The sequence below is a fragment of the Litchfieldella anticariensis FP35 = DSM 16096 genome, from assembly GCF_000409775.1.
GTDB lineage: Bacteria > Pseudomonadota > Gammaproteobacteria > Pseudomonadales > Halomonadaceae > Litchfieldella > Litchfieldella anticariensis.
Genome location: NZ_KE332377.1, coordinates 1,135,033 through 1,192,703 on the forward strand (window position 1 = coordinate 1,135,033; position 57,671 = coordinate 1,192,703).

At 58.1% G+C, this 57,671-nt stretch carries 40 protein-coding genes (2 of these 40 only partly in view); 18 read left to right on the forward strand and 22 right to left on the reverse strand.

The window, feature by feature from the left end; translation table 11 throughout:
* A protein-coding gene (locus L861_RS05395) for an ABC transporter permease (RefSeq protein WP_016415557.1) crosses the window boundary here: on the forward strand, positions 1 to 242 show its 3' end. Its footprint begins 643 nt before the window's first position; the window shows 242 of its 885 coding nt (coding positions 644-885); its start codon lies off the left edge, out of view; its stop codon occupies positions 240 to 242.
* A 4-nt stretch (positions 243 to 246) separates the two neighbouring features.
* Complete coding sequence (locus L861_RS05400; RefSeq protein ID WP_016415558.1) at positions 247 to 1,902, forward strand: ABC transporter ATP-binding protein; 1,656 nt, start codon at positions 247 to 249, stop codon at positions 1,900 to 1,902.
* Between the two features lie 67 nt (positions 1,903 to 1,969).
* Here L861_RS05400 and L861_RS05405 read toward each other — a convergent pair whose 3' ends face one another.
* The 3 genes from L861_RS05405 to L861_RS05415 are packed head-to-tail and all read right to left on the reverse strand — an operon-like array spanning position 1,970 to position 4,972.
* Entirely contained in the window at positions 1,970 to 2,776 is an 807-nt protein-coding gene (locus L861_RS05405; RefSeq protein ID WP_016415559.1) for an ABC transporter ATP-binding protein, read from the reverse strand.
* The gene (locus L861_RS05410; protein WP_016415560.1) at positions 2,770 to 3,831 is read right to left on the reverse strand and encodes a FecCD family ABC transporter permease; all 1,062 of its coding nucleotides are present in this window, start codon (positions 3,829 to 3,831) and stop codon (positions 2,770 to 2,772) included. Before L861_RS05410 ends, L861_RS05405 begins: the two co-directional genes overlap by 7 nt.
* Positions 3,832 to 3,835: 4 nt before the next feature.
* Complete coding sequence (locus tag L861_RS05415; RefSeq protein WP_016415561.1) at positions 3,836 to 4,972, reverse strand: ABC transporter substrate-binding protein; 1,137 nt, start codon at positions 4,970 to 4,972, stop codon at positions 3,836 to 3,838.
* Positions 4,973 to 5,187: 215 nt separating this feature from the next.
* Between L861_RS05415 and L861_RS05420 the strand changes: the two genes are divergently transcribed.
* Positions 5,188 to 5,925: an RNA methyltransferase gene (locus L861_RS05420; RefSeq protein WP_021029110.1), complete on the forward strand. Its 738-nt coding sequence runs from the start codon at positions 5,188 to 5,190 to the stop codon at positions 5,923 to 5,925.
* 96 nt (positions 5,926 to 6,021) lie between these two features.
* Here the strand turns inward: L861_RS05420 and L861_RS05425 are convergent, their stop codons facing one another.
* On the reverse strand, positions 6,022 to 6,321 hold the full coding sequence (locus L861_RS05425; RefSeq protein WP_016415564.1) for a hypothetical protein: 300 nt from the start codon (positions 6,319 to 6,321) through the stop codon (positions 6,022 to 6,024).
* Complete coding sequence (locus tag L861_RS05430) at positions 6,318 to 7,775, reverse strand: sigma-54 interaction domain-containing protein (RefSeq protein ID WP_016415565.1); 1,458 nt, start codon at positions 7,773 to 7,775, stop codon at positions 6,318 to 6,320. The genes L861_RS05425 and L861_RS05430 overlap by 4 nt, the downstream gene beginning before the upstream one ends.
* Before the next feature lie 203 nt (positions 7,776 to 7,978).
* Between L861_RS05430 and speB the strand changes: the two genes are divergently transcribed.
* The 5 genes from speB (at position 7,979) to L861_RS23525 (ending at position 14,835) form a co-directional block, all read left to right on the forward strand.
* Positions 7,979 to 8,929 (forward strand): agmatinase, encoded by a 951-nt coding sequence (gene speB / locus L861_RS05435; protein ID WP_016415566.1) that lies wholly within the window; start codon positions 7,979 to 7,981, stop codon positions 8,927 to 8,929.
* Between the two features lie 52 nt (positions 8,930 to 8,981).
* Complete coding sequence (locus L861_RS05440; RefSeq protein WP_051149301.1) at positions 8,982 to 10,364, forward strand: YjiH family protein; 1,383 nt, start codon at positions 8,982 to 8,984, stop codon at positions 10,362 to 10,364.
* A 154-nt stretch (positions 10,365 to 10,518) separates the two neighbouring features.
* Positions 10,519 to 12,120, forward strand: coding sequence for a 5-guanidino-2-oxopentanoate decarboxylase (locus L861_RS05445; protein ID WP_016415568.1), 1,602 nt, complete (start codon positions 10,519 to 10,521; stop codon positions 12,118 to 12,120).
* Positions 12,121 to 12,285: 165 nt separating this feature from the next.
* Entirely contained in the window at positions 12,286 to 13,743 is a 1,458-nt protein-coding gene (locus L861_RS05450; RefSeq protein ID WP_016415569.1) for an aldehyde dehydrogenase family protein, read from the forward strand.
* A 252-nt stretch (positions 13,744 to 13,995) separates the two neighbouring features.
* Positions 13,996 to 14,835 carry a helix-turn-helix transcriptional regulator gene (locus tag L861_RS23525; RefSeq protein WP_016415570.1) on the forward strand — a complete coding sequence of 280 codons (840 nt, stop codon included), beginning with the start codon at positions 13,996 to 13,998 and terminating at the stop codon, positions 14,833 to 14,835.
* Between the two features lie 107 nt (positions 14,836 to 14,942).
* Here the strand turns inward: L861_RS23525 and L861_RS05460 are convergent, their stop codons facing one another.
* Positions 14,943 to 15,323, reverse strand: a complete 381-nt coding sequence (locus L861_RS05460) for a histone-like nucleoid-structuring protein, MvaT/MvaU family (protein WP_016415571.1) — start codon at positions 15,321 to 15,323, stop codon at positions 14,943 to 14,945.
* 297 nt (positions 15,324 to 15,620) lie between these two features.
* Here L861_RS05460 and bioA point away from each other — a divergent pair, with 297 nt between their 5' ends.
* The gene (bioA, locus tag L861_RS05465; protein WP_016415572.1) at positions 15,621 to 16,901 is read left to right on the forward strand and encodes an adenosylmethionine--8-amino-7-oxononanoate transaminase; all 1,281 of its coding nucleotides are present in this window, start codon (positions 15,621 to 15,623) and stop codon (positions 16,899 to 16,901) included.
* Positions 16,902 to 17,007: 106 nt separating this feature from the next.
* On the opposite strand, the gene rpsA is transcribed toward bioA, so the two are convergent.
* From rpsA to L861_RS05500, 7 genes are all read right to left on the reverse strand, one after another.
* Positions 17,008 to 18,684: a 30S ribosomal protein S1 gene (gene rpsA, locus L861_RS05470; RefSeq protein WP_016415573.1), complete on the reverse strand. Its 1,677-nt coding sequence runs from the start codon at positions 18,682 to 18,684 to the stop codon at positions 17,008 to 17,010.
* Positions 18,685 to 18,873: 189 nt separating this feature from the next.
* On the reverse strand, positions 18,874 to 19,569 hold the full coding sequence (cmk, locus tag L861_RS05475) for a (d)CMP kinase (RefSeq protein ID WP_016415574.1): 696 nt from the start codon (positions 19,567 to 19,569) through the stop codon (positions 18,874 to 18,876).
* Positions 19,562 to 21,829, reverse strand: a complete 2,268-nt coding sequence (locus L861_RS05480) for a bifunctional prephenate dehydrogenase/3-phosphoshikimate 1-carboxyvinyltransferase (RefSeq protein ID WP_016415575.1) — start codon at positions 21,827 to 21,829, stop codon at positions 19,562 to 19,564. The genes cmk and L861_RS05480 overlap by 8 nt, the downstream gene beginning before the upstream one ends.
* A gap of 2 nt (positions 21,830 to 21,831) precedes the next feature.
* Positions 21,832 to 22,923 (reverse strand): prephenate dehydratase, encoded by a 1,092-nt coding sequence (pheA, locus tag L861_RS05485; protein ID WP_016415576.1) that lies wholly within the window; start codon positions 22,921 to 22,923, stop codon positions 21,832 to 21,834.
* Positions 22,924 to 22,927: 4 nt separating this feature from the next.
* Positions 22,928 to 24,010: a 3-phosphoserine/phosphohydroxythreonine transaminase gene (gene serC / locus L861_RS05490; protein WP_027947781.1), complete on the reverse strand. Its 1,083-nt coding sequence runs from the start codon at positions 24,008 to 24,010 to the stop codon at positions 22,928 to 22,930.
* Positions 24,011 to 24,059: 49 nt separating this feature from the next.
* Complete coding sequence (gene gyrA, locus L861_RS05495; protein ID WP_016415578.1) at positions 24,060 to 26,759, reverse strand: DNA gyrase subunit A; 2,700 nt, start codon at positions 26,757 to 26,759, stop codon at positions 24,060 to 24,062.
* A gap of 153 nt (positions 26,760 to 26,912) precedes the next feature.
* A complete protein-coding gene (locus tag L861_RS05500) occupies positions 26,913 to 27,338 on the reverse strand; it encodes an acyl-CoA thioesterase (protein WP_016415579.1) in 426 nt (141 codons plus the stop codon).
* Between the two features lie 167 nt (positions 27,339 to 27,505).
* Between L861_RS05500 and L861_RS05505 the strand changes: the two genes are divergently transcribed.
* The 5 genes from L861_RS05505 to L861_RS05525 all read left to right on the forward strand — a co-directional run bounded on the left by L861_RS05505 (position 27,506) and on the right by L861_RS05525 (position 33,903).
* Positions 27,506 to 28,432, forward strand: coding sequence for a recombination-associated protein RdgC (locus L861_RS05505; RefSeq protein WP_016415580.1), 927 nt, complete (start codon positions 27,506 to 27,508; stop codon positions 28,430 to 28,432).
* 30 nt (positions 28,433 to 28,462) lie between these two features.
* On the forward strand, positions 28,463 to 29,647 hold the full coding sequence (locus tag L861_RS05510) for a 1-acyl-sn-glycerol-3-phosphate acyltransferase (RefSeq protein WP_016415581.1): 1,185 nt from the start codon (positions 28,463 to 28,465) through the stop codon (positions 29,645 to 29,647).
* Between the two features lie 132 nt (positions 29,648 to 29,779).
* Positions 29,780 to 30,955, forward strand: a complete 1,176-nt coding sequence (locus tag L861_RS05515) for a cation diffusion facilitator family transporter (protein ID WP_016415582.1) — start codon at positions 29,780 to 29,782, stop codon at positions 30,953 to 30,955.
* A 244-nt stretch (positions 30,956 to 31,199) separates the two neighbouring features.
* Positions 31,200 to 31,907, forward strand: a complete 708-nt coding sequence (locus L861_RS05520; protein ID WP_027947779.1) for a transglutaminase-like cysteine peptidase — start codon at positions 31,200 to 31,202, stop codon at positions 31,905 to 31,907.
* Between the two features lie 61 nt (positions 31,908 to 31,968).
* Positions 31,969 to 33,903 carry a bifunctional diguanylate cyclase/phosphodiesterase gene (locus tag L861_RS05525; protein WP_016415584.1) on the forward strand — a complete coding sequence of 645 codons (1,935 nt, stop codon included), beginning with the start codon at positions 31,969 to 31,971 and terminating at the stop codon, positions 33,901 to 33,903.
* An 87-nt stretch (positions 33,904 to 33,990) separates the two neighbouring features.
* On the opposite strand, the gene L861_RS05530 is transcribed toward L861_RS05525, so the two are convergent.
* The 8 genes from L861_RS05530 to L861_RS05565 form a co-directional block, all read right to left on the reverse strand.
* On the reverse strand, positions 33,991 to 34,329 hold the full coding sequence (locus L861_RS05530) for an NAD(P)-dependent oxidoreductase (protein ID WP_016415585.1): 339 nt from the start codon (positions 34,327 to 34,329) through the stop codon (positions 33,991 to 33,993).
* Positions 34,330 to 34,437: 108 nt separating this feature from the next.
* On the reverse strand, positions 34,438 to 38,808 hold the full coding sequence (locus tag L861_RS05535) for a retention module-containing protein (protein ID WP_016415586.1): 4,371 nt from the start codon (positions 38,806 to 38,808) through the stop codon (positions 34,438 to 34,440).
* A 344-nt stretch (positions 38,809 to 39,152) separates the two neighbouring features.
* Positions 39,153 to 42,629: an Ig-like domain-containing protein gene (locus tag L861_RS05540; protein WP_016415587.1), complete on the reverse strand. Its 3,477-nt coding sequence runs from the start codon at positions 42,627 to 42,629 to the stop codon at positions 39,153 to 39,155.
* Entirely contained in the window at positions 42,562 to 45,759 is a 3,198-nt protein-coding gene (locus L861_RS05545; protein WP_021029111.1) for a retention module-containing protein, read from the reverse strand. The genes L861_RS05540 and L861_RS05545 overlap by 68 nt, the downstream gene beginning before the upstream one ends.
* 145 nt (positions 45,760 to 45,904) lie before the next feature.
* A complete protein-coding gene (locus tag L861_RS05550) occupies positions 45,905 to 46,525 on the reverse strand; it encodes a response regulator transcription factor (protein WP_016415588.1) in 621 nt (206 codons plus the stop codon).
* Positions 46,525 to 47,955: an HlyD family type I secretion periplasmic adaptor subunit gene (locus tag L861_RS05555; RefSeq protein ID WP_016415589.1), complete on the reverse strand. Its 1,431-nt coding sequence runs from the start codon at positions 47,953 to 47,955 to the stop codon at positions 46,525 to 46,527. The genes L861_RS05550 and L861_RS05555 overlap by 1 nt, the downstream gene beginning before the upstream one ends.
* Positions 47,955 to 50,114 (reverse strand): type I secretion system permease/ATPase, encoded by a 2,160-nt coding sequence (locus L861_RS05560; RefSeq protein WP_051149302.1) that lies wholly within the window; start codon positions 50,112 to 50,114, stop codon positions 47,955 to 47,957. Before L861_RS05560 ends, L861_RS05555 begins: the two co-directional genes overlap by 1 nt.
* A gap of 77 nt (positions 50,115 to 50,191) precedes the next feature.
* Entirely contained in the window at positions 50,192 to 52,030 is a 1,839-nt protein-coding gene (locus L861_RS05565; RefSeq protein ID WP_016415591.1) for a TolC family outer membrane protein, read from the reverse strand.
* 396 nt (positions 52,031 to 52,426) lie between these two features.
* Here L861_RS05565 and L861_RS05570 point away from each other — a divergent pair, with 396 nt between their 5' ends.
* Both L861_RS05570 and L861_RS05575 read left to right on the forward strand, forming a co-directional pair.
* The gene (locus L861_RS05570; RefSeq protein ID WP_016415592.1) at positions 52,427 to 52,705 is read left to right on the forward strand and encodes a hypothetical protein; all 279 of its coding nucleotides are present in this window, start codon (positions 52,427 to 52,429) and stop codon (positions 52,703 to 52,705) included.
* 36 nt (positions 52,706 to 52,741) lie between these two features.
* Positions 52,742 to 54,730: a PilX N-terminal domain-containing pilus assembly protein gene (locus tag L861_RS05575; protein WP_161629079.1), complete on the forward strand. Its 1,989-nt coding sequence runs from the start codon at positions 52,742 to 52,744 to the stop codon at positions 54,728 to 54,730.
* Positions 54,731 to 54,763: 33 nt separating this feature from the next.
* Here L861_RS05575 and L861_RS25280 read toward each other — a convergent pair whose 3' ends face one another.
* The gene (locus tag L861_RS25280; protein WP_081645797.1) at positions 54,764 to 55,090 is read right to left on the reverse strand and encodes a pilin; all 327 of its coding nucleotides are present in this window, start codon (positions 55,088 to 55,090) and stop codon (positions 54,764 to 54,766) included.
* 631 nt (positions 55,091 to 55,721) lie between these two features.
* Here L861_RS25280 and pilB point away from each other — a divergent pair.
* Positions 55,722 to 57,440, forward strand: coding sequence for a type IV-A pilus assembly ATPase PilB (gene pilB / locus L861_RS05585; RefSeq protein ID WP_027948170.1), 1,719 nt, complete (start codon positions 55,722 to 55,724; stop codon positions 57,438 to 57,440).
* 84 nt (positions 57,441 to 57,524) lie between these two features.
* Positions 57,525 to 57,671 carry the 5' portion of a type II secretion system F family protein gene (locus tag L861_RS05590; RefSeq protein ID WP_016415596.1) on the forward strand. 1,086 nt of this gene lie beyond the right edge of the window, so only the first 147 of its 1,233 coding nucleotides appear in the window; its start codon is at positions 57,525 to 57,527; its stop codon lies beyond the right edge, outside the window.

The window sequence follows — 57,671 nt, forward strand, 5'->3', positions numbered from 1 at the left end:
TCACCGACATGGGCATGCGCTTCGTGTTCATCGTGCTGCTGCTCAGCGGCATGAGCTTCCTCGGCCTCGGCGTACAGCCACCGATGGCCGACCTGGGCTCGCTGGTACGGGAAAATATCGGTGGCTTGAGCCAAGGGGCGCTGGCGGTGATCGGGCCGGCTCTCGCGATCGGCACGCTGACCATTGGCGCCAATCTGCTGATCGACAGCCTTTCCGCGAACCGCGGACAACAGGGAGAATGACGCCATGATGGGAGAACCACTCGACGTTCGTGATCTGCACGTTACCGCAATCACTCCGAATGGCGATGAGATCGATATCGTCAAGCAGGTCAGCTTTTCCCTCACCCAAGGAGAGGTGCTGGCGCTGATCGGCGAGTCCGGCTCGGGCAAGACCACCATTGCGCTTTCGCTGCTGGGCTATGCCCGACGCGGCTGTCGTATCTCCGGTGGCAGCATACGGCTGGGCGAAAGCAGCATTCTTGATCTGCCCCCTGCTGCCCTGCGCGATTTGCGCGGTCATCGGGTCTCCTATATCGCGCAGAGCGCCGCCGCCTCGTTCAACCCGGCCAAGTGCTTGATGGAGCAAGTGATCGAAGGCGCGTTGCGGCATGGGGTGATGTCACGCCGAGACGCGGAAGCAAAGGCGGTCGAACTATTCCGTGAGCTCGCCCTGCCTGATCCCGAGGGGATCGGTTCACGCTATCCGCATCAGGTCTCCGGCGGCCAGCTACAGCGCCTGATGGCGGCCATGGCCCTGATCACCGACCCGGCGCTGGTCATCCTCGACGAGCCCACCACCGCACTCGACGTGACCACCCAGATCGAGGTGTTGCGCGCCTTCAAGCGAGTGGTGCGCGAGCGCGGGACCACGGCGATCTATGTTTCCCACGATCTTGCCGTGGTGGCCCAGATGGCCGATCGAGTGCTGGTGCTCAACGGTGGCGAGATCCAGGAGCAGGGTGACATCGATCAGATCCTCGACCGTCCCAGTCATCCCTATACCAAGAGCTTGCTCGAAGCGGCACGCCCCGAGGAGAGGCTGACGCCACCCACTCTGGAACGCCAGGGTGAGCTGCTGAGGATCGACGACTGGCAGGTGGGTTACGGCCAGCGCGACGCCCAGGGCATTCCCGCCAAGGTGGTACTCGACGACATCTCATTGTGCCTCGAACGCGGCCAGGCGCTGGGGGTGATCGGCGAATCGGGTTCCGGCAAGTCGACCCTGGCCATGGCCGTTGCCGGCCTGACCGCCCACTCCCGAGGGGAAGTCGTGTTCAACGGCCAGGAGCTCTCAACCACGCTGCGAGGGCGGACTCCCGATCAGTTTCGCCGCATCCAGATGGTCTTCCAGAGTGCCGACAATGCGCTCAATCCGGCGCATAACGTCGAACGGATCCTGACCCGTCCCCTGCGCACTTACTTCAAACTCGATGAAGAAGAGCGTCGCCGCCGCGTACGCGAATTGATGGATCTGGTGAAATTGCCACACTCGCTGCTCAGCCGCCGGCCCGGGGAACTTTCCGGTGGCCAGAAACAGCGCGTCAACCTCGCGCGGGCACTGGCGGCGAAGCCCGACCTACTGCTCTGCGACGAAGTCACCTCGGCGCTCGATACGGTGGTCGGTGCGGCGATCCTGGAGTTGCTGGTCGAGCTCAGAAGCAAACTCGGTGTCTCGTTGCTGTTCATCAGCCACGACATTTCGACGGTACGCGCGCTGTGTGACGACGTGATGGTGCTCTACAAGGGGCAGTGCGTGGAGAGCGGTGACTGTGCTTCGGTGATCGCCTCACCTCAGCATCCTTACACCCAAAAGCTGATCGGTTCGGTGCCCGAGTTGCGTCGCGGCTGGCTGGAATCACGGCCAAGTTTCGCTTCGCTCGAGCAAGATTGCGTAGCATAGCACCCACACCCTCTACCTCGATAGCAGCGATACCCTGATCGATAACGATCAGGGTATCGTCATGGCACTACGCGCCTTGGGAACACGATTCGGCAGCCAATCGGGTAAATGTCTTGCCCTTCTCCGCCACGCTGTCGACGATGACCTGCCCGAGTCCACGCGAGCATGGCTCGATACGCGCCTCGACGTGGTAGACCTCGCGCAAGAGAGCGGACGTGATCACCTCGGATGAAGGACCACAGGTGATCATCTGGCCGTTGGCAATGACCAGGGTCTGATCGGCAAAGCGTAGCGCATGATTGAGGTCATGCAGGGCGATCAGCACCACCATGCCGCGCAGGCGAGCAAGACTCCTCACATGGGTCAGCACTTCCATTTGCCGCGAGAGGTCGAGCGCCGATGTCGGCTCATCCATCAGCAGGATATCCGGTTCTCGTACGAGCGACTGCGCCAAGCTTGCGAGCTGTCGCTGACCACCGGACAGTTCCCCAATGTTCTTGAAGGCAATACCTGAGATGCCGAGTGCATCCATAGTCTCGTCGATGTACTTGAGATCATCATCACCAACGGACCAGGAAGAACCTTGCTTGCGTGCGAGCAGGATCGATTCGTAGACGGTGAGTACCGAGTTGGCCGAGGTGTCCTGCGGCATGTAGCAGACAGCATCCTGCTCCTGCTTCACCCCTTCGATATGCACCTGCCCTGGCCCTCGCAGCAGTCCGGCGATGCGCTTGAAGAGCGTCGACTTGCCCGCCGCATTGGGGCCGATCACGGCCACTACCTCGCCGCAGGTAAAGGCCGGCGTCGTCACGCCCTGGACCAGGAGTTTCCTGCCGTAAGACGCGCCGATATCATCCAGCCGAAGGGTTACCATGAGCGCCTCGTGTTGGAGAGGATGAGGGAGATGAAGAAGGGAATGCCGATGAGCGATGTGACGACACCGATCGGAAAGATGGTTCCGGGCACGAGGGCCTTACTGAGCACGGAGCTGGCGGAAAGGATAAGTGCCCCGGACAGCGCAGAGGCTGGCAGGAAAAAGCGCTGATCCTCACCGATCAGCATCCGAGCGATATGAGGCCCCACGAGCCCGATAAAACCGATCGTGCCGACGAAGGCCACGGGTATGGCAGCCAGCAGACTCACCATCATCAGCGTTTCCAAGCGCAACCGCGTAACCTTGATACCAAAGCTCGCCGCTTTTTCCTCGCCCAGCCTGAGCGCCGTCAGCGCCCAGGCGCGTCGTGCAAAGATGGGCAATACGACGAGCAAAGCGAATGTGGTGATGGCGAGCTTCGGCCAGGTCGCCTTGGTCAGGCTTCCCATGGTCCAGAAGACGACCGCGGCCAGGGCCTGCGAAGAAGCGAGGAACTGGACGAGCGCCAGCAGGGCATTGAAAGTGAATACCAACGCGATGCCCAGCAGCACGATGGTCTCGACCGTCACGCCACGCTTGATGCTTAGCAGATGGATGAGAAGCGCCGCCAACATGGCCATGACGAAGGCGTTGATCGGTACCACGTAGGCGATGGCCGCGGGAATGATGGCTACACCGAAAGCCAGCGCCAAGGCTGCACCGAAACTCGCGGCGGCCGAGATGCCTAGCGTGAATGGGCTGGCAAGCGGGTTGTTGAGGATGGTCTGCATCTGTGCGCCCGCCACGCTGAGCGCCGCGCCGACGACCACGGCCATCAGAGCCACCGGCATGCGGATCTCCCACACCACGACGCGCACCTGCTGGCTCACGCTGCCGGGAGCGAGCAGCGCCCGCACGACCTCGTCGAGGCCATAACGGGCGGGACCGAGTGCCAAATCGACACACAGGCTGAAGATCAGCGCCAAGCCGAGTCCCAGCAGGATCAGTTGTCGCCGCCTGACCAAGGCGCGGTAGCGACTGCGTTCCACGCCTGTGGCCGATTCGGCGCTAGCCATGGGCTCACTCATCGGTTAGCGAGACCCAATAGCCGGGCCGATAGCTGACCGGGAGGAACCTTTCGTGCAGTTCGCGGAAGGTCGCCTCGGGATCGAGATCGGTGAAGAGCTCGGGATGCAGCCACTTCGCCATCTGCTGGATGGCGACGAACTGATAGGGGCTGTTGTAGAACTGGTGCCAGATGGCATGCATCTGCCCCGTCTCGACGGCCGCCACACCGGTCATCGCCGGCCGCTCGGTCAGCGCTTCGAGCTTGCGCAGCGCTTCCGCTTCGTTCTGGCCTGGACCGACGCCGACCCAGTTGCCACCGGGCACATAGGCTTCCCAATAACCGCCGGTGACGATGACCTGGTCTGGGTTGGAGGCAATGATCTGCTCGGGGTTGAGCGTACCGAAGGTGCCAGGAATGATGTCCTTGGCAATGTTCTCCCCGCCGGCCATTTCGACGAACTTGCCGAAATTATCGTCGCCGAAGGTCATGCAACAATCGTCTGAATAGCCGCCAGCACGGTCGATGAAGACGCTGGGACGCTCTGGATCCGCCTCTTCGATGACATCGGTGACGCGACGGATCTGGGCAGCGCGCCAAGTGGAGAACTCCTCGGCCCTTTTCTCTTCACCAAACAGTTGGCCGAAAAGACGCATGCTCGGCTCGGTATTGGCGAAGGGATGCTCCCGAAAGTCGACATAGACTACGGGAATGCCGGCGGCGTCGAGCTTCTCGATATATCGGGCGTCTTCCGTCGCCTGCTTCGACTCGATGTTCATGATCACCACATCGGGATCGAGGGCAACCGCCTGCTCCACGTCGAAGGTGCCGTCCTTGAAGCCACCAAAGGTCGGAATCTCCGCCATCTGTGGAAATTGCTCGAGATAGATGGCGTAGTTGTCGGGATCGGCCTGGCTAAAATCCTCACGCCAACCGACCACGCGTTCAAAGGGGTTGGCCGTGTCGAGCGCAGCCACGAGATAGATCTGCCGCCCTTCCCCCAGAATGACCCGTTGTACCGGAACATCCACCTCGACCTGTCGGCCAGCGACATCGGTCACCGTGACGGTCTCCGCCTGCGCTTGGAGAGTCGGGGACAAGGCGACGAAAAAGGCGATTGCGGCACCTGCCGCAAGCTTGCGGAGATTCATGGCGGTCTCATGTGTGATTGGGAAATGCGCGGACTTTATCGCGAACGCGACATATTCTCAAGCGCAAAAAGAAGGAAGAAGGAAGCCGTAAGCCGTGAAGTCTGCCTGATGCCATGGAAGTCCCGATTTTTCTTATAGCTTATGGCTTACAGCTCTCTTCTTGCTAGGTACACTCTCTTCAGCTCGCTTCCGCCACCGCTGTCTCGATACCCACCATGCTCTCGAATATCCGCATCGTTCTCGTCCAGACCTTCCATCCCGGCAATATCGGGCAAACCGCCAGGGCAATGAAAACCATGGGGCTGACCGACCTGGTATTGGTCAATCCTCGCTGCTTTCCGGATGACGAGGCAACGCGCCTGGCCGCAGGGGCCGAAGATGTCATTGATGCGGCGCGGGTGGCAGAGACGCTGAGCGACGCCGTTGGCGATTGCGTACAGGTGGTTGGGGCCAGCGCCCGACTGAGAAGCATGCCATTACCGCATTACGACGAACCCGATGAGATGGCCCGCGATGTGGTGGAAAAGGCCATCACGGACCCGGTGGCGCTGGTGTTCGGACGTGAGCGCTTCGGACTGACCAACGACGAGATCGGCCACTGCAGCCATCAGGTGAGCATTCCTGCCAACCCCGACTACGGCATTCTCAACCTGTCACAGGCGGTGCAGGTATTGGCCTATGAGGTATTTCGTGCCTGGCGTCGCCGTCCCGGAAGTGGCTTCATCCCGCAACGACCAGCGCACGACCGTCCGCCGACACACGAGCAGCTACATCATTTCCATAGCCACCTGTCACGGGTGATGCAGGCTAGCGGCTTCCTGACCCAGCCACATGCCCATACCGAGAAACAGCTTCAAGCGCTGTTTGCCCGCGCACAGCCCAGCCGCAAGGAGCTTTCGCTGTTACGCGGCCTGCTCAGCGCCTTAGAGCCAAAAGATGCGGGTGAGAACTGAAACCACCTAAAACTCGGAATCGACTCCAGCGTTGCTTGACTAATATTCATGCCCCATCGCGAAGGTAGCCTCGCGCGAGTTTGCAGGTAGTGGAGTTCAAGCGATCTTACCAAGCTCCACCAATGTCCGCATGAGGGTAGTCACTGATTCCTCGGGAAGCGCATATTCTTGCATCAACGCCTTGAGACGGCGCTCGAAAGCCAACTGATTTTCGCGTTCCTGCTCAAGGCGACGCTCCTCCGAAGACTTGGTTTCTTCTATCTTCGGCGAAGCGGAGGATTTGCTGGTGATACCTTCCAGTTCCCTGAGAGCTTCGGCGAATGCATCATCGAGTTCACGGAATTTACGCAACTTCTCGCGTTCATCCATGGCTTTGTGTGGTTTCTGATATTTCATTCGGGTCTTTGACAATGACTCTTCACTAATGATGGAGAAATTCTCAGCCCATATTTATTTAGCTTGCGCACCACACTGGGCTGACTGATTCCCAAGCGATCAGCCATGGCATAAGTGCTAGGCAATTGCTGACATAGCCGGGCGAATATATCGCGCTCGATACGCGCTATGGCCTGCTTGAGGGTTTCCTTCTCACCGAGCTGAGCGGTGTCGGCATGCGGAAGCGGATGCTTATCCGACAGTATACCGCTATTGGTGGTATTGGCGAAACTTGCCGGTGATACCTGGGCATTGCCACCGATGACATCGTCGGTAGCGGACAGCCAAGCCCGCTCCAGCCAGTTTTCCAATTCCCTTACATTACCCGGCCAATCGTGCGTCATCAACTCGGACCATTGGCTGGCATGTAAAATCTTGTGGCGGCCGTAACGCTGATTGAGCCGCTCTAGTTGCAACTCGACCAAGACGGGAATGTCTTCGCGACGCTCGCGCAGTGGAGGCAAGGTTACCGGAATCACATTCAGTCGGTAGTAGAGATCTAGCCGGAACGTACCATCCTCTACCCTTCTGGCCAAGTCCTGATTGGTGGCCACCACCAAACGGAAATCGACCCGCCTCGGTTGAATGTCGCCAAGGCGTGTCAAGCTGCCATCCTGGATCACCTTGAGCAACTTGGTTTGCATCGGCAATGGCAGTTCGCCGATTTCATCCAGAAACAGAGTGCCACCATCGGCTTGCTCCAGCAAACCGGCCTTGCCTTGGCGAGTAGCACCACTAAAAGCCCCGGGCTGATAACCGAACATTTCGGATTCGAACAGGCTTTCGGGAATGGCCGCGCAATTGACATCGATGAATGATCCGTCGCTACGCTGGCTCCAGGCATGCAATTGGCGGGCAAAGGCAGTCTTGCCGACACCAGACTCACCCAACATCAGCACCGTAGCATCGCTGGGTGCTACACGCTTCAGCAACAACGCAATCTCACGCATCACGCCACTACGCACTTGTAAGCTATCCAACGCAAGCTCATCGCTGATCGAGGTGGCGCTGGAGCGTTTGAGATGTTCGCTGAAGCGCTGCTGCAGCAACGCGTATTCGTCTTGCAAAAACTGCAGGTCGGTAAGATCCATCGAGCGACTTACTACCCGCTCGAGCTTGCCGTCGACGAATACTGGATGAGCCTGGGCGATCACACGTCTTCCTGCTCCCGTCTGTTGCATGAGCTGTGCAGGCTGGCCGGTTCGAATCACTTCCATGCTTACCGAGGGTTTGAGTACACCTCGTTCGACGAGTTGCTGCACGGTGGAGGCGCATAGCTCCTCACGAGACATCCCATAGACCGCCGCCGCTCCAGGACTGACATCGATGACCCTCCCCTGGCCATCGACGATAAAGAAATGGTCGTGGGCGGTATCGATGATGGTTTTCAAGACGTGGCTATCAATGTCACTCATGACCACTCCCCTAACAAATACTGTGATGCATTATTGCATCGATAATACAGAATCGCATCATTTCTATGATGCAAAAATGCATCAATGATCAGAAAACTTCAATAAATCAAATAAATAGAATTTGGCATGTTGTATGCATTGCTATGACAGAACTGACGACAAACAGTTTTTGATTGTTTAAGCACGGCTTTGGAGAAAATCAGATGAGCGAGTTCAATCAACCCTTGGGCGGCAACGAGATGCCGCGTTTCGGTGGCCTGGCGACCATGATGCGTTTGCCCACCCAGACAAGTGCCGCTGGACTCGATGCCGCTTTCGTTGGTGTGCCGCTTGATGTCGGTACGTCCAACCGCCCCGGTACGCGACTTGGCCCGCGCCAGATCCGCGATGAGTCGCGCATGCTGCGCCCCTACAACATGGCAACCCGTGCAGCCCCCTTCGACAGTCTTCAAGTAGCAGATCTCGGCGACGTTCCGGTCAACACCTTCCACCTACCCAAGAGCATGGACATCATTACAAGCTTCTACGACGAGGTGCTGGCACACGGTTGCACACCTCTGACACTAGGTGGCGACCACACTGTGACGCTGCCGATCTTGCGCGCCATCGCCAAACGGCACGGCCCCGTAGGCTTGATCCATATCGACGCCCATGCCGACGTCAACGACCACATGTTCGGCGAGCCTATTGCTCATGGCACCCCCTTTCGCCGCGCTCAAGAAGAAGGCCTGCTGGACAGTCATCGGGTCGTGCAGATCGGCCTGCGTGGCACAGGTTACGCCGCTGATGATTTTGACTGGTGTCGCGAGCAGGGTTTCCGCGTCGTGACAGCCGAACAGTGCTGGTACAAGTCGCTGGAGCCCTTGATGGCCGAAGTGCGCGAACAGATGGGCAACGGACCGGTGTACATCTCTTTTGATATCGACGGCCTCGATCCATCCGTGGCACCGGGGACCGGCACCGTAGAAATGGGCGGACTGACCTCGGCTCAGGGCTTGGAGATCGTGCGTGGTGCCTGGGGCCTGAACATCGTCGGTGGCGACCTGATGGAAGTCTCCCCGCCCTACGACCCAAGCGGCAATACCGCCCTGATGGGCGCCACCCTGCTCTACGAAATGCTGTGCGTGCTACCGGGCGTCATGCGCCGCGATTGATCCGGCCCACAACGATGTTTCCAATGATAATAACCGCATTGAGGTACCCATGATGTCTTCACTCGACACGACAACCAACAACATAGAGACGAACGGAGCACTGAATCCGCGCAATCTGCTGAAGTTCCTGATCCCGTCGCTGCTCGGAGTCAGCATGTTTCTGATTCCCTTCTCGGTGGGCGATACCATCAATATTGGTATGGGCCTGATGGCCGATGGTCTCAAAGCGATACTTGGCGATGCATTGCCAGCCATCGCAGTGGCAGTCCTGTGTCTGTCGGTCGCGCTCACCATGCTAGTCAAGGTCGCCAAGCCAAGCTGGGCCCGCGAGGGTGTATGGAAGGACATGTTCGACGTCGGCCCACTGTGGTTCGGAATGCGCATCCTGGGTGCCGTGTTCGCGCTGATGACGTTCTTCCAGTTTGGCCCGGAATTCGTCACCGCCTCCTTTACCGGTGGCGTGATGCTCAACGATCTTGCACCCGTGCTGCTGACGTTCTTCTTCTTCGCTGCCCTGTTGCTGCCGTTCCTGGTCGACTTTGGCTTCATGGAGTTCATCGGCAGCCTGGTACGCAAGCCGTTCCGCCTCATCTTCGGCTTGCCGGGGCGCAGCGCTATCGATGCCACGGCGTCATGGATGGGCTCGGGCACGGTGGGCGTTCTGATCACCACCCAGCAGTATGAGCGCGGCTACTACAATCGACGCGAAGCTGCCGTGATCGCCACCAACTTCTCGATCGTGTCGATTGCCTTTAGCCTGCTGATCACTAGTTTCATCGATCTCAACCACATGTTCATCCCGTTCTATTTCACAGTGGTGGTATCAGGACTGATTGCCGCAGTGGTGGTGCCTCGGATACCGCCGTTGTCACGCAAACCGAATACCTATTACGAACCGGTCGGCTGCCAGTTGTCAGAGGAAGGTACCGGCAGAGTGGGCATCTTCCGCTTCAGCCTGACTCAAGCGGTCAAGCGTGCCGAAAAAGCGCCGGGACCCCGTGAGCTGGTGCGTAACGCACTGTTCAACGTCGCCGATATCTTCCTGGCGCTGCTACCGCTGGTGATGGCGATCGGTACCGTGGCCCTGATCCTGGCTGAGTTCACGCCGCTGTTCACCTGGCTCTCTTACCCTATGGTGCCGGTGCTCGAACTACTGCGCATTCCTGAAGCCGAAGCCGCTGCGCCGGCCACCTTGGTGGGCTTCGCCGACATGTTCCTGCCGGCCGTGCTGGCAACCAACATCGAAAGCGAGCTGACTCGCTTCGTGATTGCCTGCCTGTCGCTGACCCAGTTGATTTACATGTCGGAGATTGGCGCGCTGCTGTTGAAGTCGAAGATTCCGCTCAAGCTGTGGGAGTTGTTCGCGATCTTCCTGCTACGCACCGCCATCACGTTGCCGATCATCGCCTTCATGGCCCATGCATTTTTCTTCTGAGAGGTATCTAGCTATTTCCAGCCCTGGTGGGAGCGAAGCGCTGCTTCGCGATTAAGGTGGTTTCACACCCGATGCCGGCCTGGCGGCCGGATCGCGCAGAAAATCTGCGCTCCCACCGGGAAATCAAGTTCTGTGATATCGAGGCTTGAAGACAATGACCTGTGCCCAATTGCTGTTGCAGCTTTTGCGCGATACCTACGGCGTGGATACCGTGTTTGGCATCCCCGGGGTGCATACCGTGGAGTTGTACCGCGGCCTGGAGGGCAGCGGCGTGCGTCATGTCACGCCGCGCCACGAACAAGGTGCTGGCTTCATGGCCGACGGCTATGCCAGGGCCACCGGCAAGCCAGGAGTGTGTTTCATCATCACCGGCCCTGGCATGACCAATATCGCTACCGCCATGGGCCAGGCCCTGGCCGATTCCGTGCCTATGCTGGTGATTTCCAGCGTCAACCGTCGTGACACGCTGGGTCGCGGCCAAGGACGCTTACATGAACTTCCCAGTCAGCAACAAACCCTTTCTGGCCTGACACGCTTCAGCCATACCTTGCTCGATACCCAAGCACTACCCGAAGTGCTGGTCCGAGCCTACACGATATTCCGCAGCAGCCGGCCTGGACCAGTACATATCGAGATACCTATTGACCTGTTCAACGCCCCTGCCACGCCCCCTGCTAAATGGCAACCACCGGAGCTGTATCGCGCCGCCCCCGACCCCCGAGGCCTGGCTACGGCAGCCCGGTGGCTGCACGAAGCCCAGCGCCCACTGGTACTGCTGGGTGGCGGTTGCGTGGACTCGCCCGAGGCCGCTTGCACGCTGGTCGAACGTCTCGATGCCCCCACGGTGACTACCATCAACGCCAAGGGACTATTGGGCGAGCATCATCCCCTCGACCTGGGCGCCAATGCCTCTTTGCCAGCGGTTCGCAAGCTCGCGAGCGAAGCCGACGTGATCCTGGCCGTGGGCACCGAGCTCGGCGAAACCGATTATGACGTGGTATTCGATGATGGCTTCCTGCTCACCGGAAAACTGATCCGCATCGATCTCGACCCCGAGCAATTGGTGCGCAATCAGCGGGTTTCGCTTGGTCTGGTGGCCGACTCCGGCATGAGCCTGGCACTATTGCTCGAGCATTTTCCGCAACCGCTACAGCGAGGTGGCCGCGCACGCACCGCTCAAGCCCTGGCGGCCTTAGGACTCGGCGATGACCCAGCCTTCGCACCATTCGTACCGTTGTTCGCCACACTCAAGGAAGCCATGCCGGATGCGGTGCTTGTCGGCGATTCTACTGCTCCCGTCTATGCCGCCAACCATTTGGTCTCGCAACCCGCACCGCGTCGCTTCTTCAACGCTTCGACCGGCTACGGCACTCTGGGTTACGGACTGCCAGCGGCCTTGGGCGCCCAGCTAGCCCGCCCTGACTTGCCAGTAGTGGCCCTGGTCGGTGACGGTGGCGTGATGTTCACCCTGTCGGAGATCGCCACCGCCGTTGAGGAGCAATTACCGGTGGTGATTCTGCTGTGGCACAACGCCGGCTATGAAGAGATCAGGCGTTACATGGATGCCCATGGGGTCGAGCGTCTCGGCGTGGATATCCGGGCACCGGATTTCCTGACTCTGGCACGCGGCTTCGGCTGCTTGGCCACCCACGTCGATAGCCCGGCGGCCCTAGCCGAAGCGCTAGCCTCACGTCCAAAGGACGGGCCGCTGCTGATCGAGGTGGATGCCACCCAGTGGCATCGAAATGTTGCTTGACGTTTAGAACCCACAAGTAGTGAGGCACAAGCTCCGCTGCGCGATGAATTTGTCACTGGGCCGTGAATGCCGACCTGACGATCGGATCGCGCAGAAAATTTGCGCTCCCACCAGTTGGAGCGCTTTTTCCTGTCATCGCTCTGAACAAGCTTTTCTGGGGGAAATATGCAACGGCTCGACCAACAGTTCATCGACAATCAATGGGTAAGGTCACGGGGATCTCGTCTGCTACCAGTCATCAATCCCTATACCGAGGAGATCATCGCCGAGGTCACCGCCGGTGATACAGCGGATGTCGAGGCGGCGGTGGAAGCGGCGCGCCGCGCCCTGCCCGCTTGGCGTACCATGTCAGGTGCCGAACGCGCTGGATATCTGGATGGCTTCGCCGAGGTATTGACCCGGCGTCGTGACGAATTGATGCGCCTCTCTTCAACCAACAATGGCAAGGTATTGGCAGAAGCGGGTATCGATCTGGACGATGCCATCGCCTGCTATCGCTACTACGCGGGACAAGCCCGCGCCTTGGATGCCCGCCAGGGCCAGCAAGTGGAACTCGACATGGAAGGAGTCGAGGCGCGTTGCTATCACGATCCGGCAGGAGTCGTGGGGTTGATCACGCCCTGGAACTTCCCGTTGGTGACCAGTGCCTGGAAGCTGGCACCCGCATTGGCAGCCGGCTGCACAGTGGTGCTCAAACCTTCGGAGGTTACACCTCTACCCGAGCATGCATTGGCCGAAATTGCCCTCGAAGTCAGTCTGCCGGCCGGAGTCTTCAACCTGCTGTTCGGTGATGGTGAAGGCATCGGAGCACCGCTGAGCGCGCACCCCGGCGTCGACAAGGTGTCATTTACCGGCAGCAACCGTGTTGGTGAAGCCGTAATGCGGGCTGCTGCCGGAGGTTCGCGAGGAGTATCGCTGGAGCTGGGAGGAAAATCGCCGATCCTGGTCATGGAAGATGCCGACCCCGAACAGGCCGCTGACTGGGTCATGGCCGGCATCTACTTCAACGCCGGCCAGATCTGCTCGGCCACGTCACGCTTGCTGGTCCACGAGGCGGTCGCCGCCCCGCTCTTTGCAGCCCTGGCCGAACGTATCGACGCCCTGACGTTAGGCGATCCACTGGCAGAAGGCACCGATATGGGCCCTCTCACAAGCTCGCGGCAGCGCGAGGCTGTGCGCCACTATCTACGTATTGCCGAACAGGAAGAGCTCGATGTCGTGCGCGATGAGCGCCATCGGCAGTTACCTGTCCAAGGTTATTTCCTGGCGCCGATCCTATATCGCGATGTGCCGCTGGAAAGCCGCTTGTGGCAGGAAGAGATTTTCGGTCCTGTCCTGTGTGGGCACAGTATTTCCAGCGAGCAGGAGGCCATCGAGCTCGCCAACGACAGCGATTTTGGACTGGCAGCCACGATAATCAGCGGTGATGCCACTCGTGCCAAACGTATTGGTAGCCAACTGCAGGCTGGCAGTATCTGGTTCAATAGCGATCAACTCGTCCTGCCGGAAACCGGCTGGGGTGGATTCAAGCGCAGTGGAATCGGTCGCGAACTAGGCCCTTGGGGCCTTTCCTCCTATCTGGAAGTCAAGCATATCGTCGGACCCGAGACGCCAGGAAATTAACAGCTCGTTTTCTCATGTAGAGTTGGGCCGCTTTGTGCGGTCCTTTTTTATGCCGTAGAAGCTGCCGAAAATTGACAGTTGGCAAAGAATTTGTGCTCAAACGCTCACTTGGAGATTCCAAACTTGCCTTAGCCTCGGTGAGTCCGTAATTAATGGAGGAGCAGGAGCATCAACTATAACCAGAACAAGCCCTGGAAGTGCCATTGGCGGTAGCACTATCGCCAGAATGATATGTGACGCAAGGGCCAGATAATGTTCAATGACATGATGAGGGCTGAGATCTGGCTGCAGGAAAAGCTGGAGACCCAGCAGGGCATCGAGGACCTGGCACAACGCCTGGGTTACTCGTCTTCACAAATCCGTCGCAACTTCAAGCGATGCTTCGGTTTATCCCCCAGTGCCTACCGAGACCAATTACGGCTGGAACGAGCAGTACAGTTGCTTGGCCACACTTATTTCAGCATCTACGAGATTGCCTCTCAATGCGGCTACCAAAACCATTCAGCATTCTCGCGGGCGTTTCTACGCCGCTACCATATAAGCCCCCGCGAGTTTCGCAGAAGCGAACGACAAAGACTCTCACTGTTACGCCATGACATGACTCAAGAGTACCCGTTTCGCATTGACCATGCACAACGACAGCATGCCGTGGTCACTCGTCTTTACCAGCATGGTCCGAAAAGGGAAAGCAATATCGAAAACCTGCCAGAACATGAAACCCTGCAAGCACTTCCCGATAAGTTACGCAACGGCTGTCCGATTGTCATCATACATGGCAATCATTGGGGAGAAGGGTTCTCCCGGGCCGACCTTGGTGTACAAGTGGATGAGGGGGTTACCGATGAACTGGCCATTCCCCTTCCCTTTCGCACCTTGAGTCTGCCAGCTTACCGCTATGCCAGCGTCGTAACCGACAATCTGGGCGAACTTGGGTCGATTATCGACTTTCTATTGGCCAAGGCACTTCCCCAGCATGACGAATTCGTCAGTGGCCTTCCTCCCAGGTTGCTCTGGCGAAAGACAAAGCATAGGAAGTCCCACAAGAGCCCTGACAGCGTCGAACTTCGCTTGCCATTATACGGATCGGATTGATACGGTCCAAACACGCCGACGCCGCCGCGGGAACCCGACGGCGGCGTCACAGAGCCGTACCAGCATATTCAAATGCCCGTACAGACATCATTCATGTATGTTTTTCCCTAGCTTTCCACCCGAACCAGCCAGGATTCCACGGTCTCGTTGCCGTATTCGTCTTTCCAGGCCTTGAGGGTTTTCTGGTTACCGCCGCGAGTCTCCACGACTTCCCCTGTATTAGGGTTCTTGTAGATTTTCAGTTTGCGTTTACGACGACCACCGGCAGTGCTGGGCGCGCTAACTCTAGCAGCCTTGCCTGCCGACTTCGGATCGAGCAACTCAATTACGTCAGCGGCGTTCTTGTTGAACTCCTTCATCAACGCTTCGAGTTTCTCCTTGAACTCTAGTTCGGCCTTGAGGCGAGGATCATTCTGCAACTGTTCCAGCTTCTCGTTGAGTTCCTTGAGCTGCTGTTCCTGTTGCAGGTATTCGCTTAGTAGTGACATCACTCTTCCTTTATTCAGATTCAGAGAACTGCATGGGATGCAACACTATTGTCGCCGTTACACTGGATAATGCCAAGAGCTTAGCGATATTTTTAATTAGCGACAACATGAAATACACCCAACCCCTTTACCATTTCACCTCGGGACAGGCAACAACCTTGTTCATAAACTGCAGAAAAGCCCTACAGTATCTTGTCCATCCCCTTTGCAGACAGCATTTAGTAGTGTTTGTTTCTGGCCAAATGCACATCCCCACTGTTAACCTTCAATAAATAGAAAGTTAACAAAGAGGCCATCATGACAGCATCACCACTATGGCACCCTTACGCCCAGATGCACACTCAACCACCGGCACTGAAAGTCATTGGAGGTAAGGGAGCTCATTTCACTCTCGATAACGGAGAATCCTTGCTCGATGCCACCTGCTCCTGGTGGTGCATGATACATGGCTACTCACATCCCCGACTCGTTGCGGCGATCAAGAGCCAAGCCGATAGCCTGTGCCATGTGATGCTAGGTGGCCTGACGCACGAACCCGCTGATCGCCTGGCCAACGCACTGGTTCGCATCACCCCAACAGGCTTGAACCATGTATTCTTTTCAGACAGCGGATCAGTAGGCATGGAAGTGGCCATGAAAATGGCCGTGCAGTATCAGGTGCAGAAAGGACACCCGGAAAAGCATCGACTCTTATCACTGATGCGCGCCTATCACGGCGATACCAGCGGCTGCATGGCAGTTTGTGATCCAGAGGAAGGCATGCATTCCCTGTTCTCTGGCTATTTACCCCGTCACCATTTCGCCCCTGCTCCTACAGCTCCCTTCGATGCCCCCAGATCGGCCGTTGAAGACGATATACAAGCACTACGACGCGTGCTCGAAGCTCACCACCACGAAATCGCTGCGCTGCTCATGGAGCCTCTGCTGCAGGCTGCGGGCGGGCTCAACATGACCTCACCGCACTATGTACGAGCCGCACGGGAACTGTGCGATGAATTCGATGTATTGCTGATATTCGATGAAGTGGCCACTGGTTTTGGACGTACTGGAAAACTGTTTGCAGCCGAGCACGCAGGCGTCACACCGGACATCATGGTACTTTCCAAAGGGCTTACCGGTGGCTATCTAGGGCACGCCGCAACGCTAGCGACGGACCGAGTGTATGATGTCTTTCTCAGCGATGATCCAGCGCGTGCTTTCATGCATGGCCCAACCTTCATGGGCAATCCGCTGGCTTGCCGTGTAGCATTGGAAAGCCTGGCAGTGTTCGAAGAGGAACGCTATCTCGAAAAAATCACCATGCTGAACGAAATCCTGCGACAAGAACTTCTAGAGGATCCGGATCTACACGCACACCCCGACGTGGAAGACGTTCGCGTTCTCGGCGCCGCCGCTGTCATCGAAGTCTATGACAGCACCAGCCTGAAGGGAGCCCAGGCCTTTGCACGACAACATGGAGTATGGCTGCGCCCCTTCGGTCGCTGGCTATACACAATGCCAGCCTATATCACCACGCCTGATGAAATGCGCCGGATTACCGGGGTGATGAAAGAATGGTTCAGGATTGAAACTCACTAACTCACTATAGAGATCGCGCAACGAAGTCGCCTCATACACGAAAAACGCCGCCTCCTTTATCAGGAGGCGGCGTTTTCAGTCTTACCGATCGCAGCTCAAGCAGTGATCAGTCTTGACCCATCTGCTGCTTGATTAGGTCGCCGATGGTAGTCGGGCCACCGGTATCGACTTCCTGCTCGCGCAACTTCTTCATGCTCTGACGAGTATCGTCCTGATCCTTGGCCTTGATCGACAGGCTGATCGCGCGGTTCTTGCGATCCACTCCGATGATACGGGCCTCGACGCTGTCGCCGATATTGAGCACATTACGAGCGTCTTCGACACGGTCAGCGCTGATCTCAGAAGCCTTAAGCACGGCAATGACATCGGTCGCCAGTTCGACATGGGCTTCCTTGGCATCGATGTCGACGACACGGCCAGTCACTACCGAGCCCTTGTCGTTGACGGACAGGAACTCAGCTACCGGGTCGGTATCGAGCTGCTTGATGCCCAGCGAGATGCGCTCACGCTCAGGATCGATGGAGAGAATGACAGCTTCGACTTCGTCACCCTTCTTGTACTGACGCACGGCTTCTTCGCCGGTATCGGTCCAAGATATGTCGGACAGATGCACCAGGCCGTCGATACCACCTTCCAGGCCGATGAAGATACCGAAATCGGTGATCGACTTGATGCTGCCGGAAACGCGGTCGCCCTTGTTGTAGCGTGAACTGAAGTCTTCCCACGGGTTAGTGGTGCACTGCTTGATGCCCAAGGAGATACGACGACGCTCCTCGTCGATGTCCAGCACCATGACTTCCACTTCGTCGCCAACCTGAACGACCTTGGACGGATGGATGTTCTTGTTGGTCCAGTCCATCTCGGAAACATGGACCAGACCCTCGACACCTTCTTCCAACTCGGCGAAGCAACCGTAGTCAGTAAGGTTGGTGACGTGAGCCATGACCTTGGTGTTTTCCGGATACCGATCCTTGATGTTGACCCAAGGATCTTCACCCAATTGCTTGAGGCCCAGGGAAACGCGGTTGCGCTCGCGGTCGAACTTCAACACCTTGACGTTGATCTCGTCGCCTACGGCCACGATCTCGGATGGATGCTTGATGCGCTTCCAGGCCATGTCGGTGATGTGCAACAAGCCATCGACACCACCCAGATCCACGAAGGCACCGTAGTCAGTGAGGTTCTTGACGATACCCTTGATCTGCTGGCCTTCCTGCAGTGTGGCCAGCAACGCTTCACGCTCGGCACTGTTCTCGGCTTCGAGCACGGCACGGCGGGATACGACCACATTGTTACGCTTGGGATCGAGCTTGATGACCTTGAAGTCCAGCTCCTTGTGCTCGAGGTGGGCGGTATCGCGCACAGGGCGCACGTCCACCAGGGAACCCGGCAGGAAAGCACGGATAGAGGCCACATCGACGGTAAAGCCGCCCTTGACCTTGCCGTTGATCACGCCCTTGACGATCTCTTCCTTCTCGAAGGCCGCTTCCAGCTCTTTCCAAGCTTCAGCACGCTTGGCTTTTTCGCGAGACAGACGTGTCTCACCGAAGCCATCCTCGACGGCTTCCAGGGCGACCTTGACTTCGTCGCCAATGGCAATGGTCAACTCACCATTGTCATCACGGAATTGGGCTGCGGGAATCTGACCCTCGGACTTCAGGCCGGCATTGACGGTGATCCAGTCACCCTCGATGTCGACGACCGTCGCCATGACGATGGCGCCCGGCTCCATATTGATGTCCTGAAGAGACTGTTCAAACAACTCAGCAAAGCTTTCGCTCATGATGTTCCTACGTGATCAACGTTGATAGCGGCTGTACCGCCTTCTCTCCGTACCACCAGCAAGTACGGGCCTATTCCACCAATCCCCGGGGACGTTGGCGCTGGTTCGACCTGGTCAGGCTCTCGGCTTCCAAGGAACGTATCGCCTGGCCACGTCATGACGTCTGGCCGGGGGCTCCGCAAGGGATCGTCAGGCGTCGGTGGCCAAGCCACGCTGGGCGAGGAAGGCCGCCACCCGATCCACCACTTCCGGTATCGTCAGGTGCGTGGTGTCCAGCTCAATGGCGTCTTCAGCCGGTATGAGCGGGGCCACACTGCGCTGCATATCACGCGCATCGCGCGCCTGAATCTCCTTTAAAAGACTCGACAGACTAGCATCTTCGCCAGCTTCTCGCAACTGGAGGTAGCGCCGCTTGGCACGCTCCTCAGCACTGGCGGTGAGAAATATCTTGAGTTCGGCGTCAGGGAACACGACGGTTCCCATGTCGCGACCGTCGGCAACCAACCCCGGGGGTTTCTGAAAATCGCGCTGACGCCGTAATAGGGCCTGTCGCACTCGCGGTAACGCCGCCACCAGGGATGCACGATCGCCGGCTTGCTCGGTACGAATGATGTCGCTGACGTCCTCGCTTTCGAGATACACTCGCCCTCCTTCCTCACCGGGCACGAAAACCACGTCGAGGTTGGCCGCCAACGGCTCGAGAGCATCCTCGTTATCGAGCTTGATATTGTGACGAGCCGCCGCCAGTGCCGTCAGCCGGTACAGGGCTCCGGAATCCAGCAGGTGCCAGCCCAGACGTTCAGCGACCAAGCGACTGATGGTGCCTTTGCCGGCGCCACCTGGGCCGTCGATAGCCAGCACTGGGGCCTCAACTTGCTCAGTCATGCGCTTCCCTCCGCTCCTCGTCGACTCGCAGGCCGACACTACGCGCCAGTTCGATGAAGCCCGGAAAAGACGTCGCCACATTGGCGCAGTCGTCGATGACGATCTCATCGCGTGCCCGTAGCCCCGCCACAGTGAACGCCATGGCGATACGGTGGTCGCCCAGACTATCGATATGCCCGCCACCATAGTTGGGAGTCTCACCCTCATGCCCCACAATATCGATGCCATCGTCGTATAGACGGTTATCGACACCCAATACCGTCAAGCCATCGGCCATTGCCTGCAGGCGGTCCGATTCCTTGACACGCAACTCTTCAGCACCACGCAAACGGGTCACGCCCTTGGCATTGGCAGCAGCGACGAACAGCGCTGGGAATTCGTCGATGGCCAGTGGTACCTGATCCCGAGGAATTTCGATCCCGGTTAACGGAGCATAGCGCACACGGATGTCGGCGACCGGTTCACCTCCAACTTCATGCTCATTGGATAGTGTGAGATTGGCACCCATTGCTTGCAAGATATTGATCACGCCAATGCGCGTCGGATTGATGCCGACATGCTCAAGAGTCAAATCCGACCCCGGGGTAATAGCTGCAGCGACCAGGAAGAAAGTTGCCGATGAGATATCCGAAGGCACATCGATCGGCCCAGCGATGAGCTTGCCACCACCGCTAAGCCAACAGGTATCGCCTTGGCGCTCGACCGGATAGCCAAAGCCATTGAGCATACGCTCGGTATGGTCGCGAGTCGGAGCCGGCTCGCGCACTCGAGTTTCGCTTTCGGCATACATCCCGGCAAGCAATAGGCAGGATTTTACCTGGGCGCTGGCCATGGGCATATCGTAATAGATGCCCTTGAGCATCTGGCCACCCTTGATCTTCAGTGGTGGACGACCCCCTTCAGCGGTACCGATCACCGCCCCCATCTGACGCAATGGATCGGCCACCCGCCCCATGGGACGCTTGGTCAGCGAAGCGTCACCTGTCAATTCGGTATCGAAGGCTTGCCCAGCCAACAGCCCAGCGAACAAACGCATGGCAGTGCCGGCATTACCTACATAGAGCGGACCGGAGGGTGCCTTCAAGCCATGCATGCCCACCCCATGGATGGTCACACGCCCTTGGTGTGGGCCTTCGATGGCGACTCCCATCTCGCGAAAAGCCTGCAATGTGGCCAAACTGTCCTCGCCTTCGAGAAACCCTTTGACCTCGGTAACGCCTTCGGCCAAGGCACCCAGCATGATCGAGCGATGCGACACTGATTTGTCACCGGGCACCCGAATGCGGCCAGAGACACTGCCACCGGGGGCGACCCGGTAACAAAGATTGTTGTGTTCCATGGTCTGATAACCCGCCTGATAACTGGTCTGATTCAAGAGCGTATCGAAATAATGACGCGCGTGACTGGCACGGCCGAAGGTCGCCAACATGGCATCACCATCACCGGCCTCCACCGCATGGCGCAACCTGGCCACACCGACTTCGAAGTCGTCCAGGGCCGTGAGCACGGCATCACGGTTCGCCAGAAAGATATCGCGCCACATTACCGGGTCACTGCCGGCAATGCGCGTGAAATCGCGAAATCCGCCAGCGGCATAGCGGAAGATCTCCAAGCGTTCATCCTGACGCGCCAGAGTATCCACCAGTGAGAAAGCCAGCAGGTGCGGCAAATGACTGGTGCGCGCCAACACCTGGTCATGACGCTCGACATCCATCTCCAACACTTCGGCCCCGCAAGCCCCCCATAAGGTGCGTACTCGGACCAAGGCCGCTGGATTGGTATCTACTGCCGGCGTAAGGATCACTTTGTGCTGACGGTAGAGATCAGGGTCGGAAGCCGCGACACCACTTTTCTCAGAACCGGCGATGGGATGGCCAAGTACAAGATTGGCCGGTAGCTGACCAAAGGCTCGTCGGGCACTGTCGCGTATCGCCGCCTTGGTGCTGCCAACATCGGTAATCACGACCTGTGAATCAGTATGGATGAGCCGGATGGCGAGCTCTTCCATCACAGCATCCATGGCCAGCACCGGTACCGCCAATACGATCATGGTGCTGCCAGTGACCAGGGTAGCAAGCTGCGTATCACCACCATCAATGACACCCATCGCTACGCCACGGGCGATCTCGTCGGGATCGCGGTCGCAGGCGACGATCTCGCCCTTGAAACCAGCACTCTTCAACGCTGCCGCCAGCGAGCCACCAATCAAGCCCAGGCCGACGATCAGGATGCGAGATTCATCGACAACCGCCTGCTGCATGATCAGAGCACACCCATGGGATAGGATCCCAGCACCTTGAGCTCCGCCGCGCGCAGTCTGACTTCCTCAAGCACCGCTTCGACCACCGGGTCCTCACAGTGACCCTTAAAGTCGATGAAGAACACGTAGTTCCACACCCCAGTACGCGATGGACGTGTTTCCAGGCGCGTGAGATCAATCTGGTGACGGTGGAAAGGCTCAAGCAGATCGTGCAGCGCGCCTGGCTGGTTGCGCATGGCGACTACGATGGAGGTCTTGTCCTCTCCGGACATCGGCACGTCCTGATTGCCGATGATCAGGAAGCGGGTCGAGTTGTCAGGGCGATCCTCGATCTTCTCGGCAATCTTCTCGAGGTCGTAGAGCTTGGCCGCCATGTCGCCGGCAATAGCCGCACTGTGCCATTCACTCTTGACCAGCCGCGCAGCCTCGGCGTTGGATGCCACAGGGACCCGCTCGGCACTCGGGAAATGCGCGTCAAGCCACTTGCGGCATTGGGCGAAGGACTGTGGATGCGAATATACCCGCGAGACCTTGTCACGGCGGGTATTGTGGGAAATCAACAGATGCTGGTGAATACGCAACACGACTTCACCACAGATACGCATAGAGGAATCCATGAACGAATCCAGGGTGTGGTTGACGACACCCTCGGTGGAATTCTCCACTGGTACCACGCCATAGTTGGCTGCACCAGCTTCCACTTCACGGAACACCTCATCGATGGCAGCCATCGGCAGACTAATGGCACTTTCACCGAAATGCTTGAGCGCGGCCTGCTGAGTAAAGGTGCCCTCGGGGCCCAGATAGGCCACTTTGATCGGCCGCTCTAGCGCCAAGCAGGCCGACATGATTTCGCGAAACAACCGCGCCATCTCTTCGCTATCCAGCGGCCCCTTGTTGAGAGCCATGATACGCCTGAGCACCTGTGCCTCACGCTCTGGGCGATAGAAGACGGTGTCCGGATCTGCCTTGGTCTTGATTTCCGCTACCTGCTTGGCACATTCGGCACGCTCACTGATCAGACGCAGGATATCGCCGTCCAGATGGTCAATGCGCTCGCGCAGTTCATCGAGATTGATGGGGGTATCGGTCATGGGGTTAGCCCCTTCTTTTCTCGAAATCGGCCATGAAGGCAATCAGTGCATCCACGCCCTCCTCGGGTACGGCGTTATACAGGCTGGCGCGCATGCCACCCACGCTACGGTGCCCCTTGAGGTTAAGCAGGCCCGCCGCATCGGCTTCTTCCAGGAAGGACTGATTGAGGCGTTCGTCGGCAAGCACGAAAGGCACATTCATACGCGAACGGTTACGCGGAGCGATTGGGTTGGAATACAGTTCGCTGGCATCGATGGCGGCATACAGCTTGGCCGCCTTGCGCGTATTGATGGCGCCCATGGCTTCGAGACCGCCGATATCGTGCTTCAACCAGTCGAATACCAACCCGGCCAGATACCAGGAATAGGTCGCCGGAGTGTTGACCATCGAGCCTTGCTCGGCAGCCGAGCGATAGTTGAACATGGTCGGGGTATCGGGCCGCGCACGATCGAGCAGGTCGTCGCGGACGATGACGACAACCAACCCTGCCGGGCCAATGTTCTTCTGCGCACCGGCATAGATCACCCCGAAGCGGGAAACATCCAGTGGCCCGGACAGGATCGACGATGACATGTCGCAAGCTACGGGCACGGAAGTTTCGGGGATATAGTCGAATTCCAACCCCCCAATGGTTTCATTGGCGGTGTAATGCAGATAGGCCGCGTCATCGGAGAGGCGAATCTCTTCTTGGCGCGGCACCTCAGTCAACCCATTGGCCTCGCTGGCCCCCGCAACATGAGCCCCGAACAGGTGACGCGCCTCAGCAATCGCTTTCTTACTCCAGATTCCCGTATTCAGGAAGTTGGGAGTACCGCCGGCCCCCAGCAGATTGTAGGGCAACATGGCGAACTGCATCGATGCTCCGCCCTGCGAAAATAGCACCCTGTAATTGCCCGGCACTGCCAGCAACTCGCGCAGATCTTGCTCCGCCTGTGTAGCGATGGCGGTATATTCCGGACTGCGGTGACTCATCTCCATCACCGACAGACCACGACCGTGGTAGTCGAGCATCTCTTCCCTGGCACGCTCCAGCACCTTGGTTGGCAAAGCCGCCGGGCCAGCACAGAAGTTATAGTGACGTGTCATCAGCGATATGTTCCCGATTCGTTCCAACGCGGCCACGGCCGCTCTTACCTTATTCGTCGCCATTTCCTTCAGATGGCGCATCCTCAACGTTGCTATCTTCTAGTGCTTCTTCAGATACGGCCTCTTCCGGCTCATCAATACGCACCGTCTTGACCAGGCTTTCGCCTTCGCCAAGGCGAATCAGCATCACGCCCTGAGTGTTGCGCGAACTGACCGACACTTCTTCGACCCGGGTACGCACTAGCGTACCCTTGTCGGTGATCAGCATCATCTCGTCGTTGCCGTAGACCTGCATCGCGGCGACCATGGCGCCGTTACGCTCACTGGTCTGCATGGCGATCACACCTTGGCCACCACGTCCACGTAGCGGGAATTCCTCGAGGCGGGTACGCTTGCCGTATCCATTTTCGGAAGCGGTGAGGATGTAGATCTGTCCGCCGTTACCGCCCATGCCATTACCATTGTCGTTGCCACTCTCGGTATCGACGTCATCCTCGGTGTCCGCTTCGGCATCGATCTGCTGCGATTGCGGAATGATCAGACTAATCACTTCGGCACCACCGAGCAGCTTCATGCCACGCACACCACGCGCGGTACGTCCCATGGCTCGCACATTGGATTCTTCGAAACGAATCGCCTTGCCGTGGGATGAAAGCAGCATGACGTGGTCATTGCCAGAGGTCACGGCCGCCCCTACCAGGCGGTCACCCTCTTCGAGATCGATAGCAATCAGGCCCACGCTGCGTGGCCGTGAGAACTGATCGAGGCTAGTGCGCTTGACGGTGCCCTTGGCGGTAGCAAAGAAGATGTAGCTATCCGCGCGGTACTCATGCACTGGCAGGATGGCGTTGATCGACTCCCCTTCGTCCAGCGGAAGCAAGTTGACCAGTGGCTTGCCGCGCGAGCCACGGCTGGCATTGGGCATTTCATAAACCTTGAGCCAGTAGACCTTGCCCTTGTTGGAGAACAACAGCACCGTGTCATGAGTCGAGGCCACCAGCAGGTGTTCGATGACGTCCTCGTCCTTCATTGCGGTGGCCGACTTGCCACGCCCACCACGTCGTTGTGCTTGATAGTCGGAAAGTGGCTGGGTCTTGGCGTAGCCGCTGCGGGAAATGGTGACCACCATATCCTCTTCGGCGATCAGGTCCTCGATACGCAGATCCAGGTGGCTGATCTGGATCTCGGTTCGACGCTTGTCGTCATATTGGTCGCGGATCGCCTCGAGTTCCTCGCGGATGACCTCCAACAGTCGATCAGCGGAGGCAAGAATAGCTGTCAGTTCGGCGATCTTCTCGAGAATACCCAAGTACTCGTCGAGTAGCTTTTCAGTCTCGAGACCAGTCAAGCGATGCAGACGCAGTTCGAGAATGGCCTGGGCCTGAGCCGGCGACAGGCGGTATTCGCGTCCGGCCTGGTCGAGACCGTAGCCCTCCTCGAGATCCTCGGGTTTACACGATGTAGCCCCGGCCCGCTCGAGCATGCCGGTAACCTGCCCTGGCGGCCAGCTCTGAGCCAGCAGCTTTTCCTTCGCTTCGGCGGCGGAGGGCGAGGCCTTGATCAGTTCGATGACCTCGTCGATGTTGGAGATCGCCACCGCCAAACCTTCGAGAATATGCCCGCGCTCACGTGCTTTCCTCAACTCGTACAGAGTGCGTCGGGTGACGACTTCACGACGATGGCGAATGAACGCCTCGAGCATTTCCTTGAGGTTCAGTGTCTTTGGCTGACCGTCGTCCAGCGCCACCATGTTGATGCCGAAGACGTTCTGCAGCTGCGTCTGGGCGAATAGATTGTTAACCACCACCTCGCCGGACTCGCCGCGCTTCACCTCAATCACGACGCGCAGACCTTCCTTATCTGACTCGTCGCGCAGCTCAGCGATACCTTCGATCTTCTTGTCCTTGACCAATTCGGCGATCTTCTCGATCAAACGAGCCTTGTTTACCTGATACGGCAGCTCATTGACGATAATATGATCGCGCCCGGTCTTCTCATCATGCTCGATGGTATGGCGCGCCCGCACATAGATACGTCCGCGACCGGTGCGGTAGGCATCGAGAATGCCTGCCTTGCCGTTTATGATCCCCCCGGTGGGGAAATCGGGGCCAGGGACATACTCCATCAGGTCATCGACGGTGAGAGTGTAATCGTTGATCAGCGCCAGACAGGCATTGATCACTTCCCCCATGTTGTGTGGCGGAATATTGGTCGCCATACCCACCGCGATACCTGACGACCCATTGATCAGTAGGTTAGGTACCTTGGTCGGCAGCACATCGGGAATACGTTCGGTGCCATCGTAGTTGTCGACCCAGTCGACGGTATCCTTATCGAGATCGGCCAGCAGCTCATGCGAGAGCTTGGCCATGCGCACCTCGGTGTAACGCATGGCAGCGGCATTATCGCCGTCGATGGAGCCGAAATTGCCTTGCCCATCCACCAGCACATGGCGCATGGAGAAGTCTTGAGCCATGCGCACGATAGTGTCGTAGACAGCGCTATCACCGTGCGGGTGATACTTACCGATGACGTCACCGACCACACGGGCGGACTTCTTGTAGGCCTTGTTCCAATCGTTGCCGAGCTCATGCATGGCGAACAGCACGCGCCGGTGTACCGGCTTCAGGCCATCGCGTACGTCGGGCAACGCACGGCCGATGATCACGCTCATCGCGTAATCGAGGTACGATTGTTTGAGTTCGTCCTCGATGTTGACTGGCAGAATCTCTCTGGCGATGTCACCCATGGGTCGTCAAATCCTTTGTACTGCGACAAATTGGCGCTGCGGGACGCTTGCAAACAGCTTCTTACAGCAGCCAGGGATTATATCACCGAGCGCGGCACAAAGGCAGCGGCACAACCAAGACATTACGGGATTCGACCAGTTACCCCGCCTCACTCAAGCATCGCGCGGCAGCACCAGAGGTTCCAAGGCCTCACGCAGATTTCCCTCGAAGGGTATGGCCTTGTTGTTGCGAGCATCGAGCAGGACGAAAGTCAAGTCGGCATCGGCTATGCACTTACCGTCGCGCACCCGATTGATGACTTGCCGCATCACGGCACTGCGATGGCCAAGTTCACAGAGGGAGGTTAGAACTTCCAGGTCATCATGCATCACGGCACCACGGCGATAGTTGATATTGAGATTGACTACCGCCAGTGCTACATCGTCGTCGAACAGCGATGTCATATCGACTTTCTCATCGAAGTAGCTCCATCGTCCCTCCTCGAGAAACTCCAGATACCTAGCATTGTTCACGTGAGCGTAGACATCCAGGTGATACCCCCTGACACGCAAGGTGGTGCGTGTGATACGAGTGTCCATGGTTGATGTCCTTTTCCTAGATGATGAGTGAAGTTTCGATTCTAGCGATGCCTCTTTACCAAGCACAAACAAGTGTTTGAAACACACGCTCAACTTTGTCGATGCTGGCACCCGCCTGCCCCTTTGGCCATAATGTGCATCCTTTTCACCAAGGACTGTCCTTTTTCATGTGGTTCAAAAACTTGCACCTGTACCGTCTGCATGATGCCCCGGCCATTACCCTAGAGGCACTGGAAGAGGCCTTGAGCGAACAGGCCTATCGCCCACTGGGCGGCAGCGAGGCCCGTCGGCTGGGCTGGTGTCCGCCAGCAGGCCGCCATGGCGAACGGCATGTACACGAGATACAGGGCCATCGCCTGTTATCGGCACTGCGCCAAGAACGCTTGTTGCCAGCTGGGGTGGTGCGTGAAGAGGTTGAAGCACGTGCCGCCGACCGAGAGGTGGCCGAGGGACGCCCTCTACCGCGCAAGGAAAAGCAAGCCCTCAAGGAGCAGGTCTATGAAGAGTTCCTGCCACGCGCTTTCGTGCGCAGTCAACGTATCGAATTGTGGTGGGACACACGCCAGTCCATGATCGGTGTGAATGCCTCGAGCCGCAAACGTGCAGAAGAGATTCTCGATCTGCTACGTCAGACGTTGGGTAGTCTCAAGGTCACCCCACTCTCCAGCCGCACCACACCAATCCGTGCCATGACGACTTGGCTGACCGACACCGCGTCGCGTCCTCCGATGCTGATGCTGGGCGACCAGGTGGAGCTCAAAGCACAAGGCGATGACGGAGTGCTTCGAGCACGCCAGGTCGACCTTGACGGCGACGAGATCCAGACAGTGCTGGCCGGAGGCCGCCAGGCCACCAGACTCGCCATGGAACTGGAAGGTCAGCTATCGTTGGTGCTGCATGACGACTTGGCTCTGAAGTCGCTGCGCTTTGCCGATGCATTGATCGATGAAGCGTCCCAGACCGATGACGGCGACGATGCCGTGTTACGATTGGAAACCGATTTCGTGCTGATGGCTCAGACACTGTCTGCCGTAATCGAACAACTGATCGACTGGCTGGGCGGCGAGGCACAAGCCACCGCTCCGTCACCCTGATAATGACCCCGATATCGTGATGCATCTATCGTGACTCTCGACTCGACTAGCGCACCCAAAAATACCAATTCGCAAGCGTCGGACCCGTTCGCGGATATTCGTCCCTATCATGACGATGAAGTGGCCGAAGTACTGGCGCGCTTGGCCGATGACGCCGAATTGCTCGACGCCCTGACCCAGTACAAGCTACCGCGCCTAGCGCGTTTCGCTCCCAAGCTGGCACGCGCCATTGTCAGCTTCGCTCTGCGTCGGGAAATGCGAGGCGTGGACTCGGTACGCGCATTCCAGATGCGTATCGCTGACTACATGCAGCGCATGATTCGCACTACGACCGATGCCTTCGAGGTGGAAGGGCTCGACAAGCTGGATCCCGCCAAGGCTTACCTGTTCATCGGTAACCACCGCGACATCGCGCTCGACCCGGCCTTCGTCAATTACGCCCTGTACCAAGCCGGTCGCGACACCGTGCGTATCGCGATCGGGGACAACTTGCTGCAGAAGCCCTATGTGTCAGACCTGATGCGGCTCAACAAGAGCTTCATCGTACCGCGCTCAGCCCGCGGCAAACGTGCCATGCTGGCAGCGTATCAGGCACTGTCGAGCTATATTCGGCATTCGATCACCAAAGACAATCACTCAGTGTGGCTGGCCCAGCGCGAGGGTCGCGCCAAGGATGGGATCGACCGTGCCGACCCAGCAATCATCAAGATGCTGACCATGGCGCGCCGCCAGGCTGACAAGGATGCCAATTTCGGTGATGCCATCGCAGAACTGCGTATGGTGCCGGTGTCGATCAGCTACGAATACGACCCCTGCGACTTGCAAAAGGCGCGTGAGCTTTATGCCACGCATACTGAAGGGCGCTACCAAAAGGTCGAATTCGAGGATATCCGCTCCATTGTTGCCGGCATCACCGGTGCCAAGGGGCGCATCAAGCTGACTTTTGGCGAACCGCTGTCCAACGTCTTCGATAGTCCCGATTCCGTCGCCGAAGAGATCGATCGTCAGGTATTGGGCGGTTATCGCTTGTTTCCCAGCCACCAGCTCGCTCTGGAGGCCAGCGGTCTGGCACCCGATCTGCTGGAGCTTGATGAGGTGACCGACGCGGACCGTGAGCGTTTCAATGCGCGCCTGGATGAGGTCCCTACCCATCTGCGCGACTGGTGGCTGGCACAATATGCCAATCCCGTGCTCAATCGAGCGGGAAGGCTATGAAGGGATAAGATGGAAGATGTAAGAACCTGGCTTCGCCGAGAGCCAGAAGTTATAAGCTTTAAGCTGTAAGAAAAACCTAGCCTTACGGCTCGTAGCTCGTAGCTCGTAGCTCGTATCCAGGAGCTTGTTCCCATGGCTCATATTCACCAGACCGACATCGATCAGGGCGCCATGACCCGCGATGCCTATCGCGTCACGTTGATTGGCGCGGCATTGGATGGAGTTCTGGGGATGGCCAAGGTCGTCGTTGGGGCGCTGGTCGGGTCCGCGGCACTCGTCGCCGACGGGGTACACTCCTTTTCCGATCTGGTGACCGATGCTTTCGTTCTCGCTGCCACTCATTTCGGTCGCCAGGCACCGGATACCAACCACCCCTATGGCCATGGGCGTATCGAAACACTCGCCACTTTGTGGCTGGGCAGTATCCTGATCTTCGTGGCTGGTGGGATCGCCTGGGCCAGTCTGACCCGGCTATTCACCGGTATACTGGTGCCCGCCCCCGGACTCTGGGCTATCGGATTAGCAATCGTGGCACTGTTCGCCAAAGAATGGATCTTTCGTTATACCATGCGCGTGGCCAAGCGCATCCGTTCCAAATTACTGGAGGCCAATGCCTGGCATTCCCGCTCGGATGCACTATCCACGATCGTGGTATTGATCGGTCTGATTGGCGCACAGTTCGGCGTAGGCTGGCTGGATGCCATTGCCGCTGCGGTAGTGGCATTGATGGTCGGCAAGATTGGAGCCAGCCTATTGTGGGAGTCCAGTCAGGAACTCGTCGATACTGCCCTGCCCAAGGATGAGCAACAGCGCATGCGCCATGTCGCCGAGCAAGTGCCCGACGTACATAACGTACACGATCTTCGCACCCGTACGGTGGGAGGCCATGTACTACTCGACCTGCATATCGTGGTCCCCCCTCGAGTCACGGTGTCGGAAGCGCATGAGATCGGCAACGAGGTCAGCCGTCGGTTGCGCGATACCTTTCCCAACCTGACCGATGTCACGTTCCACGTCGATCCGGAGAACGACGAAGGCAAGATCGACCCCAGCCTGCTGCCCGGCATGCCCTTACGCGAAGATGTCGAGGGCAAACTCGATGAGATCTGGTCACACCTCCCGGCCTGGCAATCGCGCGTTGCCTTGGACCTTCACTATCTCGGCAACCAGATCGACATCTCGGTCTACGTACGTGAGCTACCCGAAGGACAAACGCTTGGCGAAGCGGCTCAAGCTCTGCGTGAATATGCCGATAGCCTACCATGGGTGGGACGATTAAGAGTTTGGCAGGGCCCAGGAAAAGCCTAGCCTCTGCCTGAAAACTAACCGCACCCACTCATGTGCTCATGTGGCGTCGGAAATCGCCCTGTGTGTCAGGCCGGTCAAGTCATCCGCATATTTGCTTAACTCCGCTGCTTACTGTTGTCTGCTGCCTACGCACCTGGGTTCGACTATCTCTCATCGATTTCTGAGAAAGCGATGATATAGGCGTCAACGTAACTGTTGTGTAAAGTGACCGGTATCCGCGACCAAGCGAGGACGCAACCGCTCAATGTCCCGACCCCAGCCTTGCTTTTCCTTTTCCCCAGAGCGCCGACGCTTTCTTGCCGGGTTCGGTGCATTGGTGCTGGGAGCAGGGCTAGGATTGGCGCCCACATCGCTGACGGCCAACATGGACCCCACTCGTCTGCGTCAGTCCATGCAGAACATGTATGGGGCCAGCGGCCTCCTTGTGCTGGAAGAGTGGTTCGCCCTACTCGAACGATTGGCAAATAGCGCCATCGACGAGCAACTTCGTGAGGTCAATGACTTCTTCAATCGCCGGGTTCGCTGGCTGGACGATATCGACATCTGGGGCCAGGAAGACTACTGGGCAACACCGTTGGAAACCATGGGACGCGGTGAGGGCGATTGCGAAGACTACTCCATCGCCAAGTACATCACGCTCAAGCAACTTGGCGTACCTACTGAACGCTTGAGAATGATCTACGTTCGGGCGCGCATCGGCCGTAGCAACATCTCCCAAGCCCACATGGTGCTGGGCTATTATCGCCACCCCAGCGTCGAACCACTGATCCTCGACAACCTGGTGCCTTCCATCACACCCGGCAGCCAGCGAACCGATCTCGACCCGATATTCAGCTTCAACAGCGACGGCCTGTGGGCCGGTGGCTCGACTCAGTCGCGCGCCGATCCCACACAACGCCTGTCGCGTTGGCGTTATGTACTAGGACGTATGCGCGAGCAAGGGTTTCCATGATGAATAACAACATGCCAACCGTGAGCATCTTTTCAACTGGCTTCAAGCTGGGAGAGCCGCCATGTCACTGATCAAACAACTCTGGCTGACCATCGCCGTGCTGTTACTGCTGGCCTTCGGCGGCAGCCTCGTTATCGGAGTCAGTGCCATCCGGCACTACACCGAACAGGAAGTCCGCATCAAGAATGCCGATAATGCCAATGCTCTGGCGCTCTCGATGAGTCAGTTGGACAAGGATCCGGTGACTATCGAACTTCTGCTGGCCGCCCAATTCGATACTGGCCATTACCGCCTCATTGAACTCCACGATCCCGAGGGTGACCTGATTCTCCGCCGAGTGGCCAACGAGTACATCGAGGATGTGCCCTCCTGGTTCGTCGACATGACTCGCTTCTCAGTACCTGCCGGCCAAGCCGTAGTACAGGATGGCTGGCGCCAATACGGTACGGTGGAACTGCAAAGTCAGCACAGTTTTGCTTACCGCTCGCTATGGCAGAGTACCCTGAACTTAATCGGCTGGTTTGGAATCGCAGCCCTTATCAGCGCCCTGCTCGCCTGGTGGATCGTCAAGAGCATTCGTCGCCCTCTGCATGCCGTGGTCGAGCAGGCACGGGATATCGGCAACCGGCGCTTCACTACCTCGAACGAGCCTTACACCCGAGAGCTACGAGACGTCGTGGTCGCCATGAACATGCTCTCCAGCAAAGTACGGGAAATGCTTTCCCAAGAGAGCGAGAAGCTCGAGCGCCTGCGGCGTAAGCTGCAACATGATGAAGTCACGGGGGTTGCCAACCGCAGCCACTTCATGAAGCGGTTACAGGAAGCGCTGGACTCTGAAGACCTTGCCAGTGAGGGTGTCCTGGTAATGCTACGTGTGGCACGGCTTGCAGATCTCAACGACACGCTAGGACGCCAAGAAACAGACCAGTTGCTCAAGGAGATCGCCCACGCGTTGGACCATATCGCCAGCGCGAGACACGGCCAGGTCGGGCGCCTCAATGGCAGTGACTTCGCACTACTGCTGCCCGGAGAAGATAATCTGCGCGCCTTGTCTCAGGAGCTCAAGCGTTGCCTGCATCCCATCGCCGATAGCCACCACGTTGATAGCCACCACGTATCGATTGGATTACCCATGTCGATACTCGAATACGCTACCAACGACGACCGCAGCGAACTGCTCAGCACTCTGGATGGAGCCCTGGCCAAGGCCGAACAGGATGGTGATCGTTCCCTGGAAATCGTTCAAGGCAGCGCCCGGGAGTCACTGTATACCGGTCTCGATGCGTGGCGAAGCGCGCTGGAGCAAGCGCTGGAAAATGGCGTTCATCTAGCCCGCTACCCTGTCCTCGATCCCCAAGGTCAAGTGGTTCATGTCGAAAGCCCTTCGCGCCTCTATCTCAAGGGAGAATGGCAGCCTGCGGGGATTTTCATGCCGTGGATCTCACGGCTAGGGCTCAACGTGAACTATGATCTTGCCGTCATAAAATCCGCACTGACCGATATCGAAAAGCACAGCGAACCACTGGGGATCAACCTATCCCCTCAAGCGGCCAGCGACGGTCGTTTCCTCTCTGGCGTCAAGCCATTACTCGCCGCTCACCCGGAAGCGGCAGCCAAGCTGTGGCTGGAACTGCCGGAATCGGTAGCCGTTCGCCATCTGGAAGGATTCCGGGGATTGTGCCGCGAACTGCGCTCTTTTGGCTGTCGTATGGGTCTGGAGCATGTAGGCTCGGAATTCATCCATATCGCCGATTTGCACGATGTTGGACTGACCTATCTCAAGTTCGATGCTTCTCTAGTAACGGGTGTCGAAAACAACAGTGAACAACAGGCCATTCTTCGCGGAATGGCAACGCTGTGCCACTCGATCGGTATCCTTGCCTTCGCTGAAGGGGTCAGAACGGATGCTGAGCGTGACACCATATTGGACATCGGCTTGGATGGCGTCACTGGTCCCGGCATTCGACAGGACGCAGAAGCAGGGAGAAAGGCGTAAAGAGATACCTTTCCCAGTGCGATAACAAAGGGCTACGAGCAGTAAAGTACTCGTAGCCCACGCCCAGCTATCAGGCATTCATGGCCGTTAAATCAGGCCATTATCCTCATCGTCGTTTTCGTCCAGCAAGTCGACGCTGTTGACACGTCTACGTAACGACTGACGGGCCATCAGTTTCTCACGGGCGGCATCCGGTAGGTCGGTGAAGCTGATAACCCCCTTGTCCATCAACAGTTCGATCACATCTTCCAGTACACGAACGAACTCCAGATCGGTGCTGCGCAACTCCTGGAGTTGGCGATTCTGATCCTGCTTCAGGAATGCCAGCAATTCCGGTGAATCCGGTGCTATGCCCTCTCTACAGTCGGGCGTCATGCCCCCACTGACCAACTCGATCCTGTCCTGCTCATCGCGTTTGACGTACATGCATTACCCTCAACTATCCAGTCCGCTCAAACCAAGCCCAAGAGACAGTGTAAATGAAAAGGCCCCGACCGTTACTCCGGGCGAGGCCAAACACTATTGCACCATGGTCTACTGATCGATATTGAGCTGGTTATTCTCGATCATGGACTGGATGAAATCTGCTGAGCTCTGACCATCCATACTCACATTTTCAAGTACGATCGTCTGGTCGGCGTTAGCCTTGTCACCACCCAGCTGGCCGTTGGAGCTCACATAAAGCGTGGTACTGCCACCCTCTTCCTCTGCCAGGATGTAACTATCGATCGACCCCTTGCTCTCATCCTGCAACAGGTCGGAGAGATCCAGCCGGTCAGCCTCACCACCACCTGTGTAACCGTTCACCTGATCGAGCATGAAGTCCTTCACCACATCCTCGGCGGGTGAGCCGGTCGTGCCTTGGTCATTAAGATTCCAGGCAAAGGTGTCGGCACCCAGGCCACCGTACATGATGTCGTTAACCCCTCCCCCAGCCAGGAGATCATCGCCGGCACCACCATCGAGGACGTCGTCGCTGCCATTGCCCTGAATGATGTCATTGCCGTCGGTGCCCTGCAGGACATCACCATCTGCGTCCAGGGTAAAATCCCAACTGGTCGTTGCCTGATCGCCGTCGCCATCGGTAACGGTCGCAGAGAGTTGCAAGGTCTGGTCCGTGCCTTCAATGATGGTGACGATTTCGGCCGAGGCCACGCCGAAGCCATTGCCGGTATCGTTCAGGGCACTGATATAGACCGTATCGAAGGCTTCGTCGGACGTTATGGTCCAAGTGCCATCACCATTAGCAGTGGCATCGAATGCCTCCTGCTGGCCGCTGTCTTTCCAGAAGGTCGGCACTTCGCCGGCATCGAGCCCCCAGAAGCTGAAGTTAATGCTGTAAACCGCCAGGGGATCCGCTCCGCCAGCAGGTTCGTTCAAGGTTTTTTTGTTGCCACTTCCCGATGTCGACCATCCCTCGCCATCGTAAAAGGTCAGCACCAGGGTCTCGGAGGGATCATCGATCGTGGAACCTTGTGAAATCCCCAAACCATTGTTGTTGTAGTTGACCGTATCGCTGCCAGTGGCCTGGGCCTTGATAAAGATGGAACCAGCCTCGCCTACGGCGTCGGCGTTCGTGAAATAAGCCGCACCACTATTGCCTCCCCCAAAACCGCTGGAGAAACCCACCAGCAATGAGGACTGGGAACCATCCAAGTGGCCCAGCTGTGTCAATGTGTAGGAGCCATCCCCGTTGTAGGCAACGGTGAACACGGTGACCTCGTTGTTCGCATCGTCGAGGTAATAGGCATCCAGCGAGCCGTCACCGTTTTCCCGATAAAGGAGGTTATTCCCTTCAGAACTCATGCGCTGCCCGGTTTCCGGGTTGAGCCAGTAAGTGCCATCGTTGCTACCTGATAGGATCACGCTGGCGCCTTGCTGATCGGCCCCGAACGAGAGCGGAATCTCGTCAGTGAGGGACAGTCCTTGCTGGTTAGCCATCAATGCCGTGCGGACAGGAGCAATCTGGGGTACATCATCGATGATGTCGATGGTCAGGGTGCCTGTGGCACTACTGCCGCCCACCCCGTCGACCTGCAACGCGACCGTATCGGCCAGGCTAGTGTCATTTTCTGGTTGTTCGTGAGTCTGAGCTGCCTTCAGGGTATAGGTGTATTCGATGGTCGCCGTCTTGTTGCCGTCCGGGCTGTTATAGCCGGTCAGCCGCAGTTCCCCTTCTATCGTATCGATCACGATGGAAGGTGAGGCAATTGTCAGCGCCTGAAGCTGTGCCAGAGTGAAGGTCTGCCCCCCCACGGTGACACTGGCGATGCCATCACTGGCTGACACTTGGAAACTACCGGTGTCGGTCTCGCTATCGCTGGCCGCATTGCTACCATTGACCAACCCTGCCTCGTGGACGGTGCTGTCGGCTCCCGAGGCACTGACCGTGACACCAGCCGTATCAGCAGCGCCATTGATGGTGAGGGTCAGCGTGGCGGTGCTGGTGTCGCCGTCAGCGTCGATCAGCGTGTAGTCGAAGGTCTCGGTGAGGGTCTCGCCATCATCGAGCGCCTGCACCGCCACCAGGCTGCTGTCGAGCGTGTAGCTCCAGGTGCCGTCGCCGTTGTCGGTGAAGGTGCCGTACTGCGCAGCGGTGCTGGTGAACGCCACGCTGGCCAGGGTGTCGGCACCCTGGGTGTCGTTGGTCAGCACATTGCCGGTCAGCGGCGCGGCGGCATCCTCATCAATGGCGCCTATGTCGTCGGAGGCATCAGGTGCGGTGTCGATGATCTGGATGTCGAGATTGTCGCTGGTGGTCACACCGGCCACATCGGTGACGCTGACCTCAAAGCTGTCCACCACGCTGGCGTCACCGCCGCTGTGATCGGCGGCATCGCCGTTCTCAGTGTACTCGTAGCTGATCTCGCCCGTGGCGGCGTCGTAGCCGGTCACGGTCAAGGTGCCATTGGCAGCGACGATCACCACCGGGGTGGTGCTGGCGTTTGTGACGTCCTGCCCGCCAACGGTGACCGTGGCAATACCCACCTCGGCACTCACGCTCATGGTACCAGTGATGGTGTCACCGGTGCCTTCGACCACGCTGTTGTCGGCGCCGGTGGCCGTGCCGTCGGCGTCATCGATGTCGATCACCGGCGGGCCATCAGTCTGGCCGTTGATGGTGAGGGTCAGCGTGGCAGTGCTGGTGTCACCGTCAGCGTCGATCAGCGTGTAGTCGAAGGTCTCGGTGAGGGTCTCGCCGTCATCGAGCGCCTGCACCGCCGCCAGGCTGTTGTCGAGCGTGTAGCTCCAGGTGCCGTCGCCGTTGTCGGTGAAGGTGCCGTACTGCGCGGCGGTGCTGGTGAACGCCACGCTGGCCAGGGTGTCGGCACCCTGGGTGTCGTTGGTCAGCACGTTGCCGGTCAGCGGCGCGGCGGCATCCTCGTCGATCTCCGCGCTGTCGTCCACGGCTTGCGGCACGTCGTCGACGATGTCGATGGTCAAGGCATCGTCGGTGGCACTGCCATCACTGTCGGTGGCTTCAAGAGCGAAGCTTTCCTGCACTGCGTCGCCGTCGGTGGCGCCATCCAGGGTGTAAGTCCAGTTGTACTCACCGCCCACGCCCTGAGTCACCACCAGCGTACCGTAGGCGCCCTGCACCGTGCCGCCACCAGTGACGTTTTCACCATTGATGGTCAGACTAGCCAGTACATCGTTGCCGGTGGCGATATTGAAGCTGCCCGTGGTGACATGTGAGCCGTCGTTGGCGCTGCCACTGGGCAGGCCAGCTTCATCGACTTCGCTGGCTCCCGGCTCAAGTGTGAACTCCGGGATGGCGTCGCCAGTCAGTTGCATCTCAGCAGTAGCACTGGTATCGAGATTCTCGTAATTTCCACCTGTGGTGCCAGTGATGCTCAAATCAAGAGTTCCACCGCCATCAGGCACGTTTGGAGATTTGAAGGTCACGCTGCCACTGGTGGCACCGGAAGAGATGATGATGGTCTGGCCGTTGGAGAGCTCGATCACCAGGTCGCTGGCGGGAGCGTTGTCGACCGTGGCGGTGACAGTGATGTCCTCGCCCTCGGCGACCTGCTCTGGCGCGCTCAAGCTGATGGTAGTGGTGTCACTATCGTCGACCACTGTCGCCTCAGCCGCTTCACCAAGCGTGATCTGGTCATAACCGCCACCGCTTGCGGAACCGATACTAAAGCTTTCGGTTTCACTGCCTTGCCGATAGACGTCATCTTCCCGGCTATCGATCTGGATACTGGCAGAAGTCTGGCCTACGGGGATGATAATTTGCATGCCATTGGTAAGCGTGATCACCAACGGCGAACCACTAGGTGCCGTACTGGTAGTGGCTGTCAGGGTAATGGGTTGCCCCTCGACAACGCTATCCGCATCGCTGCTCAGGGTAATGGTGGTTTCGATCGGCTCCGGGGTTGGGGCTGGTTCTGGCGTGGTTTCTCCCCCATCGGCAACCACCGCAGCCAATCCGCCCCCCTCGGCATCGATGAACCCGGCCGTTTGAGCGGAACCGAACTGGAATGTCAAGGGGTCCACTGACTCGGTGATCCGCGCCAGGCGAACGAAGTCGTGACCACCGCCTTCGGCTCCGCCCCCGCCAGCACCGGCTGCAGTGGCATCGAGCAGTTCAAGCAGGTCGCCATCATTTTCGTCGATCGCGGCGAGCAGGGCTTCAAGATCTTCATCGAGGACACTGGACTCGGCCACGTCGACGGGAGTTTCCGCATCCAGCTCGGGCGTCATCGCCACCTGTTGACCGGGACCGATGAGTGCCGGATTCAGGCCGTCACCGAAGTCGAGCTGGACACTTCCGTTGTCGGACGTCACCAACGTCTCGCCTTCCCGCAAGACATCTCCCGGACTCAACTCACGCAGATTCCCATCGTCATCGCGCGCCCAAACCTGACCGTTAATGGAAAGAACGGTTGCAATGGTCATATAACTGACTCCCTGTGCCCCTGCCGACTGCGCGGCATGTTGTAATAGTGTTTTATGGGAGTCAGATTAGTGGAGAAGTGGTAGAAAATTTATAGTACCGATGGACAATGTAAGAAAATGTTTCCATGCGCCACCCATCGTAAATGGCAGACAGACCGAAGAAACCACCAATCAAATCAAACTATTACCTTCTTCATCGTCATCCCCAAACAGATCAATGCTGTTTACCTTTCTGCACAGCGACTGGCGGGCTATCAGCTTCTCACGGGCGGCATCTAGCCACCGTGTAAATAGAAAGGCCCCGCCCGGCATCGCCGAGCGGGGCCATGGCCTTTTCACACAGCTTACTGATCGATAGTCAGCTGGCCGTTGCTGAGCATATCCTGGATAAGATCGGCATCGTATTGCACGCCTTTCAGGTGAATGGTCTGGTCTTCCGCACCGGCATCGTAACCCTCGGCGAACCCACCGCTAGTGCTGACATGGATCACGGTGCCCCCCTCTCCATCATCGCTGGCATGCAGGTAATCACCGATGTCGCTGTCGCTGTCACGCTCCTGCAGCAGATCGGAGAGTTCCAGCTTGTCACCTTCGTCGGCACTAAAGTCCATCACCTCGTCGGCGGCAGCATTGTCTGCCTCGCCCTGGTCCCCGAGGTTCCAGGCGAAGGTGTCGGCCCCCAGGCCACCATACAGGGTGTCGTCGCCGGCACCACCAATGAGCGTATCGTTTCCGTCACTAGCGTACAGGAGGTCGCTGTTTCCACTTCCCGCCAGCGCATCGTCGGCCGATGAGCCTACAACGATGCCGTACTGCTCGACAGCCGTGGCGGATGAAGTCCCACCCTGGCTGATGGCGGATACGCTGGCTTCTATGTCGAAGGCACTGGTATCGGCGGGAACCGTCATGGTGATCTGGAGATCGTCGATGTTGCCACCATCAGGGTTACTGATCTGCCAGTTACCATCGCTGTCTGGTCCAGAGACACCGGCCCCTTCGAGTGTCACGCCATCGGGGATACCGCTGAGCGTAATGTCGGAGAGCTCTTCGCTGCCATTGGCATCAGCAAGCGCCGCCGATATGTCAACCTGGAACGCCTGATCGCCGCTATCCCCTTCTACGACTTCTTCGACATTCGGTTTGTTGATGTCGGGACCATCGAAGCTCCCATCACCGTAGATCACGCCTTCGATGTTGTTGCTAACCTGGTTGATCAGTGAGCCTGACCCGCTCTCGCTCGAGTAGTCCACCCACACACCATCGAGCGTATTGACGTGAGTATTCGCATTGTTGTTAGTGCTCCAGCCTACCTGATATTCAAGACCTTCCTCCTGAACCACGAAGATGTAGTCACCGTAAGCATTCGGAGCGTTCTCATTGGTGCGATTACCGTGTACGGAGTCCAACCCGCGTAGCTCTTCATGATCCCAGTCGGACTGGGTATAGAAGTAGCCGCTCTCCGAGTGCACCACGAAGATATCGGCATATCCGCTATCGCCACCATGGTTGCCCTGTTCGTAATAGGCAATGACACCGGCATTTGCAGAGCCTGGATTGGCGATTTCAGGTGCCGTATCTCCTTTCGTCAGCCATACCCGTACACCATCACCGATCTTGACGATCTGACCGTCCTGGACATCGAAACCTCCGGCCACACTGCTGCCACCGTTGACTTTGATGATGTCGGCGCTGCTCCCACCGGATTCTTCCGGGGTGACCGTCAGTGAAATATCGGGGGTACCAGCAGTCGGCTCAATTTCAGTAGTCGCAGAATCCGTACCGGTCGCCGTATCGGTGCCATCCACCACCGTTGCGATTGCGGTCAGCTCCACCGGGTCGGTGACACCATTGGGCACCGACATGGTGAGCCCGGTGATCGACACGGCCTGGGTGTCCGGATCGATCGCTACCGTGTAGTCACCGTCGCTTTCCAGCGGCAGCGTCCAGGTGCCATCGGCATTCTGCTCGCCGGCGGAGAGCATGACACCGTCCGGCACGGACACCACCACCGAGGTGATCGACTCGGAGCCGTCGATGTCGGTCGGGGCCGTGGTGATCTCGACGTCGTAACTCGTGGCAGCAACGTAGCTGACCTGGTGCACCAAGTAATCGTTGCCGGAGTTGTGGTGCTCCTCGCCTTCAGCGGGCGTGGTGAATTCGATCGCGGCGATCATCTTGCCGGCAGGTGCCTGACGGGTGATCTCCTCGCCTATACCGTCATGACCACCTTCCGGGCTGTTACCACTGACGACGACCGTCTCGGACGAGCCGTCCGTGTAATGGACGACGTACTCGGCATACTCCCAGTCAGCCAGCCAGGCAAGCTGGAAGGAGACCGACTCCGCCGGCATGTCCAACGCTACCGTGAGCGATTCGCCGTTGCCGATTTCCGAGTCCGCCCCATTGGAAGCCGGCCCGGCGACACCAAAGCCGGTCGTCGAGCCCGAATCCTTGATGCTGATCTCGCCGGCCTCGCCATCCTTGGATGTGGTGACGCTGAAGCCCTCCGGGTCATGGGCGTTGGAGCCGCCCACCGTATGGGTCGTGGTGCCGTTCTTGGCCAGTGTCACGTTCACATCGGGTGTGTCGGCCACTGGCGTGACGGTGAGATCGAGCGTGGAGCTGACCGTATCCGAGCCGTTGGTGACGCTATAGGTGACTTGCGGCACCGGGCCGCTGTAATTCTGGTGCGGCTCGAAGCGGTACGCACCGTTGGCGTCGATCGTGAGCGAGCCCTTGCCGGCGATCGTGGCCGTCTCGCCGGCTTGGTAAGAGACGCTATCCACCGAGAAGCCGGTCACTTCAAGCGTGCCGATATTGGTTTCGGCATTGTCGAGCACGTTGCCGGTAAGCGCGGTGTCTTCCTGTGTGCTGGCCGTTTCACCTGCGTCGACAACGTTGCTGACGCTGTAGTCACGGCTGGTGGTGGCCTCGGACGGGTTGCCGGCCTCATCGCTGCCATCGACGCTGGCGTCGACCTGGCTATTCTCGGCCAGTACGCTGCCCGGCACGTCGATGGCGTAGTTGCCGTCGGCATCGACGGTGCCGGTGAAGGTTTCCTCGCCCACCGTCAGGGTGACGGTGTCGCCCTCGCCGGCGTCACCGGTGACGCTGCCAGTCACGGTGACGGTCTGGTTGGCTTCGTCGCCGTTGACCACGTCGTCACCGGCGATGGTGTCGATGCTGATGGTGGCCTCGGCGCCACCGTCGACATCGTACTCGCGCACGTTCTCGGCGGTGTAGGAAGTGCCGGCCTCGTCCTCGCCAGTGACGCTGGCGTCGACCTGGCCGTTCTCGGCCAGCACACTGCCGGGCACGTCGATGGCGTAGTTGCCGTCGGCGTCGACGGTACCGGTGAAGGTCTCGTCGCCCACCGTCAGGGTGACGGTGTCGCCCTCGCCGGCGTCACCGGTGACGCTGCCGGTGATGGTGATGTCGTCCCCGGCTTCCGCTGCGTTGATCACGTCGTCGCCGGCGATGGTGTCGATGGTGATGGTGGCCTCGGCACTGGTGTCGACGTCGTAGTCGCGGCTGGTGGTGGCCTCGAACGGGTTACCGGCCTCATCGCTGCCGTCGACGCTGGCTTCGACCTGGTCGTTGTCGGCCAGCACGCTGCCCGGCACGTCGATGGCGTAGTTGCCGTCGGCGTCGACGGTACCGGTGAAGGTCTCGTCGCCCACCGTCAGGGTGACGGTGTCGCCCTCGCCGGCGTCACCGGTGACGCTGCCGGTGATGGTAATCGTCTGAGTGGCCTCATCGCCGTTGACCACATCGTCGCCGGCGATGGTGTCGATGGTGATAGTGGCTTCCGGGGCAGTCACCGAGGCCGTACCGGTCGCCGGTGCCGGCCTCGTCCTCGCCAGTGACGCTGGCGTCGACCTGGCCGTTCTCGGCCTGCACACTGCCGGGCACGTCGATGGCGTAGTTGCCGTCGGCGTCGACGGTACCGGTGAAGGTCTCGTCGCCCACCGTCAGGGTGACGGTGTCGCCCTCGCCGGCGTCACCGGTGACGCTGCCGGTGATGGTAATCGTCTGAGTGGCCTCATCGCCGTTGACCACATCGTCGCCGGCGATGGTGTCGATGGTGATAGTGGCTTCCGGGGCAGTCACCGAGGCCGTACCGGTCGCCGTATCGGCGCCATCCATGACCGTCGCTGTCGCGGTCAGTTCCACCGGGTCGGTGACATCATTGGGTACCGACAAGGTGAGCCCGGTGATCGACACGGCCTGGGTAACTGGATCGATCGCTACCGTGTAGTCACCATTGCTGTCCAGCGGCAGCGTCCAGGTGCCATCGGCATTCTGCTCGCCGGCGGAGAGCATGACACCGTCCGGCACGGACACCACCACCGAGGTGATCGACTCGGAGCCGTCGATGTCGGTCGGGGCCGTGGTGATCTCGACGTCGTAACTCGTGGCAGCAACGTAGCTGACCTGGTGCACCAAGTAATCGTTGCCGGAGTTGTGGTGCTCCTCGCCTTCAGCGGGCGTGGTGAATTCGATCGCGGCGATCATCTTGCCGGCAGGTGCCTGACGGGTGATCTCCTCGCCTATACCGTCATGACCACCTTCCGGGCTGTTACCACTGACGACGACCGTCTCGGACGAGCCGTCCGTGTAATGGACGACGTACTCGGCATACTCCCAGTCAGCCAGCCAGGCAAGCTGGAAGGAGACCGACTCCGCCGGCATGTCCAACGCTACCGTGAGCGATTCGCCGTTGCCGATTTCCGAGTCCGCCCCATTGGAAGCCGGCCCGGCGACACCAAAGCCGGTCGTCGAGCCCGAATCCTTGATGCTGATCTCGCCGGCCTCGCCATCCTTGGATGTGGTGACGCTGAAGCCCTCCGGGTCATGGGCGTTGGAGCCGCCCACCGTATGGGTCGTGGTGCCGTTCTTGGCCAGTGTCACGTTCACATCGGGTGTGTCGGCCACTGGCGTGACGGTGAGATCGAGCGTGGAGCTGACCGTATCCGAGCCGTTGGTGACGCTATAGGTGACTTGCGGCACCGGGCCGCTGTAATTCTGGTGCGGCTCGAAGCGGTACGCACCGTTGGCGTCGATCGTGAGCGAGCCCTTGCCGGCGATCGTGGCCGTCTCGCCGGCTTGGTAAGAGACGTTTTCGACCGCGAAGTCGGTCACCGACAATTCGCCGACATTGGTTTCGGCATTGTCGAGCACGTTGCCGGTAAGCGCTGTGTCTTCCAGCGTACTGGCCGTTTCACCAGCGTCGACAACATCGTTATCCAGGATGGTGCTGGTGGCGATGGCACTGGTGTCAAGATCCTCGTAGTTGCCACCACTGACCGCATCGATGCTGAAGGTCAGTTCCTCTCCGTCCTGTTCGTAGACGTCATCATCATGGCTGGCGAAGGTCACGCTGCCTTCGGTGGCGCCGGCGGCGATGGTGATCGTCTCGCCGTTGTTCAGCGTCAGCGTCAGGTCGGTCTCGGGCGCATGGTCAACCGTGGCGGTGACGGTGATCTCGTCGCCCTCGGTGACGGTCTCCGGCGCACTCAGCGTGACGGAGGTGGTGTCGCTGTCGTCGACCACTGCGGTGCTGGTGGTGGCACTGGTGTCGAGTTGCTCGTAGTTGCCACCGCTGGTCTCAGTGATGCTCAACTCGAGGGTCTCGTCGCCCTGCTGGTAGGCGTCGTCGTCGCGGCTGGCGAAGGTCACGCTACCTTCGGTGGCGCCGGCGGCGATGGTGATCGTTTCGCCGTTGTTCAGCGTCAGCGTCAGGTCGGTCTCGGGCGCGGTGTCGACCGTGGCGGTGACGGTGATCTCGTCGCCCTCGGTGACGGTCTCCGGCGCACTCAGCGTGACGGAGGCGGTGTCGCTGTCGTCGACCACCGTGGTGGCGGCGGTGGCGCTGCTGTCGAGTTGCTCGTAGTTGCCACCTTCGGTGTCGGCGATGCTGAACTCGAGACTCCCGTCGCCCTGCTGGTAGGCGTCGTCGTCGCGGCTGGCGAAGGTCACGCTACCTTCGGTGGCGCCGGCGGCGATGGTGATCGTCTCGCCGTTGTTCAGCGTCAGCGTCAGGTCGGTCTCGGGCGCGGTGTCGACCGTGGCGGTGACGGTGATCTCGTCGCCCTCGGTGACGGTCTCCGGCGCACTCAGCGTGACGGTGGTGGTGTCGCTGTCGTCGACCACTGTCGTCTCAGCCGCTTCACCAAGTGTGATCTGGTCGTAACCACCACCGCTTGCGGAACCGATACCAAAGCTTTCGGTTTCACTGCCCTGCCGATAGGCATCGTCTTCCCGGCTATCGATCTGGATGCTGGCAGAGGTCTGACCTACGGGTATGACAATTTGCATGCCATTGGAGAGAGTCACGACCAAGGGGGAATCAGAGGGCGCAACGCTAGTGGTGGCCGTTAGCGTAATAGGCTGCCCTTCAATGACACTATCCGCATCCGTGCTGAGGGTAAGCGTCGTCTCCACTGGAGCGACTTCTTCCTCGTCCGTCGTCGCAGCCTCATCTCCACCCTGGGTGGTAATGAACTCCTCGGCCTGAGCGGTACCGAAATTGAACGCCAGGGGATCCACGCCCTCGGTGATCCGCGCCAGGCGCACGAAATCGTGGCCGCCACTTTCACCACCGCCCCCCCCGGCACCGGCTGCGGTAGCATCGAGCAGTTCGAGCAGATCGCCGTCGTCTCCGTCAAGTGCCGCAAGCAGGGCTTCGAGATCTTCGTCGAGGACACTGGAATCACCCAAGTCGATGGGAGCTTCAGCATCCAGTTCAGGCGTCATTGCCACCTGCTGGCCGGGTCCGATGAGTGCAGACTCCAGGCCATCACCGAAGTCGAGCTGGACGCTGCCGTTGTCGGAAGTCACCAGAGTCTCGCCTTCCTGCAAGACATCCCCAGAACTCAGCTCGCGCAGATTGCCTGCTTCGTCGCGCGCCCAGGCCTGGCCGGTGATGGAAAGAACGGTTGCGATGCTCATGTGACTGACTCCCTGCGATCCGTGCCGATGGCATCGGCATGATTATGTCGTTAGGGCGTCAGACTAATTCATGAAACACTTAAGAAACATTGTACCGATGGACATGGCAACATAGGATTAGCGACTTCAACTTCTCAGAAGGAGCCTAATCAGCATCCATCAGCGACGATTCAGACTGTGAGAGCATCAATACCAATTGCATGCGATCACGGACCTTGAGCTTACGGAATACCGCTCCCAAGTGAGCCTTGACGGTGCGGTCTGTGATATCCAGGATTCGGGCTACTTCCTTATTGCTTTTTCCAGAGGCCACCGCTAAAGCCACTGCTTTCTCACGCCCGGTGAGCAGCGCCAGCACATCTTCCCGCAAGGCGTTTTCGCCACCCAGAGCCTTGAAAGTCGAGCCCACCACCTGAGTCAGCAACTCGGGCCACAGCCAGATGCCTTGGTTTTCGGTGACAACGACGATTTGCTGCAGAAGCATCGCTGGAGACAACGCATGTGCATAGCCCCGCGCCCCAGCATTGAGCGCCTGAAAGGCTTCTTGTGAAGTTGGCGTGTAGGACAACACTACCAAGATCGCCCCCCGAGAACTGAGTGTCGTGGCCAATGTGGTCCACCCTTCGATGTTACTCATCACCCACACATGATCGCCATACGCTGCCTGAGCACGAGCCTGTTGAGCACTGCACATGCGTGCATCGCTAAAAGCCTCACGCCAGCGTGGAAGATCGTCGCGTCCTTGACTGACAAAGAAATGCGCCATCAACGCTCTCCCAGTGAATTGCTCCAGGCCCGAAGCACGGGCTTGAGCAGGAACTGCATCACGGTGCGCTTACCCGTCTTGATATCGACTTGCGCAGTCATGCCTGGAATGACGGCCAGATCGCTGCCGACTTCTCCTGCCTGCGTACGCACACGAACCAGATAGAAGGTATTGCCTTCCTCATCGGTAATGGTGTCAGCACTGATATGATCGAGTTCCGCTGCCAACCCGCCATAGATGGAATAGTCATACGCCGTGAGCTTGACGGTGGCCGACTGCCCAGGCCGCAGGAAGGCAATGTCTTGCGGAGCGATGCGCGCTTCGACCAGCAACTTGTCATCGCTGGGTACGATTTCCACCACCTCCTGACCTGGTTGAACGACTCCGCCCAGGGTATTGACATGCAAGCGCTGCACGGTACCGGCAACAGGTGACCGGATCTCGGCCATGCTGACCTTATCCTGCAAACCGATATTGCTCTCTTCGAGAGCTGCCAGTTGACCCAGTGTCTCGGAGAGCTCGTTACGCCATCGGTTCTGCATTTCCAGCGCGACCTCGCGAATCTTGCTCTGGGCCTCCTCCACCGCAGCTTGCAAACGCGAGACTTGGGCATCGGCCTGATTCAGCTCGCCTCTGGCACTGGAAACATCACGTTCCAGACGCAACACCTCGACTTCGGATACTGCACCGGACTCCAGCAACGGCCGGGTCAAACCAAGCTCCCGTGAGGCAAGGCTCAAGGTGCGGCTAGCCGAGTTCCGGCGTGCTTCGGCCTCACGTAACTCCTCGCGCCGCTGAACGAGCTGCTCGCGGGCGATCGCCCGTTGTTCTTCGAGTTCAGCCTTGCTGGTCGTGTAGAGATCCTGTTCGTGAGCTGCCAGACGGGGAGCCTGGTCGAGTACCTCGCGAGGCGGGACGAAGGGCTGATCGGCTGTCAGTGCTTTCAGCCTTTCGGCCTTGGCCTGGAGAGCCAATGATCGCGCCACCCCCTCTCGATAGGAGGAGACATAACGTGTCGGGTCGATACGCATCAGTATCTGTCCTGAGGAAACAAGTTGTCCCTCCTCGATCTCAATGCTTTCGACTACCCCACCGTCATAGGACTGAATGATCTTGGTCTGAGAGGAAGGTATGACCCGCCCCATTCCCTTGGTCACTTCGTCGATTTCAGCGAAATACGACCACACCCCCATGACAATGACGCCCAGCAACAGCGTGTAGATAAGAGCACGGGCACGAAGCGGGTCCTGCTGCATTCTCGCCCAGTCGGCATCGCTGGCCCAGTCACGGTCTAAGTGCGCCGCGGTAACCCGCCGCGCAAACAACCGATCGATCAAGGGTCGGAAAGGCTTACCGCCGCTGCGTGAAACGCGACCGATGGTCTCGAAACCTTGCTGCTCTGCAGTCTTGATCTTGGCCTGCTGGTTCATCAACCGGCCCTCCCGATCTGTCCACTGCGTAGGGCGGCAACCACCTTATCCTTGGGCCCATCGGCAACCACCTTGCCGGCATCGATCACCACGATACGATCGACCAGAGAAAGCAGTGAAGTGCGGTGGGTCACGATCACCAGGGTCTTGGCCTGAGCGAATTCGGTCAGATGTTTCTTGAAAGCCTCTTCACTGGTGTGATCCATGGCGCTGGAGGGCTCATCGAGCAGCAAGATTTGTGGATCATTGACCACGGCGCGAGCAATGGCCACCCCCTGACGCTGGCCGCCAGAGAGCATGTCACCACGCTCGCCAACCGGCAGATCAACACCACGTGGATGGCTATTGACGAGATCGTGCAACCCACCGATCTCCATCGCACGCAGCAAGGCGTCATCCTCGACTCCTTCACTGCCACCACCGGCCACCACGTTGTCGCGCAGCGAGCCGAAGAATAGGCTGACATCCTGGGGCACGTAACCGATATGCCGGCGCAGTTCGACCGGGTCGAACTGACGGATATCGACACCATCGACCATCACTGCCCCACTGGTCGGCTGGTAGAGCCCCAGCATCAGCTTGTTGAGCGTCGATTTACCTGAGCCTACCCGCCCTAGAAGCGCCACTTTCTCGCCTGCTTTTATCTTCAGCGAGATATCGCGCAAAGCATCGCGTTCTTCGTCCGGGTAGCGCAGCGTCAGCTTATTGAACTCGATCTCGCCCCGTATCACCGGTCGGCTGATCCACTGCTTGCCATCAGGGCGCTCCACCGGCTTGTCCATTACACCATTGAGCGATTCCAGCGCCGTTGAGGACTGGTGATACTGTGCCAACAGGGCGGCTGCCTGGCTGACCGGCGCCATTGCCCGCGAAGAAAGCAGATAGGCGGCAATCAAGCCACCTTGGCTAAGATCGCCTTCGATGATCAGGTAGACACCGACGACTATCACCGCGATCGCGACGGTATGCTGGGCCCACATCGCCACACTGGATACCGAGGAACTGACCAGACGCAACTGAGCCGAGGTTCGCGACAGGAAGGCGGTACTCTTTTCCCATATCCCTTGGAGCCGCCCTTCGGCACGCAGCGCCTTGACCGTTTCCAGATTCGACAGCGACTCGACCAAGCTGGCGTTGCGTTGCGCCCCGACACGCCACGTGGTCTCTGAAAGTTCATGCAGTTTACTCTGTGCTGCTAGGGCGTATAGCAGCACGAAGACGATCCCCACTCCGATGGGAATCGCCAACGGCACGCCAATCAGCGCAATGATGGCAACGAACAGCAACATGAAAGGCAAATCGGCCAACGCAACCACGGTTGCCGAGCCGATAAAGCTACGCACTGATTCAAATGACTGCAGGGTCGAAGCGAACGATCCGGTGGATGCCGGCCGCGCCTCCAGACGCATGCCCAACACTCGTGCCATGATCGATGACGACAGTTTGACGTCCGCCCGGCTGGCCGCCAGATCAACGAAGGCGTTGCGCATCAGTCGCAGTGCCAGGTCGAGACACAGCACCACGAAAATACCAACCGCCAGCACCCACAGGGTGTCTGTCGCCTGGTTGGGTACCACACGGTCGTAGACGTTCATCACGAATAGCGGCATTGCCACGGCGAACAGGTTGATCATCACCGAACCAACCAGTACATCACGATACAGGCGACGATTTTCTCGAACCACGCCCCAGAACCAGTGGCGCGCTTTCTGCTTCTTGACCTCCGCCCCTCGGGAATCGAAGCGGAACTTGGGGCGCGCGTAGATGGCCTGGCCGCTATAACGCCCTTGCAGTTCATCCAGGCCAATCTCGACTACTGCCTCGCCCAACTCCGGATAGACCACCTGGACGCAGTGTGCCTTGATATCCAGTGACACCAGCACGCAAGCATGTCCCGGCTCCAGCAGCACCACCACCGGGAATAGTGCTGGATTCAATTGCACCAGCCGGCTGCGCACATGCCGTGCCGTCAATCCGGCGCGGTCCGCAGCACGCGCAAATAGGCCCGGCGTCAAGCGCCCTTCTTCGAGGGGCAGGCCCGCGATCAGAGCATCACGATTAGTACCATGATCATGGGCACGGGCCACGATCTGCAGGCATTCCAGCAACTCATCGCCTTCAGGTACATGCACCTGATCACTCAGGTGCGTCTCGTGCAGATAGCTGGCGTCGGTGGTCACGACTGCTCCCTTCTCACCGTTACGGGCCCGTTATTATGTCTATCGGTCACGGCAAGTCATTCATTAATTTTTTCCAACGTGACTTCGACACGACGGTTCTGGCTGCGCCCTTCAACGGTAGCGTTGCTGGCTACTGGATTGCGCGACCCATAGCCTCGAGACTCGAGCAGATCGCGACGCACACCCTGCGAGGCCAGATAATCAGCTACATTAGCGGCACGCTGCGCAGAAAGCGGATCATTGATGGCATCGGTACCGGTGCTGTCGGCATGCCCGGCGATGAAAACCCGACGCAGATCGTCACGCCCCCGAATCTCGGCAGCCAACGAATCCAGCGTGCTTTGGGCCTGCGGGTTCAACCAGGCACTACCGGTGGCAAACAAGGCATCAGCGGACAAGGTCACATCAGGAGCTCGGGTAGGTGCAGGGGGCAGAGCCGATGACGCCCGCAGATCGGCAGTAAGCTCTTCCAGCGTGAAGCTGGCAGGCGCCTGTGTGGGGCAAATGGCCTCAGGTTCTATCTTGACGCCATCACTTCCCAGTTCCGCAAGACTCGGCATGTCCTCGCGAGCCACCCCAAGAGCTGACAACAACTGACCCATGGCTGCCAAGGTACGTGCCTCGGCAATCGATACGTCGTATTGAGCATTGACATAGGCGCGGCTGGCTTCGAAGTATTCGTTCTCGCTATCGAGCACGTCGAGCAGGGTACGCTGACCGATATCGAATTGTTGCTGATAAGCACCACGCACGCGATCAATGTACTGGCGGTGGTCATTCAGGTACTGCATCTGCTCACGTAATCGTTGAGCATCGTGGTAGGCGATCTGCGTCGTCTGGCGTAGATCGACACACTCCTTGTCACGCAAATCCATGGCCTGATCTAGCAAGTTACTGGCGCGACGGAACGACGCCAAATCGCTGCCACCCCGATAGAGATTCATGGTGGCCACCAACTCGGCCACATGCTGATCGCTGCGACCGGTGATATCACTCTGATTGTTGGTGCCGGTGCGTGCACGGAACTCCAGTCGAGGATGGAAGCCTGAACGAGTACCGTCCCGTTCAGCGCGAGACGACTCGATGTTCTCGATTGCCGCATGGAAATTGGGATTGCCTTGATAGGCCAGATTGACAGCCTCTGCTACTGAGGCTGGTAACCGCTCGTCCAGTGCCGGTGCCGGTGGCAGGTTCTCCGCTGGCAATTCTCCAACTAAACGCTGGTAGCGGGCGCTGACGTCGTGCAGGTTCGATGCTTCGGTCAACAAATTGGACTCCGCCAACGCCAGGCGACCACTGATTTGCTCTAAATCGACACGACGCCCGGCCCCGCTACGAACACGTTCTTCAATCTGATTATATACACGCAAATGCTTGGCGTAGTTTTCCCTAGCCAATTCCACCAGCTCTCTGTAGCGACGCACATCCTGATAGGCGCGAGCCGCTTCCAGCGCCACTTCTTCGCTGGCGCCCAGCAACTCGTAGTAACGCACCAGCTTCGCCCGGTCGAGACGTTCGACCTCATTGCGAGTAGCAAAGCCATCGTAAATCATCTGGGTCAGCGTCAATTCGGTGAAATCGGTATCGTAACTTCCACGCCCGTCACCCTCGCGGTCCTCGATACCAGCACCAGCGCTGACATCGATAGACGGCAAGTACCCGCCACGTGCCACATCAACCTCGTTCATGGCCGCACGAAACCCGTTCCAGGCCGCTTGGACTTCCGGGTTCGTCGCGACTGCACGTTGTACGACGCTCTGCAGGTCGCTCGTACCGGTTTCCTGAGCCGATGCCACGGGTACGGAAGCCACCATCAACACGGAAAGCAGTAGCGAAGACCTGCCCAGCCCCCTTCGTTGGCGCGAGACACGGTGAATAGCATAAGACAATAGCATGATGGCCCTCTCCCTTGCGTACGATCCTTACATGGGTGTATCAGACGCCCACCGGGCTGCCTGATGTTCTCTTCGTTAGTTATCGGCAGGCAGACGTGAAAACTGGATGGTTCGTCAGCCTAACAGGCGAGCCCAGACAGTCTTTCGTCCTAACGCCGCCTCCCCTTTGTAATTAATAGTAACTGTATTGTTAATTTTGTCTACTGCATTTGTGCAGATATGACATAAGCAATTGTCGATAGGTTTTGTAAGCCATGTCTTACATGGCGTAAGCGAAACGCTCTGTTTCACTTCCTCGGCATCGTGACTCTCTCTACCACTGCCAGCTGTGCTATCGTCGCGCACATGCGCCAGAGCCTTGCTTGCCTGGGCGCGGAATCACACCAGGAGTCAGCCATGTCCGCATCAGAAATCCAAAAAACCAGAGTTATCAATGAGCTACGAGGATTCATAAAGAAACTACTGCAGGATCCACAGATTCTTGAACAGTCATTGGAGATTGCCAGAAAACATCTAAGCAACGGCGACAAGGGCGCCATGGCCAAGATCGCCAGTGAGATTTCCGATACCACTAGCGTGCACATTTCCGAGGACCCAGCCGAGCACTCTGAAGCCGACAAGCTCTATCTGGAGGTATTGAAGGAGGTCATCGACGAGGAACAAGCACTATATTGAACGATGCTCCGCCCCTCTTCGTGTGAAATCGGACGCATGATGCCCGATATCGCCGATGTCGTCAGCAGAAAACACCGTGATCGAGATATGGCATCTCGCCACAGTCTCATTACTGGATGCCGCTGCTCGGCAATGGGGTTTCCATCACCCCTTGTATCGCCAGTTGTGACAAGTTGCAGCACATTGTACGGCGGGCGGCGAGACCATGGAGCCGCCCTGGTCGTTGCATTGATTCTTCTTATCGTTACCACACTGTTGGCGCTCAGTGCATATCAGTCCTCCTTGTCCAGTGAACGAGTGGCAGGCAACTACCGCGAGTATGTGCTGGCTTTGAATGAGGCGGAGGCGGGAGTCGCCGATTTCTTTCGGGCGTTACAAGCCCCCGACACATCGGGTTTCACTTTTGAGGATCTGACCGGCGATGATGCCCTGGCTGCGTTGATCGAGGCCGCCACCCAAGCCACCCAGCGCATTGAGGATGCTAACGATGGAGACAGGGAGCACGCGCTCCGAAAAGCCAATGCGGCGTTCGAGGTAGCCAACGTCGCCTGGGAGCCTGGCTCCCTGCATGGAGGGCCAGGAAGCTACCGCTGGCAGCTCAGTGCCTACCATCCTAGCCAGACTGATGCCAGTGATAGCAATTTGTCCGGCAGTGGCTTCTGGCTAACCAGTGAGGGGCGTTTCGGCCAGAGAGGCCATCAAGCTAGACGCACGGTACGCGTACTTTTCACTATCCCGGGAGCCACTAGCTTTCCCTTTGAGGGAGTCATGACCTGCGAAGGTATGACGATATCCGGTAGCGGTATCATCGACAGTTACGACTCTCTTGCAGGTTCTTACGGAATCAATGATAACAGCCGTGGCAATATGGTACTGATCGCGAGTCAAGTGTCAGACATGCCCGTGACCCTAGCGGGTAGCGCACCGGTATTCGGACACGTAAAAGCATCAGGAGACGTGGCTGCAACGGGATCAGCGCCAGTTATCGGCGATATCATGGCCAACGGCGATGTCGATATTCGCGGTGAGGACTGGTGGTACGAAGAACGGCAGGAAAATGGCCGGGTCTTTGGCAACATCCAAGCAACCGGTAATGTGATCGCCAATGGCACCACGCATGGCAATGTAGAGTCCAATGAACGCATCGAACTCAACTGGGGTTCGAAAGTCAGGGGCAATGTTACCGCCGACGAGATCGATCCCCCCTACAGTTCCAATCTGGATGACGTTATCAGCGGTACCCACCGGGAAGTCGTCGGTGGAGCAGCGATTGCACCTTTATCTTCGGTGGCCACAGCAGCAGAATGCGACACGTTGAATGTCGACGACTGGATAACGAGGGAGGAGTTCACTGACATCGCCTCCTCCGGCACATTATTGCTTGATGGCAGAGAACGGAATGTCGTGCTTTCCTCCAATGGCTTACACGACCCTAATGGGCCCCTGGACGTCACGGTCGAACGGAAGGAAATCGACGGGCAAACTGCCCATATCGCCAGATTCGACAGCTTTTCTCTGGAAGGCAATGTACGTTTTGTCATTGGAACTACCGATCGACCAGTGGATATGATCATGGTAATCGATAGGGAAACCAACATTGGCGGCGGGGGCTTCATTATCAGCAAGGGCAGTACCCTACGCATCGTGACCAGCGGCCAGTTCAATTTGGGCAGTGGCATCACAGTTAGCGATGAAAAACCCACCAAACGAGTCAACGATAAAACCGTTCCTATCTTCTCCGTCGTGTCCAATTATCGCGATTCACTGGATCAAGAAAATAGCAAGAGTGGTGTTCTAATTGGAGGTGCTTCGGCTTTTTTTGGCCAGGTAATCGCGCCCTACTCGAAAGTGGATATTCACGGCAGCGGCGACATGTTCGGCTCTATCAACGCTCGCAAGGCAGAAATCTCAGGCGCTGGAGGTTTTCACTATGATGAAAATTTCAGCAACCTTCCAGGCTTCGAAGGTAACGATGATCCAGGCATACCTCAACTCAAAAGGGTAATGGAGCTAGTATCACCCTAACTTTTTCACAAAGCCCTTGTAATAGACATCATCTTAAATACTACCAATATCGATTGACGCACCAATAGGAACTGAAACTTGAATATTATCCCTCTCGGCTGTTGCCCCTTCGAGCTCAGTACCTGTCTCATTGACACCAGGAGCGGGATCATCTCGGCATGCTGACCACCTGTAGTCGTCCAAATCTCCTTGAACGGAAAGTACAGTTCTTGCTGCGGCAAGTTCTTGCTTACATGCAGCTTCAGCAGCACTATCCTGATAATTCGTATATTGCGGAATCGCAATGACAGACAAAACCCCGATGATTGCCACCACGATCAGCAACTCGATCAGAGTGAAGCCAGTCTGAGCCTCTTTCATACTCCCTCTCACCCCACCGTCCTCTTCATGGCTCGTTCCCGTCCGGCCCATAGCGCCATAGAATGCCACACTGAACTCTTTTCAGTACCTCGCCTGATCATGAACCGTATAGTCACTGCGTTTCGTTTACTATCAATTCACCACATAGGCTTACGATCAGAGTACCAAGGCTTCCGCCTTAGGCCTAGTCATACACCGGAAACGTATGAGCTTGCTTCAATCGAATTTGTTTTCTTTCAACGCCGCCAGCAGGAAAGTTAGCTAGCTGCGACACAACAATCTCTTAACCAGAAACTAACAATGACACAAAAACACACTTTTTAACATTACGACGATACCAAGAGCAGGCTAACTAGCTTCTCATTCTTGTACGAGAGGCAAAAGGGGAAAAAGGCGTTGAAAATCTGATATGCATCATGTAACGACGGATTACTTACTACGGCATAATGCCGCTAGAATACAAATAATAAAGAAGCCTGCCCCTACATCGGAATAAACATTGAGCAGGACCTACCAGGGAACATACATCATGCATGACGCCACGCCACCAGTGGGCTCACGCGGGGTCGAGACATCAACTATCACCGCCCGTGACTCGTTGCACCATGGGGAAGCAGGTTCTTCGCTAACCATGACTGCTAACCGGGCCGTACCGCGTGGCTTGTCACGACGCTTGGTGTCCGAGGGGGCTCTATCCGAACCTGCTGCCTGTCGTGCTGAGATCGAGGCCCACGAAGCAGACGTATCGCTGATGCAGCATGTGGTGGAAAGCGGGCTGGTAACTGCCCGCCAGGCGGCATTCGCCGCTGCCTGGGAGTACGGCTTGCCGCTCATTGATTTAGACGCACTCAAACTCGACGGCCTGCCACCTGCCAGCGAGCTTCCTGAAAAGGTGCTACGCAAGCTATCAGCGATGCCGCTGTATCGTGATGAGCATCATCTCACCGTGGCCATTCCCTACCCTTCGACCCTGGCAATGCTTGACGAGCTACAGTTCGCTACTGGCCTGTTGGTGGAAGGTGTGCTGGCCCCTACTGATCAACTCGCACCGGCCCTGGAAAATTACCTCTCCCACACTGACAGCGCCTTCATGCTAGATGAGATAGAAGACGCCACCGATGTTTTTGGAGAGCTGGAGTTCGACGAATACGCCCCTGAAGACTCCACCGCCATTATCGCCGGTAACGACGATGCGCCAGTAATACGTTTCGTTAACAAGATCCTGCTTGACGGTATTCGTCGCGGAGCTTCAGACATCCATTTCGAACCTTACGAAACCAGTTTCCGCATTCGCTTTCGTATCGATGGAATGCTACTGGAAGTGGCGAGGCCACCATTCGGGATGCGTGCCCGCATTACAGCACGGCTGAAGGTCATGGCCCGTCTGGACATCTCGGAGCGCCGTCTCCCACAGGACGGTGCCATCCAGCTGCGCTTGTCGAAGAATCGCTCTATAGACTTCCGTGTTAACTCATTGCCTACTGTATACGGAGAAAAAATCGTACTACGCATTCTGGATCCTGCATCAGCCCAGATGGGTATCGATACGTTGGGACTCACCCCGGAACAACAATGCATGTACGAGGAAGTCCTGAACTATCCGCAAGGCATGATTCTGGTAACTGGCCCCACTGGGAGCGGCAAGACAGTAACACTTTATACCGGGATCAATATCCTCAACACCACCGAGCGCAATATATCCACCGCCGAAGACCCGGTAGAACTCAAGGTGCCGGGAGTCAACCAGGTTAATGTGCACCCTCAGATCGGCCTTGATTTTGCAAGTGCCCTACGCGCATTCCTGCGCCAGGATCCAGACGTGGTGATGGTTGGCGAGATTCGCGACCTGGAAACCGCCGAAATCGCCGTCAAAGCCTCGCAGACGGGTCATCTAGTGCTCTCAACCGTACATACCAATTCTGCAGCAGAGACCCTGACACGACTACAGAACATGGGCGTTGCACCATTCAATATCGCCAGTTCCATATCTTTGATCATCGCCCAACGTCTGGCACGCAAGCTGTGCCCGCATTGCCGTCAACGAGTGGAAATTCCCCGCGAGACGTTACTCGCGGAGGGCCTTATCGAAGAGGATATCGACCAGGCAACGATCTACCAACCGATAGGCTGCAGCCAATGCACGTTGGGCTACAAGGGACGGGTGGGTATTTACGAGGTGGTCCCAATCAGCGACGCCATGAGCCAGTTGATCATGCGCCAAGGCAATGCCTTGGAACTAGCTGCCCAAGCACGTCATGAGGGGCATCCCGATCTGCGCCGCAGCGGTCTTATGAAAGTATTGCAAGGCGTAACCAGCCTTGAGGAGATCAATCGGGTCACCAAAGATTGACGAATCGGAGGATGCAGCACGCTGCACTCCCATGACAACAGAAGCAACAACATAAAATGACGTCAACAAGACGTAGGGAAAAATATGGCGACACAGCAGATGAGAGCGCCACAGCGGATCAAGCTATACCGCTGGCGCTGGGCTGGCAAAGGGCCCAATGGTCATAGAGTCAGCGGCGAGATTGTCGCTGGCCACAAGACAGAGGTGGAGCGCGAATTGTCGGGCCAGAAT

Coding starts and splice junctions, on each gene's coding strand:
- L861_RS05400 (WP_016415558.1), top strand. CDS start 247: ATGATGGGAGAACCACTCGACGTTCGTGATCTGCACGTTACCGCAATC.
- L861_RS05405 (WP_016415559.1), bottom strand. CDS start 2,776: ATGGTAACCCTTCGGCTGGATGATATCGGCGCGTCTTACGGCAGGAAA.
- L861_RS05410 (WP_016415560.1), bottom strand. CDS start 3,831: ATGGCTAGCGCCGAATCGGCCACAGGCGTGGAACGCAGTCGCTACCGC.
- L861_RS05415 (WP_016415561.1), bottom strand. CDS start 4,972: ATGAATCTCCGCAAGCTTGCGGCAGGTGCCGCAATCGCCTTTTTCGTC.
- L861_RS05420 (WP_021029110.1), top strand. CDS start 5,188: ATGCTCTCGAATATCCGCATCGTTCTCGTCCAGACCTTCCATCCCGGC.
- L861_RS05425 (WP_016415564.1), bottom strand. CDS start 6,321: ATGAAATATCAGAAACCACACAAAGCCATGGATGAACGCGAGAAGTTG.
- L861_RS05430 (WP_016415565.1), bottom strand. CDS start 7,775: ATGAGTGACATTGATAGCCACGTCTTGAAAACCATCATCGATACCGCC.
- speB (WP_016415566.1), top strand. CDS start 7,979: ATGAGCGAGTTCAATCAACCCTTGGGCGGCAACGAGATGCCGCGTTTC.
- L861_RS05440 (WP_051149301.1), top strand. CDS start 8,982: ATGTCTTCACTCGACACGACAACCAACAACATAGAGACGAACGGAGCA.
- L861_RS05445 (WP_016415568.1), top strand. CDS start 10,519: ATGACCTGTGCCCAATTGCTGTTGCAGCTTTTGCGCGATACCTACGGC.
- L861_RS05450 (WP_016415569.1), top strand. CDS start 12,286: ATGCAACGGCTCGACCAACAGTTCATCGACAATCAATGGGTAAGGTCA.
- L861_RS23525 (WP_016415570.1), top strand. CDS start 13,996: ATGTTCAATGACATGATGAGGGCTGAGATCTGGCTGCAGGAAAAGCTG.
- L861_RS05460 (WP_016415571.1), bottom strand. CDS start 15,323: ATGTCACTACTAAGCGAATACCTGCAACAGGAACAGCAGCTCAAGGAA.
- bioA (WP_016415572.1), top strand. CDS start 15,621: ATGACAGCATCACCACTATGGCACCCTTACGCCCAGATGCACACTCAA.
- rpsA (WP_016415573.1), bottom strand. CDS start 18,684: ATGAGCGAAAGCTTTGCTGAGTTGTTTGAACAGTCTCTTCAGGACATC.
- cmk (WP_016415574.1), bottom strand. CDS start 19,569: ATGACTGAGCAAGTTGAGGCCCCAGTGCTGGCTATCGACGGCCCAGGT.
- L861_RS05480 (WP_016415575.1), bottom strand. CDS start 21,829: ATGCAGCAGGCGGTTGTCGATGAATCTCGCATCCTGATCGTCGGCCTG.
- pheA (WP_016415576.1), bottom strand. CDS start 22,923: ATGACCGATACCCCCATCAATCTCGATGAACTGCGCGAGCGCATTGAC.
- serC (WP_027947781.1), bottom strand. CDS start 24,010: ATGACACGTCACTATAACTTCTGTGCTGGCCCGGCGGCTTTGCCAACC.
- gyrA (WP_016415578.1), bottom strand. CDS start 26,759: ATGGGTGACATCGCCAGAGAGATTCTGCCAGTCAACATCGAGGACGAA.
- L861_RS05500 (WP_016415579.1), bottom strand. CDS start 27,338: ATGGACACTCGTATCACACGCACCACCTTGCGTGTCAGGGGGTATCAC.
- L861_RS05505 (WP_016415580.1), top strand. CDS start 27,506: ATGTGGTTCAAAAACTTGCACCTGTACCGTCTGCATGATGCCCCGGCC.
- L861_RS05515 (WP_016415582.1), top strand. CDS start 29,780: ATGGCTCATATTCACCAGACCGACATCGATCAGGGCGCCATGACCCGC.
- L861_RS05520 (WP_027947779.1), top strand. CDS start 31,200: ATGTCCCGACCCCAGCCTTGCTTTTCCTTTTCCCCAGAGCGCCGACGC.
- L861_RS05525 (WP_016415584.1), top strand. CDS start 31,969: ATGTCACTGATCAAACAACTCTGGCTGACCATCGCCGTGCTGTTACTG.
- L861_RS05530 (WP_016415585.1), bottom strand. CDS start 34,329: ATGTACGTCAAACGCGATGAGCAGGACAGGATCGAGTTGGTCAGTGGG.
- L861_RS05535 (WP_016415586.1), bottom strand. CDS start 38,808: ATGACCATTGCAACCGTTCTTTCCATTAACGGTCAGGTTTGGGCGCGC.
- L861_RS05545 (WP_021029111.1), bottom strand. CDS start 45,759: ATGAGCATCGCAACCGTTCTTTCCATCACCGGCCAGGCCTGGGCGCGC.
- L861_RS05550 (WP_016415588.1), bottom strand. CDS start 46,525: ATGGCGCATTTCTTTGTCAGTCAAGGACGCGACGATCTTCCACGCTGG.
- L861_RS05555 (WP_016415589.1), bottom strand. CDS start 47,955: ATGAACCAGCAGGCCAAGATCAAGACTGCAGAGCAGCAAGGTTTCGAG.
- L861_RS05565 (WP_016415591.1), bottom strand. CDS start 52,030: ATGCTATTGTCTTATGCTATTCACCGTGTCTCGCGCCAACGAAGGGGG.
- L861_RS05570 (WP_016415592.1), top strand. CDS start 52,427: ATGTCCGCATCAGAAATCCAAAAAACCAGAGTTATCAATGAGCTACGA.
- L861_RS05575 (WP_161629079.1), top strand. CDS start 52,742: ATGATGCCCGATATCGCCGATGTCGTCAGCAGAAAACACCGTGATCGA.
- L861_RS25280 (WP_081645797.1), bottom strand. CDS start 55,090: ATGAAAGAGGCTCAGACTGGCTTCACTCTGATCGAGTTGCTGATCGTG.
- pilB (WP_027948170.1), top strand. CDS start 55,722: ATGACTGCTAACCGGGCCGTACCGCGTGGCTTGTCACGACGCTTGGTG.